The organism is Magnetospirillum sp. XM-1, assembly GCF_001511835.1.
In the GTDB taxonomy this organism is placed as follows: Bacteria; Pseudomonadota; Alphaproteobacteria; order Rhodospirillales; family Magnetospirillaceae; genus Phaeospirillum.
Genome location: NZ_LN997848.1, coordinates 1,745,883 through 1,800,362, shown reverse-complemented (window position 1 = coordinate 1,800,362; position 54,480 = coordinate 1,745,883). Strand labels below are relative to the sequence as shown.

The window sequence follows — 54,480 nt, the reverse complement described above, 5'->3', positions numbered from 1 at the left end:
GGATCACTTCGAGCGGCGCGGCGACACCGAGTCGCTCAACATCCACGCCGCCGACCTGGCGGCGGGAAAGCTGGGGGCGCGCAGCGGCCAGCGCATCACGCCCGAGGGCGTGCGCCACACCCTGACCAACACCGAGAAGAGCTTCACCGCCACCGGCGCCAAGCTGGAAGCCCACTGGCCCATCTTCGAGAAGCTGCGCGACACCGGCTATGGCAGCCTGATCCGCGCCACCATGACCAACCATCAGGTCTGTTCGTCGCGCTGCCAGTTCTGTTCGACCATCGCCCGCAACAAGCGCGATTCCGTCAGCCTGGAGGAGGCCAAGGCCTTTGTCGAAGCCCTGTATTTCGAGCAGGCCGAGTTCAACCGCCAGCGCTTCCCCGAATACAACGAGCGCTACAAGGCGCTGACCGGGTCCGACATCCGCCTGCGCGGCCTGATCCTGTCGGGCGGCGGCCAGCCCAATCTGTGGCCCCATTTCGCCGAATTCGTGGAATGGCTGGCGACGCTGGACATCGATCTCGGCCTGATCACCAACGGCTTTCCCCAGAAGGTGCCGGAAGAGGTCTACCGCCATTTCAAGTGGATCCGGCTGTCCATCACGCCGGAGGACGCCTCGCCCTTCTATCCCGAGGGCCGCTTCGAGGACCAGTACATCCCCGCCACGGTGCGCAACAACCCGGACGTCACGGTGGGCATGTCCTTCGTGTTCGGCCCCTGGGCCAAGGACGGCATCTTAGAGCGGCTGTCGGGCATGCTGAAGGCCAACGGCTTCGACTACGTCCGGCTGCTGACCGATTGCAACCTGACCCGCGACTCCCAGCTTCTGGCCCACCGCGACCTGGCCGAGATGCTGTTCAAGGGCGGCCACATCGACGACAAGGGCGTGCCCACCGGCGGGCTGTTCCAGCAGTTCAAGTACCACGGCACCCCCCAAGAGGCCGAGGAGCTGTGGGACAAGGGCCAGTGCTTCCTGCAATCCTACAACGTCTTCTGGGACACCACCGGGCACGAGGAGAGCGGCCGCTCGTTCTGCTACCCGTGCGATTCGGTGACCGTGCTGGCCGAGGAGGAGACCGACGGCAACGTCAACATCTCCGAGCGCAAGTTCAATCCCTCCAAGTGGGGCACCGTGCCCAACACCGAGGTGAGCCGCCTGTTCACCGAGAAGGTGCACCCGTTCTTCGATCCCAGGAAGAACTGCACCTCGTGCCTGTTCATGCGCAACAACCGCTTCGTCAAGGAGCTGGCGTCCCGCGCCGACTACCAGTCCATCCGGCCCAACCCGGATCTCGAACACATCAACTTCCCATGACAGAATGACGGGGGAGAGGGGAATGTCTTCCATGCAACAGCCTGACGGCCAGAAGGCCATCGAAGCTTCGGTCTATGGCGAGGCCTATTTCGAACGCGGCGCGGTGATCGGCATCTCCGGCTACATGAACTATTCATGGATGCCCGAGGCGACGCTGCGCATGGCGCATTTCATCATCAACCAGCTGCCCATCGACCCCGGCCAACTGGTGCTGGATTACGGCTGCGCCAAGGGCTTTCTGGTCAAGGCCATGCGCATCCTGGACGTGGACACCTACGGCGTCGACCTGTCGGCCTACGCCATCGATCAGGCCCCGTCCGAGGTCCGCCATTTCTGCCGCGTGGTGGAAGGCTGCGACGATCCGGCCGCCTTCGAGCGCGAATACGACTGGATGCTGTCCAAGGACGTGTTCGAGCACATCGCCGAGCCCGATCTGCGCAAGCTGCTGGCCCGCGCCCGCCCCCGGGTCAAGCGCATGTTCGCGGTGATCCCGTTGGGCATCAGCGACGACAGCCCCAATTTCGTGGTGCCCGACTACGACAAGGACATCACCCACATCACGGCGCGCACCGCCGCCTGGTGGAGCAAGCTGTTCGCCGAGACCGGATGGAACGTCGACCGCTTCAGCCACACCTTCAAGGGCGTCAAGGAGAACTGGACCGGCGCGTGGCCCGAGGGCAACGCCTTCTTCGTCCTGTCCTGATTTCCGCACCCCCGGCCCAACCGACAGCTGCGGTAGTCCCAGCGACGGAGAGTTCCATGGATGACAACGCCAGCGTGACGAACCCGCTCACCGGGCCGCTTCTGGAGGCCGATGCCGCCGGGGCGCTGGTTCCCCTGCTGCTGGAGAGGCTGTCGCCCGTCACCTCGGTCTGCGACGTGGGCGGCGGCGGGCAAGCGCTGCTGGCCAAGCTGCCCAAGCGCAAGGTCAAGGAGCAGAAGGTGCTGGCCGCCAGCCCGGAAGACCTCGCCCGGCCGGTCACCGCCGACCGGCGCTTCGACCTAGCGCTGTGCCTGGCCGTCGCCGACCGCATCGCCCCCGAACGCACCGAGTCCCTGGTGGCCGAACTGGCGGCGCTGGCCGACACCGTGGTGCTGGCCGCCACCATCCCCGGTCAGGTTGACACCGGCATCACCAATCCCCGCTGGCATTCCTTCTGGGTCGAGGCCTTCGCCGCCCAGGGTTTCGGCGCCGACGACGGAATCCGCGAGGCCATCTGGAACGATGGCCGCATCGACCTGTGGTGCCGCCAGAACCTGCTGGTCTTCCGCAAGGGGTTCGCCACCGACCGGACGCCTTCGTCCTTCGACCGCATCCATCCCGACCTCTACAACGCCAAACTGACCCAGATGGTCGGCCTCGAGCGCGACATCGTGCGCCTCAAGGATCACTGGCTGCGGCGCAACCAGATCATGTCGCCGGCCGACGTCCACTGGTGCCGCATCGTCATGAACCAGGAAACCAAGAAGCTGGTGTCGCAGCTGGACTACGCCTGCATGTCGGCGGTCGAGGTGTCGGGCAACGGCTGGCAGAATTTCGGCTTCCGCGACTATTCCATCGCCGTCTACCCCCAGGTGGACATCACCAAGCACGTGCTGCGCAAGGGCGACGGCACCGGCTTCGACATGGTCATCGCCGAGCAGGTGCTCGAACACGTGCCCACGCCGTGGATCGCCATCCAGTGCCTGTACGCCAGCCTGAACCCGGGCGGCTATCTGCTGGTCACCACGCCCTTCATGTTCCGGGTCCACGCCGATCCCAGCGACTATTCCCGCTGGACCGAGATGGGCCTGCGCAACCTCTTGGAAGCGGCCGGGTTCCAGTCCGACGACATCAAGACCGGGTCGTGGGGCAACCGCTGGTGCGTCATCGCCAATTTCGACCAGGCAGCCATCTACGACCCCTATTCCCATTCCCTGCAGAACGAGCCCGACGTGCCGCTCATGGTATGGGCCCTGGCGCGCAAGCAGACCGTCTGAACCGAGATACACGGAGAATTCGACGAAATGACCCACAACATCCTGGTGACCGGCGGAGCCGGCTATCTCGGCTCGATCATGGTCCCCGAACTGCTTGCCGCCGGCCACAAGGTGACCGTGCTCGACAATTTCATGTTCAAGCAGAACTCGCTGGCCCATTGCTGCGCCAACCCCAATTTCGACGTCGTCAAGGGCGACGCCCGCGACCAGGCGCTCTTGAAGAAGCTGCTGGCCGGCACGGACGTGGTGATTCCGCTGGCCGCGCTGGTGGGCGCGCCGCTGTGCAACCAGGACCCCATCGGCGCCACCTCGCTCAACCTGGACGGCCAGATCAATCTGTTCAAGCTGCTGTCCAAGGAGCAGCGCGTCCTGATGCCCATCACCAATTCCGGCTACGGCATCGGCGAGGCGGGCAAGGAATGCACCGAGGAAACGCCGCTACGCCCCATTTCCCTCTACGGCGTCCACAAGGTCGAGGTGGAGAAGGCGCTGCTCGACCGCGGCAACGCCATCAGCTTCCGGCTGGCCACCGTGTTCGGCATGGCGCCGCGCATGCGCATCGACCTCCTGGTCAACGACTTCGTCCACCGGGCGGTCAACGACCGGGCGGTGGTGCTGTTCGAGGGGCACTTCATCCGCAATTACATCCACATCCGCGACGTGACGCGGGCCTTCATGCACGGGCTCGACAATTTCGAGACCATGCGCAACCAGGCCTATAACGTCGGCCTGTCCGACGCCAACCTGTCCAAGATCCAGCTGGCCGAGCGCATCCGCCGCCACGTGCCGGAATTCGTCGCCGTCGAGGCGCCCATCGGCGAGGACATGGACAAGCGCGACTACATCGTCTCCAACGCCAAGATCGAGGGCACCGGCTGGCATCCGGCCCATTCCCTGGACGACGGCATCAAGGAACTGGTCAAGGGCTTCCGGATGATCCGCAACGCGGTCTACGGCAACGTCTGAGGACCAAGGCCCGGCGGTGGGAGGACACCGCCGCCGGGATAAAACTTCCTTTACCAATAAAGTCCCATAATGTGGCGGTTTTCCGCGTGCTACGCCGGACCCGCGCGTCGGCCGCCGACACGCCATTGTGGAAAGAGAAACGAACATGGCGCAGGCAAAGACAGTCGACATTCTCTTCGTCCATCCCGGTGATGCGAAGAAGATCTACCAGGGTCTGGCCGACGAATTCGCCGCCCTCGAGCCCCCGCTGTTCGCCGGCCTCTACGCCACCTATGTGCGCAACAAGGGGATGGTCCCCGCCATCTTCGACGCCCCGGCCATGCGGGCCAGCGCCGAGGAGACCGCCCGGACGGCGGTCAACGAGTACGACGCCCGGCTGGTGGTGGTGGTGGTCTATGGCCAGCAGCCCTCGGCCTCGACCCAGAACATGGGCGCCGCCGGACGCATCGCGCGCCAGATCAAGGCCTTAAAGCCCGACCTGCCGATCATGATGGTGGGCACCCACCCGGCGGCCCTGCCGGAAATGACCATGCGCGAAGAGGCCGTGGACTTCGTCTGCGACCTGGAAGGCCCCATTACCATCTTCAAGACCGCCCAGGCGCTGAAGGACGGCGGTTCCAACGCGTTTGCCGCCATTCCCAGCCTGTGGTGGCGTGACGGCGAGCGCATCGTGGCGCCGACCTCGGCCGAGCCGCTGATCCGCGACCTGGACACCGAACTGCCGGGCGTGGCCTGGGACCTTTTGCCCATGGACCGCTACCGGGCGCACAACTGGCACAGCTTCGGCCATATCGAGCGCCGGGCGCCCTACGCCTCGATCCACACGTCGCTGGGCTGCCCCTACAAGTGCAATTTCTGCTGCATCAACGCGCCCTTCGGCAAGTCGTCCTACCGCATGTGGAGCCCCGCCAAGGTGGTCGAGGAAATCGACCATCTGGTGAAGACCTACGGGGTCTACAACATCAAGATCAGCGACGAGATGTTCGTGCTGAACCGTGCCCACGTGATTGGCATCTGCCAGATGCTGGCGGAAAAGCCCTACAAGGTGAACATCTGGGCCTATGCCCGCGTCGACACGGTGGACGACGAGATCCTGCCCATCCTGAAGGCGGGCGGCGTCAACTGGCTGTGCCTGGGCATCGAAAGCGCCAGCGGCGAGGTCCGCGACGGCGCCGCCAAGAAGTACACCAACCAGGACATCATCGACGTGGTGCGGCGCATCCAGGCGGCCGGCATCCACATCATCGGCAACTACATCTTCGGCCTGCCCGACGACACCATCGAGCGCATGCAGGCCACCTTGGACCTGGCGCTGGAGCTGAACTGCGAGTTCATCAACTTCTACTCGGCCATGGCCTATCCCGGCTCGCAGCTCTATCGCGACGCCATCGCCGGCGGCATCGAGCTGCCCGAGACCTGGGACGACTTCTCGCAGCACGGCTACAAGTGCCGGCCGCTGCGCAACCGCCATCTCACCGCCGCCCAGATCCTGGAGTTCCGGGACAAGGCGTTCATGACCTATTACACCCACCAGCCCTATCTCGACATGATCGCCGAGAAGTTCGGCCAGGCGGAGGTCGATCACATCAAGCGGATGTGCTCGATCCCGCTGCGCCGCCAGCTACTCGAACCTCAAGCCGCCGAATAGCGCTCTCCCCACCATTCCCACCCCTTGCAGGGAAACAGCAAATGGCTTTCGATCCCAGGAAAGTTGACGTGGCCGACCTCATCGCGAAGTCGCAGTGGCTGCGCCAGACCATGTTTGAAATGGTCGTCAAGCAGCAGGCGGGCCATCTGCCGTCCAGCTTCTCCATCGCCGAGGTCCTGGTCTGCCTGTACTACGCCGGCGTGGCCCGCGTCACCCGCGGCAACCCCAAGGCGCCCGATCGCGACCGCATCCTGATCAGCAAGGGGCATGCGGCCATGTCCCAGTATCCGATCCTGGCCGATCTCGACTTCTTCCCCAAGGAGGAGCTGGAGCGCTACACCCAGCTGGGCGGAATCCTGGGCATCTACGCCGATTACCGCATCCCCGGCATCGAGGGCATCTCGGGCTCGCTGGGCCACGGCCTGGGCATGGGCTGCGGCATGGCCCTGGCCGCCCGCCAGGACGGCCGCGACAACAAGGTGTTCGTCATCCTGGGCGACGGCGAGAACTACGAGGGCTCCATCTGGGAAAGCGCCATGTTCGCCGCCCATCACCAGCTCGACCGGCTGGTGGCCATCGTCGACCGCAACCAGCTGTGCATGCTGGGACGCACCGAGGACCTGCTGCGTCTCGGTGATTTGGAGGCCAAGTGGCGCAGCTTCGGCTGGGAGGTGGCCTCGGCCAACGGCCACTCCTACACCAGCCTGCTCGGCGCCTTCGCCCGCATCGGCCAGACCGGCGGCAAGCCGCTGGTGATCATCTCCAACACCACCAAGGGCAAGGGCGTCTCCTTCATGGAAGGCGAAGCCGTCTGGCACAACCGCATGCCCAGCCCCGAACAGACCGAACTGGCCCGCCGCGAGCTGGCCGTCAATTGCATCGTCGACTGAGGATCCCAGGTCATGGCCAAGCCCCAACTGATGCGCGACGCGTTCATCGATTACATCTATGACGCGGCCAAGAAGACTCCTGACCTGATGTTCCTGTCGGCCGATTTCGGCGCCCAGGCCCTCGACCGTTTCCGCGAGGATCTGCCGCAGCAATTCGTCCATACCGGCATTGCCGAGCAGAACATGGTGGCCATCGGCTCCGGCCTGGCCATCGAAGGCAAGCAGGTCATCCTCTACGCCATGGCGCCGTTCCTGACGTCGCGCTGCTACGAGCAGATCAAGGCGGTGGTGACCACCATGCACCTGAAGATCGCCTTCGTCGGCGTCGGTGTCGGCCTGGGCTACGACCACGCCACGCTGACCCACTTCACGCCCGAGGACGTGGCCTGCACCAAGGCGCTGAACCACATGGAAGTGTGGTCGCCCGCCGACGCCACCGTCGCCACCGCGCTGGCCGAGCTGGTGGTGGAAAAGCCCGAGCTGCGCTACATCCGCCTGGAACGCCTGCCCATGCCGGCCCTTTACGGCGAGACCATGTCGCGCCAGGACCTGCTGAAGGGCTTCGGCCATCTGCGCCAGGGCAAGGACGTCTGCCTGCTGACCTGCGGCTACCTCACCCATAAGGCGCTGAAGGTCCAGGAGATGCTGGCCGCCGAGGGCATCTCGGCCGGCGTCGTCGACCTCTACGCCATCAAGCCGCTGCCCGCCGGGCTGGTGGACGTGCTGGCCGGCTACCGCTCCGTCCTCAGCGTCGAGGAGCAGATGCTGGAAGGCGGCATCGGCAGCGGCGTGCTGGAAGCCATGGCCGAGGCCGGGCAGTTGCGCCCCTTCAAGCGTCTGGGCATCAAGAACGGCTTCGAGGTGTCCAACGGCAACCGCGACCAGCTGCACGCCAAGTACGGCTTCGACACGCCCGACATCATCGCGGCCGCCAAGGCCCTGGCCGCCAAGAGCGTGTGAGGACCGGATGACCCGGCCCGTCGTCAAGGTGACCTCGCCCTCCTTCTCCCAGCATCCGGTCCTACGGGCCGAGCTGCTGGGCCTGTTTCCGGGGGCGGTGCTCAACCTTGACGGCCGCCGGCTGGACGGGGCCGCCCTGGCCGATTACGCCAGGGGGGCCGACGCCCTGGTGGTGGGGCTGGAAAAGGTGGATTCCGCCCTGCTCGATTCCTGCCCCCAACTGCGGATGGTCGCCAAGTACGGGGTCGGGCTCGACAACATCGACGTCGCCGCCTGCAAGGAACGCGGCATCGCCATCGGCTGGACCGGCGGCGTCAACCGCCGCTCGGTGGCCGAGCTGGTGCTGTGCTTCATGCTTGGCCTGTGCCGCAACGTCTTCCGCACCTCGACCCTGCTGCGCGGCGGGGCGTGGGAGAAGAACGGCGGCGTGCAGCTGTCGGGCCGCACGGTGGGCATCGTCGGCCTGGGCTATACCGGCCGCGAGGTCGCCCGGCTGCTGGAGCCGCTGCATTGCCGGGTGCTGGCCAACGACATCCTGCCCATGGACGACTACGCCCGCGAGAACGGCATCGTCATGGTGGACAAGGACACCCTGTTCGCCGAGGCCGATGTGGTGACCCTGCACGTCCCCCTCACCGACCAGACCAACCAGATGGTGGACGCGGCGCGGCTGGCCCGGATGAAGAACGACGCCATCCTGATCAACGCCTGCCGTGGCGAGGTGGTGGATCAGGCGGCCCTCAAGGCGGCCCTGATCAACGGGACCATCGGCGCGGCGGCGCTCGACGTCTTCGAGAGCGAGCCGCCCGCCGACCTGGACTTCCTGGCGCTGCCCAATCTGGTGGCCACCGCCCATATCGGCGGCAACGCCGCCGAGGCGGTGCTGGCCATGGGACGTTCGGCCATCGCCCACCTTCGCGCCTTCCACGGAGAATAGCCATGCGGACCATCGTCTTCGGCGGCTCCGGCTTCCTCGGCAGCTACGTGGTGGACGCGCTGGTCGACCGCGGGCACGACGTGGTGATCTTCGACCGCACCCCCTCGCCCTATCGCCCGGACCTGCCCTTCGTCCGCGGCGACATCCTGGACCGCGCCGAGGTCGCCAAGGCGGTGGACGGCTGCCAGGTGGTCTACAACCTGGCCGGCGCCGCCAATGTGGAGCTGTCGGTCAGCCACCCCACCGAATTCCTCGAAGTGAACATCATCGGCAACGCCAACGTGCTGGAGGCCGCCCGCCAGTCCAAGGTCGAGCGCTTCGTCTACGCCAGCTCGGCTTATGCCCTGTCCAACCGGGGAGCCTTCTACGGCACGTCCAAGCGGGCCTCGGAAAAGGTGATCGAGCTCTACCAGCAGCATTACGGCCTGGACTACACCATCTTGCGCTACGGCTCGGTCTACGGGGCGCGCGCCGACACCTCCAACCGCATCTACCGCCTGCTGCATCAGGCGCTGACCGAGGGCAAGCTGGTCTTCCCCGGCGACGGCACGGAAGAGCGGGAATACATCCACGCCGCCGACGCCGCCGGGCTTTCGGTGGACGTGCTGGCCGATTGGGGCCGCAACGAGACCTTCATCCTGACCGGGCTTGAGCGCTTCAGCTACCGCAAGCTGCTCTTCATGATCGCCGAGATCCTGGACGGTGAGATCGACGTGCGGCTGGACGGCGGCGAGTACAAGGGCCACTACACCATGACGCCCTACCACTTCCATCCCACCCTGGGAAAGAAGCTGGTGCGCAACCCCAGCATCGATTTCGGCCAGGGGCTGCTGGATTGCATCGAAACCCTGCACGCCAGCCTGCATCAGGCCGAAGAAGTGGTGGTCTGTCACGACGACGGGGACGCATAGGGGTGATCGGGGCGGGGGAAGAGGGAATGAACGGGCAGATCAGGCGAACCGATGTGGCGGTGGTGCCCGCCGAATGGGACGTGGCCGATCTGGTTGAATCCGTCCCCGAACTGCGATTGGTCGGCTTTTTCGACCCCGACCCCGCCTGCCATACCGCCGAGTTCCTGCGCCTGGGCGCCGACGAGGACTGGCCCGAGGTGCGAAAGCGCCATCCCGGCATGAAGATCCTGATCATGCTGGACCCGCCCCAGCTGCGCGCCCGGCTGTTCGACAATTACGGCATCGACAACATCCTGACCGTGCTGTCGCCCCACGCCCACGTCTCGCCGCGCATCACCCACGGCCCCGGCCTGGTGGTGCAGCGCGGCGCGGTGATCATGCCCCAGGTCCACATGGGCACCGGCTGCACCATCAACCTGGGCGCCACCATCCATCACGAATGCCGCCTGGGCGATTTCGTCTCGCTGGCTCCCGGGTCCCGGCTGCTGGGCTCGGTCACGGTGGGCGACTACGCCTATGTCGGCTCGGGCGCGGTGGTGCTGCCCAACGTCCGCATCGGAGCCCATGCCAAGATCGGCGCCGGCGCCGTGGTCAACCGTGACATTCCCGACGGATGCGTCGCCGTCGGAGTCCCCGCCAAGCCTCTTGCGCCCAAATGACGGCGCGGTGAACTGGAGTATCTCTGCATGGATGCCGCCCAAGTCTTCGGCGAGGCCGTAACCGCCCTTCACGAGGGGCGCTTCCTCGACACCCAGAAGCTCTGCTTCGAGATTCTGGACCAGGACCCCCGCCATTTCGGCAGCCTGGTGATCATGGCCATGCTGCACCATCAGGCGGGTAATTCCGACGCGGCCATCCACCTGCTGACCCGCGCCGGGTCGATCCAGCTCCTCAACGACTGGCAATACGTGCTGTTCGCCCGGGCCCTGGTGGCGGTGGACCGCAAGGGCGAGGCCGTCGACCAGTACCTGAAGGCGCTGGTGGCCAATCCCGGCATCCGCGCCACCGCGCCGGACCTGGACGCCCTGCTGGAGGAACGCCGGCAAGAGCCGGAGGCGGTCCGCCATCCGTTCCCCTCGCCGCCCTGGAAGGTCTCGCTGGTCACCGACCGGCCCTTCCTGGAAAACCGCATCTTCACGCCGATGCCCGACACCTATCTCAGCCACTGGCCGATCTCCAACTGGGTGGCGTTGCGCAAGGCCATGGCCGCCTGCGGCATCGATCTGGCCACCCACGACGTCAATCCGCCCGAGACCTCGGACCTGATCCTTTACCTCAACGTCAATTCCATGCGCGCCCTGCCCGAAGGCGACGAGATCGGCCGGTCGGTGCTGCTGGCCTACGAACCGGCGGTGGTCATCGCCCGCAACCGCGATTCGGCGGTGCACGAGCACTTCGCCAAGGTCTTCCTTCCCGACGACACGCTGGTGGACGGGGCCAAGTTCTTCAAGATGCCGGTGGCCTATTGCGAGCTGCCCTCCGAGCGGCCGCAATTCGACGCCGGCGCCAAGACCAAGCTGTGCACCATGGTCAACAGCGCCAAGTACTGGCCCTATTTCAACGAGCTGTACAGCCAGCGCATGGCGATCATCCGCTGGTTCGAGGAACACCATCCCGAGGATTTCGAGTTCTACGGCGCGGGCTGGAAGGCCGAGGACTACCCGTCCTACCGGGGCGCCATCAGCAACCGGGACAAGATCTCCATCCAGCACCCCTACCGGTTCGCCATCTGCTACGAAAACAATTCCGACACGCCCGGCTGCATCACCGAAAAGATCTTCGACTGCATGATGGGCGGCTGCGTCCCCATCTATTGGGGCGTCCCCAACATCACCCAATACGTGCCCAAGACCTGCTTCATCGACCGCCGCGACTTCGCCACCAACGAGGAGCTGTACGCCTACCTCAAGGGCATGGGCGACGACGAGTTGCAGGGCTATCTGGACGCCATCTCCGACTATCTGGTGAGCGACCAAAGCCGCTACTTCACCGACCAGAGCTTCGCCTCGGCCATCCTGCGCGAGGTGCTGGGGATGCTGCGCTAGGACTCTAGCGCAGCTGCGGCAGGTTGGCGTAGACCTCAAGCAGGGCGGCGCCGTCGTGGTCGATCTGGAACGGCACCTGGATCAGGCCGTCCAGCGCCTTTCGCACCGATTGCTCGGCGCCTTCAGGGATATAGAAGGCCATGAAGCCGGCGCCGCCGGCCCCCATCAGCTTGCCGCCCAGCGCGCCGGCCGCCCGGGCCGACTGGTAGATCTGGTCGATGGCAGACGTGCTGATCGAGGGGTCGAGACTGCGCTTGAGCTGCCAGGTCTCGTCCAGCATGCGGCCGAAATCGTCGAACCGGCCTTCGCGCAGGGTGTTGGCCGCCTCGAAGGTCAGGGCGTGCATGCGGCGCAGGCGGTCGTTCTTGTCCTCGATGTTCTCGACCAGCTTCTTCGCCATGTCGGAGGCGAAACGCTTGCTGCCGGTATAGACCAGCAGCAGGCGGCTTTCGAACGCCGCCAGGGCTTCCCGAGACAGGCCCAGCGGCTCGACCGTGATGGAACCGTCGGTGCTGAAGCGGATCAGGTTCAGCCCGCCATAGGCCGCCGCCACCTGGTCCTGAGAGCCCACCGTGTCGCCCAGCAGGTTCTGTTCCAGGTCGATGGCGGCCAGCGCCAGTTCGTGACGGCTGATCTTCTCGCCCTTAAGGGCCTTCAGAGCATTGATCAGCCCGACGGCGAAGGACGAGCTGGAGCCGATGCCGGTGCGTGCCGGAAGATCGCCCTGGTGATGGATTTCCAGGCCCTGGTCGTCGCGAAAGCCCAGCGCCGGCAGCGCCACCCGCACCGCCGGGTGCAGAATCTCGCGGGACGACGACACCACCTCGATATGGGACCAGACAATCCGATGGATGGTCTCGAAATAGGGCGGCAGGTAGCGGCAGGTGATGTAGCAGTACTGGCGGATGGCCGCCGACAGCACGACGCCGCCGTGATTCAGGTACCACGCGGGATAATCGGTTCCGCCCCCGAAAAAGGATACGCGAAACGGTGTTCTCGAAACCACGAACGACATCGGTCAAAGCCCATTCTGGACAGTCGGAGGCACGGTGCGCCAACGACCATCAGACGCCCGACTCGCTTAAGAAATTACTTAGATCTGGCCGAACAGCCGGGTGACGAAATCCTCAGCCAGAACCACCGATTCCGGGGTGCCGATGTCGAGGAAGGGGCCATGGCTTTCCGCCACCGCCAGCCTGGCGCCGCCGGCCAGCAAAGCCGGCATGATGTCGGTTTCCATGCTGAGCGATTGCCCCGGCGTAAAGCGCCGCAGAAGGTCGGCGCGGAACAGATAGACACCGGCATTGATCAGTCCCGCCCCCGCCCGCTTCTCTGCGAAACCGGTCAGCAGGGAGTTTGGTCCCACAGCCAGCGAGCCGTAGCGGCTGGAATCGTCGACCCTCACCCCCACCACGCCGCCGTCCAGGCCGTCGCGCATCACCCGGCCGGCCATGGCCGCCAGATCGACCTCGACCAGGGAATCGCCGTTCAGCACCAGAACCCAGTCGCGGCAGGCGTCAAGACACGACACCACGGCGCCGCCGGTGCCCAGCGGCTGGGTCTCGGCCACGGTGCGCAGATTGATGCCGTGGGGTTTGCCGGCGGCCCATTGCTCGATGGCCCCGGCCAGATGGCCGATGCTGACCATGATGTCGCCGATGCCGCGCTGGTCCAGCCAGCGCACCACCCAATGCAGGAAGGGCTGGCCGGCCACCGGAATCATCGGCTTGGGGATGCCGGGAAACAGCCCGGCGATGCGGGTGCCCTTGCCGCCGGCAAGGATCACCGCCGTCACGCCCAAAAGATCGGCGCCCGCCACGCTCAGCCCAGCCCCAGGTCGCGCCGGGACAGGATCGGGTTGCTGACGGGCCACCACATGCCATAGGCCGGGTCGTTCCACATGATGGTGAACTGGCCGTCGCGGCAATAGGTGGTGGTCTGCTTGTAATGGAAGATGGCCTGCTCGCTCAGCACCAGATGGCCGTTGCCGAATTTGGGCGGCACCAGCACCTGCTGGCGGTTCTTCTCCGACAGGGTGAACGAGGTCCACTGGCGGTATTGCGCGGAAGCGGGATCGTTGTTCACCACCATCAGGTACAGGCTGCCGTGCAGGCACGACACCAGCTTCCAGGTGGCGGCGTCGCCGTGGACGCCGCGCAGCACGTGGCGCGACGAGTTGGAGATGTCGTCCTGGATGAAATCGACGGTGATGCCGGCTTCGTTGTAGAGCTCGCGGTTGTAGGTCTCCACGTACTGGCCGCGAAAGTCCTCGAAGATGGTCGGCGGCGTGATCAACAGAACGCCGTCGAGGGGGGTTTTATCGACCTGCATGCCGCATCGTCTCCTTAAAAAAGCCGGTGAGCGATGGTAGCCGGCCCGCGTTAACAAACCTTTCAGCCCAGGGCGTCCTTGACCCGCCGCCGCGCCTCGGGCAGCAGCTCGGCCCCGAACCAAGGGGTCTTCGCCTCCCAGGCGGTGGTCCGCCACGACGGATGGGGCAGCACCAGGAAGCGCGGCAGATAGTCGCGCCACGCCGCCACCGTCTCGGTCAGCGTGGCCTTGCGCCGCTCCCCCAGATGGAACGCCTGGGCGTAGGAGCCCACCAGCAGGACCAGGGCCACGTCGGGCAGATGGTCGAGCACCAGCCCGTGCCACAGGGGCGCGCATTCCGGCCGGGGCGGACAATCGCCGCCCCGCGGCAGGCGGCCGGGATAGCACAGGCCGGTGGGCAGGATGGCGATGCGCGACGCGTCGTAGAAGGTGTCGCGGTCGAGATCGAGCCACAGGCGCAGCCGGTCGCCGGAGCGGTCGTTCCAGGGAACGCCCGTCTCATGCACCTTGGTGCCCGGCGCCTGGCCGATGATCAGCAGCCGGGCGGTCGCCGACAGGCGGAACACCGGCCTGGGTCCCAGGGGCAGATGAGCCTCGCACACCCGGCAGTCCCGCATGCGGGCCGCAAGGTCGGCCAGGCTTTCGCTCATCCCTTGAGGTCGATGAGCTGGGCCAGCGTCACGCCGCCCAGATCGGGCAGCACGGCGGCGGCGGCGGAGAAATCCTGCCCCCTGGTATAAAGGCTGGGGGTCACGATCACCTTTAGGCCAAGGGCGGTGGCGGCGGTCAGGCCGTTGGGGGAATCCTCCAGCACCAGGCACTTGTCGGCGGTCAGGTCCAGGCGCTTCAGAACCAGGGCGTAGACCTCGGGGTCGGGCTTCTTCTTCCTCACGTCCTCGGCGCAGGCGATGGTGTGGAAGAAGGCCTTGCGCGCGCCCAGCAGCGCCTCCACGTTGGCCCGCGTCGCGGTGGTGGCGATGGCCAGCTTCAGCCCCTGGGCCCGCGCCGACGAGATCAGCGATTCGATTCCGGGGCGGAACGACACCTGCCCGCTGGCCACCATCTTGGAGTAGATCTGGTTCTTGCGGCTGTGCAGCCCGGCCACCAGTTCGGGCGAGGCGTCGGGCGCGAAGGCCAGGATGCGTTCCTTGCCGCCCGACACCTTCAGCAGCTGGCGGTAGATGGCCTGGTTCCAGGTCCAGTTCAGGCCGGATTCGGAAAAGGCGCGGTTGAAGGCGTAGCGGTGCGCCTCCTCGGTCTCGGCCAGGGTGCCATCCACGTCGAAGATCAGCGCGGCGACCCGGGTCATCATTTTCAGCGCACCACGTCGATGACGCCGCGCTCGCCCAGGGTGGGATGGCCCACCGCCGAGCATTCGAAGGCGTAAGAGCCGAAGCGGGCCGGCACGAACCACAATTCCTTGGTCTGGCCCGCCGGGATGGACAGGCTTTCGATCCAGGGTCCCTTCAGGACCTGTCCGCCGCCGCGCACGCTTTCCACCGCGATGTCGGCGAAGAACTGGCGGGCGGCAAGGCCATGGTCGGAATCGGTGGCGTTGACCAGCACCAGCCGGGTGGCGCGGTCGCGGCGGAAGGTCCATTCGGACGGCTTGAAGGCACGGTCCCCGATGGTCACCCGCACCTCCTCGGGCGCCGACCAGTCGGCGCCCGCCACGATCTCGGCGGCGTCGGCGACGAAGCCGGGCGGCAGGCGGCTGCTGACCGTATCGGACCCGGCACAGGCGGCCAGGACGGACAGCGACACGATGGCGGCCAGACGGCGAAGCTTCATTGTCCCGGGCTCCATTCCTTGGGGGCCATTTCGAAACCGGCGAACTCGAAGGCCGGCGACACGGTACAGCCCACCAGGGTCCAGGCCCCCATGGGCTCGGCGGCCTGCCAGCAGAACGGCGGCACGATCACCTGGGGCGAATGCCCGGCGACCACGTCGGGACCGAGCAGCACGCCCCGCTGCCCGCGCCCGTCCTCGGACAAAAGCAGGCGCAGCGGATCGCCGGCATGGTAGTGCCAGATCTCGGTGGCGTCGACCCTATGCCAGTGGGAACGCTCGCCCGCCTTCAGCAGGTAATAGATGGCGGTGCCTGCGCCCCGTCCGCCGCCCTCGGGGGCGTGGCGCCAGGTCTCGGCGTAGTGGCCGCCCTCGGGATGGGGCCGAAGGCCCAGCCGGGCGATGATGGCTTCCGCGGTCTGCACCGTCACTCCCGGGGTTCGGATTTGACCATGGAGGGGCGCTTGGCCGCCTCGGCGTACCACTTGGCGAGATTGGGATGGGGGGCGCGCCAGTCCTCGGACGCGAAACGCAGGTCGAGATAGCCCAGCGCCACCGCCGCGCCGATCTGGCCGATCAGGAAGTCGCGGCCCCAGCCGGCGCATTCCTCCTCCATCACGTCGAGCGCCCGGTTGATGGCGCGGCTCTGGCGGTCGGTCCACTCGCTCCAGCGCTTGTCCTCGGGCCGCATGGTGGCTTCCAGGCGCTTGACCAGGGCGGCGTCGAGGATGCCGTCGGCCAGGGCGGCCAGGCGCAGCTGTTCCCAGCGCGCGCCCCCCACCGGCGGAAACAGCTTCTGCCCGTCATGAAGCGAATCCAGGTACTCGCAGATGACGGGGGAATCGAACAGGGTCTCGCCGCCTTCGGTGATCAGGCAGGGCACCTTGCACAGGGGGTTGTCCCGGCTAAGGTCGGTGTCGGGCGACCAGGCGTTGGTCACCACGAATTCCAGCCGGGATTCCAGCCCCGTCTCGGCGGCGACCACCCAGCACTTGCGGGCATAGGGCGAGGTGGTGGAATAACGCAGCTTCATGATCGGCGTCCTGAATCGGAAAAGGGGTGGAGACACCATGCTCGGGTCCCCGCCCCCCGCGAGTCAAGGGTAAGGATGTTCTATCACCAATGCAGCCGGTTACCGGATGTAGACCAGCGTCGCCGCCAGGGCATCCTCGGCCGCCAAGGTTGGCGCCGACCCGGCGACCTTCCGTGAAACCGACAGCAGCGTCAGCCCCGGCCGGGCGGCAATCTCGGCGACGCCCGCCCCGTCGGTCTCCACCTTGGCCGCCGCCTCGCTGTTGGGGGCGCCGACGGTGATGGCGGCACCCGCAAGCGGCTTGGCGTCCAGGTCGACGCGGACCTTCAGCGGCTCGCCCGTCTTGAGACGGTAGGGGTCGGCCAGGGGGACGATCTCGAGGCGGTGCCCAAGCGCGCCGCCCAGGGCCTGGGTCCCGGGCAGCACCAGTTTGGCGAATTTCAGCGACCAGCGGCTTTCCAGGGCGTCGGGCACGCTCAGCCGGTTGGTGTTGCGGCTGCCCTGCGCCGTCTTGACCCAGAAGCCGCCGTCATAGCGGGCCGCCACCACCCGGCCGCCCTGAGCGCCGGCGGGAAGGGCCAGCGGCGGCATGAAATCGGTGCCGGGCTTCGCCGCGTCGAGCAGCGACACCGCGCCGCCCACCGGCAACTGGGCCTTGACCTCGAACAGGCGGTAGCGGTCGGCGCCGCCGCCTTCGCCGGCATGGCCATAAACCGCCTTCACCCCGGCGGGATCGGGCTCCAGCCACAGATCGTGGGCCAGGGCGGGGCCGGCGGCCAGCAGGACCAGGGCGGTAACGAGCACTCTTTTCATGATGTTCCTCACTGGAAGCGGTAGACGATGCCGGTCATGCCGGTGAATTCCGGCTGGACGGTGATGGTGGTCGATGCCAGTTCGGCGTAGCGGTCGCCCAGCACCCAGGCCCCGCTGACGAAGGTGGCAAGCCCCGAGGCGAAGCCGTATTCCAGGCGCGACTGCACCACCTCGTAGGGCTTGGTGCGGATGGAGGCGTCGTCGGCGCCGTATTTGCGGCCGTTGATCTGGACGTTGAACGAGCCGGACAGGTGGTCGCCGTCATCGAAGGCGTGCCGCCCGTCGGCGCCGAAAGTGACGATGTAGTCGGGCACGTCGGTGACCTTGGTGGACGGCGCCCGGTTGACCAGCTTGGCGACCACGCGGGTGGCGGAGGCGTAGAGAGCCAGCAGATCCTGCTTGTCCCTGACCAGATGGGTGCGGGCCTCGAGGTCGATGCCGTCGCGCTGCGAGGCTCCCAGGTTCTGGTAGATGCCGCCCACCGAGCGGATTTCCGAATCCTGGGTGGTGTGCCAGACGGTGCCGCGCAGGGTGGTATCCATGGGCAGTTCCACCTGAAATCCAGCCTCCTGGCTGGTCACCTTCTGGGCCTTCATGGCCAGGTTGGTGCGCAGTTCGTCGGGCACGTTGGGCATGCGGAAGCCGCGTCCATGGTTGAAGAACAGGTCGAGACCCGGCAGCGGCGTGACGGTGATCCCCGCCTTGGGACTGAACGCTCCCGTCTCCTGGGTGCCCGACGCGGTGGGAGACAGCCGGTTCTCAACGTCGAACCACGCCTGGTCGTAGCGCCCGCCCAGCGTCAGCTTGACCCAGTTCAGCGGCCGGATCTGACCCTGGGTGAAGCCGGCCAGCAAGGTGCGGTCGTAATCGACGTCGTAGACCCAGGAGCGGAACTGCCGCGACTGGGTGTTGCTCTTGGCGGTCGAGGCGTCGTCATGGCGCAGGTCGCCGCCCACCAGCAGCAGGCCGGGCATGCCGGCCACCTCGCCGCTCCAACTGCGCTTTAGCGTGCCGCCGCCCACATTGCGGCGGTCGGCGGTGCGCACCTGCTGGCCCGAGGCGTAGGTGGTGGCGTAGCGAATGAACTCGTTGTTGTAGGCGTAGGCGTTGACCGTCCAACCGTTGTCGGCATCGGCAGGCGCCCAGTTGACCACCGCCATGCGCATGCCGCTGATCCCGCCGTCGGTGGGGCTGACGGCGGCGCGCTCCGATACCGTTCCGTTGCGGTAGGCGGCGATGGGGAAGTAGTTGGGCGCCCCCCAATCGCCATCCGACACCTGCAGCCGGGCGGACAGGGTGCCGCCCTCCAGGTCCTTGGACAGCTTGGCGAAGCCGTTCTGGCGCAGATAGGCGGAATTGTCCTGCCAGCCCTCGGTGTGGAAGGCCTCGGCCGCCACATAGGGAACCAGACCGCCGGGCAGGCTTTCCGTTTCGCGGCTGTAGGACGCCATACCGCGCTTGGTGGCGAACGAACCGCCCGACAGGGCCAGCATGGGGGTGGCCTCGGCCCGCTTGGAGATCATGTTGACCGCGCCGCCCAGGGCGTCCTCGCCGTATTCGGCGCTGAAGGGGCCGCGGATCACCTCCACCCGCCCGATCATCTCGGGCATGATCCAGTTGAGGTCGGCGGCGCCGATATTGCCCACCGTGGACAGCGGCATGCCGTCCACCACCCGGGCCAGCTCGCGGCCGTGATTGCCGTTGGAATAGCCGCGCATGGCCATGCCCACCGCCAGCCCGCCGGGCTGGAACCGCCCGATGGTCATGCCCGCCACCGGACGGAACAGGTCGGTGTAATGGCCGGCCGGACGGCGTCCGATCTCCTCGGCGGTCACCACCGTCACCGAGGCGGGCAGCGATTCCGGCGACGACGACAGCTCCGACTTGGCCGAACGCCCGGCCTTGTCCGACACGATCACGGTATCGAGCACCTCCTCGGCCGCCCTGGCCCCCAAGCCGGGCGCAAGCATCCCCGTCACCGCGAGCGCCATTGCCCGCCGGCCCAATCCGGTCATCGCCATCACATTCCCCTCTCATCGGACGCCGCTAAAAATTATGCGACTCCGTGTAGGGATGGAGGGTATGGGACCTCCGCGCCCGTGGCAACCCTCATTCCGCCCCGACCCGGCCATCCAGAACCTTCGGCATAAGGACACGGCCATGCGATTGCCCGATCCGCCGGGTTGGGCCATGATGGGGGCGGATTCATGGCGGAGAGACGGAAAATGCGGCGGTTCTGGGCAATGGCGGCGGTTGCGGTGCTGACGGCGTGTTCGGGGGCCGATCCCGACAAGCTGACCCAGCTGCACAGCGGCAAGTCCACGGTGGCCGAGGCCATCGCCCTGCTGGGCTCCCCCGACCGCGACGAGACGCTGCCCGACGGCTCGCGCATGCTGACCTACGTGGCGCAGCGCTCCGGCACCCGGGCTGTGAACTTCGTGCCGGTGGCGTCCCATGTCTGGGGCGGCTGGGACGTGAAAAGCGGCGAGGCCGGCCTGATGTTCGGTCCCGACGGCAAACTGCGCTTCCATTCCTGGTCGGGCGACGACAGGAAGCAGATGCGCAACATGGGCCAGGCCATCTCGCCCTATGCGAAGAAGACCGCGCCCGAGGGCGAGCCCAAGCCCGCCCAGTAGGGGCAAATCAGGTATTCTTCATGTATCTTTATTTTTCCGCCGGGCGCATCGCCTTGACCGGCCTCAAGGTCGGGGCGGAATGGCTATGACTTTTTGGATGCCTCTTCTCCCAAAAAGGATAAGCCCATGACCAGTTCCCTTGCCGGCAAGATCGCCGTCGTCACCGGCGCCAGCAGCGGCATCGGCCGCTCCATCGCCGAGCGCTTCCTGGCCGATGGCGCCAAGGTCGCCGTCTTCGCCCGCAACGCCGCCGCCCTGGCCGAGATCGCCAAGGGCCGCGAGGAATCCGTGCTGGTGGTGACCGGCGACGTCACCAGCGCCGCCGACCTGGACCGTCTGGTGGCCGAGACGGTGAAGCGCTTCGGCGGCGTCGACATCGTGGTGCCCAATGCCGGCATCGCCAAGGTGGTGCCCTTCGAGCAGAGCGACGCGGCGGCCATCGAGCATCAGTTCGGCGTCAACTTCACCGGCGCGGTGCAGACGGTGCGCGGCTTCCTGCCCCATATCCGCAAGGGCGGCTCGGTGCTGTTCGTCACCACCTTCCTGACCCAGGTGGGCTTCCCGGGCCTCGCCATCTACAGCGCCAGCAAGGCGGCGCTGAAGTCGTTCTCCCAGACCCTGGCCGCCGAACTGGCGCCCAAGGGCATCCGGGTGAACTCGGTGGCGCCGGGTCCCATCGGCACCCCCATCTGGGGCAGCATCGGCCTGCCGGCCGACGTGCTGCAGGCGGTGGCCACCCAGGTGACCGCACGCCTGATGCCCGGCGCCTTCGGCGAGCCCGGCGACATCGCCGCCACCGCCGCCTTCCTTTGCTCGGATCAGGCCAAGAACATCTGGGGCCAGGAAATCGTCGTCGACGGCGGCTACACCATCGGCTGAGGTGGAACGCCCGCGCTCCAAACTATAAGTCGACGGGCGGGACGCCCGCGCTCCGCACCCTTGGAGCGCGGGCGTCCCGCCCGCATGGCCTCAAACGGCCTCCAACTCGGCGCTCATGGCCAGGTTGCCCTGGTGGTCCACCGCCCACAGTTCCGCTCCGCCGGGAACGGGGCGTCCGCACACCTCCAGCGGATGGATGTCGAACAGCGGGCGCTTGGCCCGGAACTTAAAGCCGGTCACCCTGGCGCCCGGATTGTGGCGCAGGAACAGATCCATCAGCAGGGTGGCGGTCAGCGGCCCGTGGACGATCAGGCCGGGATAACCCTCCACCTCGCGGCAATACTCGCGGTCGTAATGGATGCGGTGGCCGTTGAAGGTCAGCGCCGAATAACGGAACAGCAGCACGATGTCCGGCTGGACGCGCCGCCGCCACACCGCGCCCTCGGGCGCCGGCTCGGCCGCAGGCGGGGCCTCGCCCGGCCGGGGCGGCTCGCGGTAGACGATGTGATGGACCTCCGAGAGCGCCGGTCCGGCAGGCGTCGAAATCTCGTGCTCGACGCGCACGAACACCATGGGGCCGGTGCGCCCGGTCTTCTCGGTGACGTCGGCGATGGTCGAGCGCCGGGTGATGGCCACCCCCACCGGAATGGGCGCGGCGAAGGAGAACTCGCCGCCGGCCCACATGCGCCGGGGCAGTTCCACCGGCGGCAGGAAGCCGCCCTTGTGCGGATGGCCGTCGGCGGCGATGTCGCGTTCCAGCGCGCGCGGCAGGAAATAGAGCCAGTGGCCCAAGGGCGGCACCTCGCCCGCCCGCCACGGCGGCTCGGTATGGTCCAAGGTGGCGGCCAGCCCGAGAAGCGGCGCCAAGGCCGCCACGTCCTCGACCGTCTCGCTCCGCCCGATCCAGTCGGAAAGCATCATGATCAGTGTGATCCGGTTTCCGGCGACGGCCGGGTCTGCAGCGCCTCCAGCCCCCGCGTGGGGGCCGAGGCGGCCAGGGCGCGGGCATAGGCGGCGCGGTTGGCGAGCAATCGGTCGGCCAGATCCATCTCCAGCTTGCTGTCGCTCAATTTGGCCGGGGCGCAGGTGTCGCGCAGGCGATGGCGCAACTCGGTGTCGCCGATGCCGGTACCGCGCCACACCGCCAGGGTCTCGGCCGGCTTGCCCGGCAGGATGCCGCGCCCGATTCCCTCGACCATCTGGGCCGCCGACTGGGTGGCTCCGACCGTACACAAAGCGGGCAGCACGCCCAGCCCGTGCAGGGCATAACCCGACGGCGCGTGGAAACGCGACCAGGTCAGGGTGATCTCCCCGTCATTGGGCAGGCGCACCACCGTCTGGACGGTGCCCTTGCCGTAGGAATTGGAGCCGATCACCACGGCACGCCCGGCATCTTGCAGCGCCGAGGCGACGATCTCGGCGGCCGAGGCCGAGCGCCCGTCCACCAGCACCACCAGGGGCAGATCCTCGCCGATGTCGCCGGGCTTGGCCTCGAAGGCATTGGCCGCCGCCGGATGGCGGCCGCGGGTCGAGATGATGGTGCCCTCGGCCACGAACAGGTCGACCACCGCCACCGCCTTGTCCAGCAATCCGCCGGGATTGCCGCGCAGGTCCAGCACCACGCCCTGCAGGCCGGCGCCCAGCCGGGTGCGGATATCCTTCAGCTGGTTCTCCAGGCCATAGGCGGTGCGCTGGTTGAAGCTGCTGATCTTGAAATGGGCGATGCCGCCGTTGACGGAGCTGGTCACCGTCTGGGGCACGATCAGCGAGCGGCGCAGGCTGAACTGCAGCATCTGGCCGCCCCGGCGCAGCGCCAGCATCACCTCGGTGGCGACCGCGCCGCGCAGCTTGGCGGAAATGTCCGAGCGATCCAGCCCCGTGACCGTCTCGCCGTCGATGGCGGAGATGACGTCGCCGGATTTTAAGCCCAGCTTGGCGGCGGGGCCGTCCTCGACCACCTCGACGATGCGGACCTCGCCGTCGATGATGTCGAAGCGGATGCCGATGCCGCCGAAACCCGAGCGGTTGGAGCGGTGCTCCTTCGCCTCCCTGGCCCCGGCATAGCGGGAGAACAGGTCGGCCTTGCCCAGCGCGCCCTCGAACACCGCCTGGTACAGGCGTTCGGTATCGGCGTCGCGCAGGCGCTCCGACGCTTGGCTGGCCTCCAGGGCGGCGTTGACGGTGATGCGCGCCCAGCCCACCGCGTCGTCGGGGGGCGCTGCCGGATAATCGGCAAGCACGGTCTCGGGCGTGGCGAGGCGCAGGCGGCCCTGGTCCAGGGTGACGGCCAACTGCGGATCGATCTCGGCCAGGCCGCGCAATCCGTCCAGCGCGATGGTCTGGGCGGTCACCGGCTGCAGGTGGCGCTCGACGATGGCGTCGAAGCCGAAGGCGATGGTGCGCTCCGCCTCGCCCGCCACCCAGCCGGCGGCGGCAGGCGGCGACAGCAGCGAAGCGGCCAGGGCGAACCCGGCTCCCATGGTCTTGGAACGGCTCATGGCGGCGATTATGCGCAAGGCCCCGCCCGCCGGTACAGCAGTTTCATCACCCGCCCTTCAGGCGATGGCGGAGAAAGGAGGGAGGGCGGCGGAACGCCATGTGCAGCCCGTCGGAGAAGGAGGCGAGGCGCAGCCCGCGCGAGCGCAGCAACTCGGTCAGGGAGGTCCGGGAATGGATGGAAACGTGACCGTTGCGCGGCGCCACGTACCACCAGTCCAGCCCCTGGGCGTCGAATCCGGCCGATTGCAGAAGGGTGGAAAAGACCAGCGCGCCGTCCGGCCGCATCAGCGCCAGCGCCTCGTCCAGCACCCGCTGGGGCCGCACGGCGTGCTCGAACACCTCGAAGGCGGTGACCAGATCGGCGGTGTCGAAGTCGGGGGCGGGATGAGACGTATGGGGATCGACGGTGGCGGCCCGCATGCCCGCCGCCCGCAATTCGGCGGCGAAGCGCCCGTTGCCGCCGCCGTAATCGATCACCGAGAGTCCGGCCGCCCCCTCCCCCAGCAATTCGCGCAGCCAGCGTGCGTTGCCTACCGGGCGGATTTCGGCGTATTCGGGATCGACGACGGCGTAATCGGCGTTGTAGATGCGCTGGGCGAAGTCCTCGTCGCTCCAGCGCAGCATGGTGTCGGCGAAGACCAGGCCGCAGCGGGAACAGCGGCGGTAATAGACCGGAACGCCCCGCAGGCCCAGGCGCTGGCCATCGCGCTCCAGGCAGCTCTTGTGGAAGTCCACCACGCCCATCAGCGGCGACGGCGCGCCGCACACCGTGCAGGCGATTAGGGCGGGGTCGGCGACGGTGACGACGCTCATCGCCGTCCTTTGCGTCCTCCGCCGCCGGGGCGGAACGGCTTGGATCCGGGACGCGGCGGCCGGGGGGAGCGGGCCGGGCGCTCGTCTCCCCCTAAGCGGAACACCATGGAGCCGGTCAGGGTGTTGGCCTCGGCCAGTTCCACCTCCAGCTTCTGGCCCAGCTGGAAGGTCTTGCGGGTGCGCTTGCCCACCAGGCAATGATGGACCTCGTCATGGACGTAGAAATCCTCGGGCAGCGTCGAGATGGGCACCAGCCCGTCGGCCCCGGTCTGATCCAGGGTGACGAACAGGCCGAAACGGGTGACGCCCGACACCTTGCCCGCGAAACTCGCCCCCACCCGGTCCGACAGGAAGGCGGTGACGTAGCGGTCCACGGCCTCGCGCTCGGCCACCGCGGCGCGCCGTTCCGTGATCGAAATGTGCTCGCCCCACTCGGCGAAGTGTGCGACTGCATCCGCAGCCAGCGCGCCTTCGCCCAGATGCAGGCCGGCGATGAGCGCCCGGTGGACCAGCAGGTCGGCATAGCGACGGATGGGCGAGGTGAAGTGGGCATAGCGCGCCAGCCCCAGGCCGAAATGGCCGATATTCTCAGGGGAATACTGGGCCTGGGCCTGGGAGCGCAGGATCACCTCGCTCACCAGATGGGAATTGGCGGTGTCGGCCACCGCCTCCAGGATGCGGTTGAAATGGGCGGGGCGCAGCACCTGGCCCTTGGCCAGCTTCAAATCCAGCGACGACAGGAACTCCCGCAACCCCTCCAGCTTCTCCTGGCTGGGCAGGTCGTGGATGCGGTACATGCAGGGTTTGTGGACCTTCTCCAGGGTCTCGGCGGCGCAGACATTGGCCATGATCATGAAGTCCTCGATCAGCCGGTGGCTGTCGAAGCGTTCGCGCTCGGTGATGGATTCCACCTTGCCCTCCGGCGTGATGGTCACCTTGCGCTCGGGGATGTCGAGCTCCAGGACGCCGCGCTCCTTGCGCTCGCGGAACAAGGCCGCCCAGGCGCCGTACAGCGGCTCGATCACGGGAGAGAGCAACGGCCCGGTCTTGTCGTCGGGCCGCCCGTCCTTGGCCGCCTGCACCTGGGTATAGGTCAGCCGCGCCACCGAACGCATCATTGCGCGGACAAAACGATGCCGCAGCTTGTTGCCCAGGGCGTCCAGCCAGAAATGCACCGCCATGCAGGGACGGTCCTCGTCGGGCTTCAAGGAGCACCAGCCGTTGGACAGCTCCTCGGGCAGCATGGGCACCACCCGGTCGGGGAAATAGACCGAGTTGCCGCGCTTGAAGGCTTCCTTGTCGAGCGCGTCGCCGGGGCGCACGTACCACGACACGTCGGCGATGGCGACGATGCAGTGCCAGCCGCCGGGATTCTTGGGGTCGGAATCGGGCTCGGCGAACACCGCGTCGTCGAAGTCGCGGGCATCCTCGCCGTCAATGGTGACCAGGGGGATGGAACGCAAATCGGTGCGATCCCCCAAAGGCGCCGGGCCTTCCTGCGCCGCTTGGCGAAGCGCGGCCTCGGGGAATTCGAAGGGAATGTCGTTGGCGTGGATGGCCACCAGGCTGACCGAGCGCGGCGCGCCCAACAGGCCCATGCGCTCCTTCACCGACGCCGTGCGCACGCCGTAGAGCCGGCCGGGCATGATGTCGGCCAGCACCAACTCGCCGGCCTTGGCGTCAGAGGTTTCGCCCCTCGGCACGATGTACTCGGCCTTTTCCTTGCGGGACGTGGGCCGCAGCCGGCCCGAGCCGTCGGGGTTGGGCTCGAACACGCCCAGCACGCGGGCCCTGGCCTCGCCGATGACGCGGATCGGCCGCGCCTCGTAGACGTCCTCGCCCCTGACCCGCTTCAGCTTGGCCAGCACCCGGTCGCCCACGCCCACCGCCGCCTCGCCGGGACGGAAAGGTGCCATGAAGATGCGCGGCGGCCGGCCGTCGCCCTCGTAGTTCAGGGGCCGCGCCAGCAATTCGCCGTCGGAATCGGTGCCGATGATCTCGACCACGCCCACGTCGGGCAGCGCGCCGGGATGGGCGAAGCGCCGCTTCTGGCCGCGCTCGACGGCGCCTTCGCGCTCCAACTCCTTCAAGATGGCCTTCAAGTCGATCTTGTCGGTACCCTTGAGGTTGAAGGCCCGCGCCAGCTCGCGCTTTCCCACCCGCCCGGGCTGGGCCCGGATGAAATCGAGGATTTCCTGCTTGGACGGAATGGGGACGATCTTCTTGGGCTTGTGCGTCGGCTTTTTCATGCCCCCAGCCTATAGGCCGCCGGGTCCGGGGGCAAGGGAAGCCCCCTTGACGGGCATCAAGGGGGCTTGGCCCCCCGCCATGCTCTGATGGCGGGGCAAGGAGAGCACCCCATGGCCAAGACCGAAATCTTCCGCATCAGCCTGAACGACCCGGAGGCGGAATCCACCTTCCGGCGCTTCACCCAGGCCATCTGCGGCGAGACCGGCCATGGTCGCCACGCGGTGCTGACCTATGGCGCCGACGGTCCGCGCTGCCTGCTGCAGAACAGCGGCCGCTGCCTGGATGCCGGAACGCCGTGGCGCATGACCCGCGACGTGCTGTTCCCGGTGCTGACCTTCGACGACGGCATCGAATGGGTCGCCATGTTTCCCATGGACGACTGGCAGATGCGCTGCGACGCGGCGCTGGAATCCTCGTTCACCGATGCCCAAGGCCGGTCATGGTCGCGCCTGCTGGCCGATGAATTGCTGGCCGAACTGCCTGGGGTCTCGCACCTGATCGTCTCGCGCTGATCCGCAATCCTTGACGGGGCGGCCCCGCCCGTCTACTCAGTCTCCCAAATCGATCACGCCCAAGCGGAGAGCCCCCTATGGCCTCGTACCAGTACGTCTACGTCATGAAGAACCTGACCAAGGCCTATCCCGGCGGGAAGGAGATCATGAAGGGGCTTACGCTCAGCTTCCTGCCCGGCGCCAAGATCGGCGTGCTGGGCGTCAACGGCGCGGGCAAGTCGACGCTTCTGAAGATCATGGCGGGCATCGACAAGGAATACGGCGGCGAGGCCTGGGCGGCCGAGGGCGTCAAGATCGGCTATCTGGCGCAGGAGCCCCATCTGGACCCGGCCAAGGACGTCATGGGCAACGTCATGGAAGCGGTGGCCGAGACCAAGGCCCTGCTGGACCGCTTCGAGGAGGTCTCGGCCAAGTTCGCCGAGGAGCTGTCCGACGACGAGATGAACGCCCTGATCGCCGAGCAGGGCGAACTGCAGGAAAAGATCGACCATCTCAACGCCTGGGACCTGACCCGGACCATCGAGATCGCCATGGACGCGCTGCGCTGCCCGCCCGGCGACGCCGACGTCACCTTGCTGTCGGGCGGCGAGCGCCGCCGCGTGGCGCTGTGCCGCCTGCTGCTGTCGCATCCCGACATGCTGCTACTGGACGAGCCCACCAACCACCTGGACGCCGAATCGGTGGCCTGGCTCGAGCGCTTCCTCGAGGATTATTCCGGCACGGTGGTGATGATCACCCACGACCGTTACTTCCTGGACAACGTCACCGGCTGGATTCTGGAACTGGAGCGCGGCCACGGCATCCCCTACGAGGGCAACTACACCTCGTGGCTGGAGCAGAAGGGCAAGCGCCTGGAGCAGGAAGAGCGGGAAGAGACCGCCCGCATGCGCGCCATCAGGGACGAGCTGGAATGGGTGCGCTCCAGCCCGAAGGCCCGCCAGACCAAGTCCAAGGCCCGTATCAGCGCCTTCGAGGATCTGGTCGCCAAGTCCCAGGAAAAGGCCACCGGCCCCGCCGTCATCTCCATTCCGCCGGGCCCGCGCCTGGGCGGCAAGGTGATCGAGGCCGAGAACGTCTCCAAGGCGTTCGGCGACAACCTGCTCTATGAAAACCTGAACTTCCGCCTGCCGCCGGGCGGCATCGTCGGCATCATCGGCCCCAACGGCGCCGGCAAGACCACTCTGTTCCGCATGATCACCGGCCAGGAGCAGCCGACCTCGGGCTCGTTCACCGTGGGCGAGACCGTGGTGCTGGGCTATGTGGACCAGAGCCGCGATTCGCTGGACCCGGAAAAGACCGCCTTCGAGGAAATCTCCGACGGCCAGGAGGAGATCGACCTGGGCAAGCGCAAGATCAACGCCCGCGCCTATGCCGGCCTGTTCAACTTCAAGGGCGCCGACCAGCAGAAGAAGGTGGGCGTGCTGTCGGGCGGCGAGCGCAACCGCGTCCATCTGGCCAAGATGCTGTCCCGTCCCGCCAACGTCATCCTGCTGGACGAACCCACCAACGACCTGGACGTGGAGACCCTGTCGGCGCTGGAAGACGCCCTGGCCGAGTTCCCGGGCTGCGCCGTGGTCATCAGCCACGATCGCTTCTTCCTGGACCGCATCGCCACCCACATCCTGGCCTTCGAGGGCGATTCCCAGGTGGTGTGGTTCGAGGGCAACTACCAGGATTACGAGGCCGACCGTCACCGCCGCCTCGGCACCGATGCCGACCAGCCGCATCGCATCAAGTACAAGCCCCTGAAGCGCTAAGGGGCTGCCCGGCATGTCGAAGCACACCGTCGTCGCCGCCGCCTGCGCCCTGCTGCTGGCGGCGGGGACCGGCGCCTGGTTCCTGGCGGGCCGCGCGCCGGCCGGCGGAAGCGACGAACTGGCGGCGGTGCCGGGCGACGGCCTTGTCACCTTCGCCCGCATCCAGACCGAGATGAACCGCGCCGGCGCGGGCAAGCCGGCCCTGCCGGCCGACCCCAACGCCGACAAGCTGGAAGCCATCGGCGGCGCGCTTCGCGAGTTCCTGGCCGGCAACACGGTCAAGGCGTCCAACATGCTCGACGACATCGATGCCGAAATCGATCTGCGGGTGCCCACCGACGAGCAGGTGGAGGCCGACCCCCTGCTGGCCGACAAGGAGGAATGGCTGATCAGCTATTTCGAATTGCTGCCCGACGCCCCCCAGGGCAAGGGCGTCAAGGCCGACACCTACGTCTTCGTCCGCTACGCGCTCAGCTTGCGCAAGGTCGAGGCGGTGCTGCTGGCCGAGACCATGCCGTCCACCAAGGGCTACGATCTGGTGGCGCGCAAGACCGAGCCCGAGCCTTCGGTGTTCGACGGCATGAACCTGCGCTTTCCCTGCCGCATCGTCGCCAGCCACCGCCCCTTGCTGGAAGAGGCCGCCCGGCGCCTGGGACCGCTGGTGGGCGGCCCGCTGACCGATTGCCCGACGGCCAAGGGCCGCGAAGCCGACTTCAACCACCTGGAGCGCATCGCCCGCGACCCGGCCGCCGCGCTCACCTCGGCCGCCAACGGCCACGGTCCGCTGCCCCGCGATCTCAAGACCCCGCTGATGACCGCCGCCGCCAAGGGCAGCCTGGCCGACATCGCCAAGGCCATGGAAGCCGGCGCCGACCCCCACCGGGCCGACGCCCGCGGCCGCACCGCGCTGCACTACCTGCTGGGCAACCAGACCCTGTCGCCCGCCGACCGGACCCAGGCGGTGAAACTCCTATACTGACGGTCCTTCACCCTTGAAGCGGTCCGGTCTCGCCCCAAAGTCTTGAAGGAAGAGACCTGAGACCCGGACATCGAGGGAGGGTGCCCATGATCGTCAAGACCATCCTGAAGACCAAGGCCCGCGGCGCGGGCATCATTTCGGTCACTCCCGACGCCAGCGTGGGCGACGCCGCCCGCCTGCTGGCCCAGCACAAGATCGGCGCGGTGCTGGTCATGAACGGCGACCGGGTGGCCGGCATCCTGTCCGAGCGCGACATCGTGCGCGGGCTGGCCGACGCGGTGGACGTCTGCATCACCGCCAAGGTGCGTGACCTGATGACCGCCGAGGTCTTCGTCTGCCACGAGGACGACACCGTCGAACGCCTGATGGAGATCATGACCGCCAAGCGCATCCGCCACCTGCCGGTGGTCGACGCCAACGGCGACGTGGCCGGCATGGTCACCATCGGCGACGTGGTTAAGTCCCGCCTGGACGAAACCAAGATGGAAGCGGAATCCTTACGCGACTACGTGATGGCCGGACGCTGAAGCCATCCAAGGAGAGCGGGCAAGATGCCCGCGCTCCGTGATCCGCAGATTTTCCTGGAGCGCGGCCGTCCCGGCCGCAAGTCCGTCTGCGCCCTAGCGCAGCTGCCACTCGGGCGCCGGGCCGCTGGACAGCCCGAAGCGGAAATGGGGGCACTCGCCGTCGCGATCCTCGTGTCCGTCCAGCCGAGCGGACGTGTTGCAGCAACGATCCAGCGCGAAGTAGCGGCAGGCGTTGCAGCGGATGGCGATGTAGGGCCGATCCGGAAGGGCCGTGGTGGCAAGCATCTACGTAGTTCCCCCAGTGACGCCCGATGATTTACCCGAACCGTTGGCCCGGCTCAATCAGGTTCACACCCTAAACGAGCGCAATTTCACCGCCTTATACCTTTGCGCCGCGCATTCTTCTGTGAACTGGCTCACACCGGTCAGGCGGCGGCGGTAATTCCCTTGAGAACGTTCTGCAGTTCGCGGCGCTGGGCCTGCCACTCGGCTTCCTCGTCCCGTTCCCGGCGGCGGATTTCGGGGCGATCGCGGAGCTGATGGACGGTGCGCATCAGATAGGGCATGTGCGCCGCCCTTTCCTGCTCGGTGCGGCCCAGGCTGGTGACGAAGCGCTCGAGGAAGTGCGAGGTGACCCGGCCGAACACCCGGTGGGCGGTAAGCGTCAGGAACTCGCCCCAATTGGCGGCGTATTGCTGGTGGGCGGCCAGCAGATAGTCGCGAAGCGCGCCTTCCCGCGCCGCCTGCTGGAAGACCCGGGGCTCCATCTCCTGCTCGTAGAGGTCATGGCAGCGCTGCCAGGCGGCATTGAGGGCGCCGGCCAGGTCGCGGGTGGGATCGAACAGGGAGGTCAGCGTATCGATCTCGGTATTGCCGATGCGCGGCAGGTCGTAGGCTTCGGGGCTGGGCGGCTGCAGCATGTCGCGCAGCGCCCTGGTGCTTTCCTTGACCTGGAAGACCCGGCTGCCGTCCTCCTTGACGCGCTCCACCAGCTTCAGTTCATCCCAGGCCAGCCGCCAGCGCTCCAGCATGTCCTCGGCCAGGGGGGTATCGACGCTTTCCCAGAAGCTGTCCCCGTCCATGGCGCGCCAGTCATTGTTGGCCGCCATCTGGCGCAGCAGACGGCTCTTCATCATCTCCGGCAGGATCAGGACCTCCACCGCCTGGCGGAAGCGGGGCGCGAAGTCGGGCGACAGCACGAAGACCGGCGCCAGCGGACGGCAGACCGAGGGATTGTCCTTGTGGAACACCACCAGCACCTCGTCGATGCGCCGGCCCACCGCCTCGGCGCACAGGGAATCAAAGGTTTCGAAGTCCCGGCGCGGCGGGGGCAGCTCGGCCTGGGTGTAGTTCAGGCGGGTCAGAAGATGGGCCAGATGGGGCGGCAGGCTGTATTCCACGTCCTGGGCCGAAGCCGGGGCCATCGCCTTGCCCGCCGCCGAAGCGGGTTTGACTGACTCCGGCGAAGCGGGCTTGGCCGGCTCTGCCGGTTGGGACCGTGCGTCGGGAACGGCGGCGAAGCGGCGGCCCATGGCGCTGTCCTCGGTCAGGATATGGTCCATCACCGACACCCGGATGAAGGCGAGCAGGGTCGACGCGATGTCGCGCCGGACCGACGCGTCGGAGGCGACCAGATAGCGCCGCCGCAGCAGGTGGATGCGGTCGGCCACGGCGTCATGCCCGTCGCGGTGAGCATAGAAGCTGGGGCAGCCGATACCCGACAGCAGGTTTTCCTCGCGGCTGAAATGGTCGGCGATCAGCCCGACCAGCTCTCGCATGGCCTCGCCCGTGCCACTTTCGTCCCCGGCCGTCACGCTGGCCTCGAAGCCGTTGATCAGCTCGACCAGCGCCCGGTGGTCGGCATCCAGTTCGGGAACGCCGATGGACATGGCGTCCTGCCATTGAATGGCCATCTCTTCACCCCTATCGAAACAGTCTCGGGCAAGTCGCCGCATGCCGCGCCGCACCCGTGACAGAGTGCGAGGCGAGTTGCATACCATCGTATGTAGGGGCTTTGCCCCTATACGAATGAATGGGCGGTGATAATGTTCTTTATCGCGACTTCATGTAGCAAGTTGTGTCGCTCGCTACAATCGGGTCCATACCTGAAAACATGACTCATATGACACAAGAATATATGCGTTTTCTACCGGGAATACTTATCACGCCATGCCCCTTGCGCCGCCCGGACGGCCGTGTACCCTTGTTCCCGACCGATCACGAGCGGGAGGAAACGGTGGGCACCATCTATGTGGCCAGGAGCAAGGGGCTGCAAACCTGGGGGGCCGATGTGGGCCTGGGAAAGAATCTCTACGCCATCGGCTATGTGGAGGACGGCACGCCCGAGGAGGCCCTGGCCGCCGGACTGGCCGGCGAGAAGGACTGGGTCCTGGTCAAGGCCCAGGAAGCCGCCGAGGGCGTGGACGAAGCCAGCCTGCTGGAACGCCTGGGGCGCAAGGAAAAGCTGGTGGACCCCACCTATTACCCCCGCATCCGCGGCGCCAAGGGCCTGGTCAAGGTGGACCCGCTCAAGGTCGAGAACTCGATCCGCATCCGCAAGGCCCTGGAAACCGGCCTGGAGCCCAAGGAGGTGAAGGTCAAGCCGGCCGACATCGCCCAGTACCTGATCAACAACGCCCTGGGCTGAGAAAGCGGGCTAGAGCAGCCTTTCCCGGATATGGGCCATCAGGCCGGCGGATCCGGCTTCGATCATGTCCAGCACCCGTTCGAAGCCGTCTCCCGCCCCGTAATAGGGGTCGGGAACATCCTGCAGCCCCAGCTGCGGCGCGAAGGACAGGAACAGCACCAGCCGCTCGTGATATTCGGGCGGACAGGCGCGGCGCATGATGTCCAGATGGCCGCGATCCATGGCCAGCAGCAGGTCGAACTCGGCGAAATCGGTCTTCTTCAGGGCGCGGGCCCGCAGGTCCTTCAACTCGTATCCCCGCTTGCGCGCCGCCTCGGTGGAGCGGCGGTCCGGCGGCTCGCCCACGTGGTAGGCATGGGTTCCGGCGGAATCCACGCCGACCCGCCCGGCCAGCCCCTCGGACTCCACCAGGGCGCGGAACACCCCGTCGGCGGTGGGCGAACGGCAGATGTTGCCGGTGCAGACGAACAGAACCTTGACCATGGGGTGCTTCCTGCCTTTTCGTTGACGGGCACTATAAAGGGAACGCGTCATGACGGGAAAGGGTAGCATCGTCGTGCTGACCGGTGCCGGGATTTCCAAGGAATCCGGCCTGGACACCTTCCGCGACAAGGACGGCATCTGGTCCAAGGTGCGCATCGAGGACGTGGCGACGCCCGACGCCTTCCGCCGCGACCCCGCCCGCGTCCAGGCCTTCTACAACACCAGGCGGCGCAATCTGGTGGAAGGCGACATCCACCCCAACCCCGCCCATCAGGCCCTGGCCCGGCTGGAGCGCGAATGGCCGGGCGAGGTGCTGGTGGTCACCCAGAACATCGACGACCTGCACGAGCGGGCCGGGTCGCAGAACCTGATCCACATGCATGGCGAGTTGCTGAAGATCCGCTGCGGCAAGTGCGCCCGGCCCCTTCCCTGGACCCAGGACCTGGCGGTGGACGCCAAGTGCCCCGACTGCCACCGGCTGGGCAGCTTGCGCCCCCATGTGGTGTGGTTCGGCGAGATGCCGCTCTCCATGGACCGCATCTTCGAGGCCCTGTCCCAATGCGCCCTGTTCGTCTCCATCGGCACGTCGGGCCACGTCTACCCCGCCGCCGGCTTCGTCCAGACGGTGAGGAACCAGGGCCGCGCCCATACGGTCGAGCTTAACCTGGAGCCCTCGGAAGGGGCCTCTCTGTTCCGTGAAACCCGCCTGGGGCCTGCCTCCCAGCTGGTCCCCGCCTTCGTGGAAGAGCTGCTGTCACGCTAACCGCTCTTGACTCTGGACGCGATATAAGTAGCCATGTGCCCCTGATGTCTAAGGGGGACACCTGATATGACGGCCCATGGCGGAGACGGAAAGTCCCGCAACGTCGCCGGCCTGATGCTCGCCGCCATCGGGGTGGTGTTCGGCGACATCGGCACCAGCCCGCTTTACGCCATGAAGGAAACCTTCAGCGGCCCGCACGCGGTCACCATGGACAGGGGCAACATCCTGGGTGTGCTGTCCCTGGTGTTCTGGGCCATCACCATCATCGTCTCGTTCAAGTACGTCATCATCATCATGCGCGCCGACAACCGGGGCGAAGGCGGTTCCCTGGCGCTGCTGGCCCTGGTCAGCCATGCCGCCGAGAACAACCGCCGCCTGTCCATCATGGTCAGCGCGCTGGGCATCTTCGCCGCCGCCCTGTTCTACGGCGATTCCATCATCACCCCGGCCATTTCCGTGCTGTCGGCGGTGGAAGGGTTGCAGGTGGCAGCGCCCCATCTGGAGCAATGGGTGGTGCCGCTGACCCTATGCATCCTGTTCGTGCTGTTCGCCATCCAAAGCCACGGCACCGACCTGGTGGGCAAGATGTTCGGACCGGTCATGCTGGTGTGGTTCCTGACGCTCGCCATCCTCGGCATCCGCAACCTGTCCCATGCCCCCAGCGTGCTGGCGGCGCTGTCGCCCCACTACGCCATCTCGTTCCTGTTCCGCGAGGGCTGGCACGCCTTCCTGGCGCTGGGCTCGGTGGTGCTGGCGGTGACCGGCGCCGAGGCGCTTTACACCGACATGGGCCATTTCGGCCGCCTGCCCATCCGGCTGGCCTGGTACATCCTGGTGCTGCCCGCCCTGATCCTGAACTATTTCGGCCAGGGCGCCCTGCTGATCGCCCAGCCCGAGGCCATCGCCAACCCGTTCTTCAACCTGGCTCCGGCCCATCTGGCCCTGCCGCTGGTGATCCTGGCCACCATGGCCACGGTGATCGCATCCCAAGCGGTGATCTCCGGCGCCTTCTCGGTGACCCGCCAGGCCATCCAGCTGGGCTTCCTGCCGCGCATGGAGATCATCCACACCTCGGAAGAGGAGATGGGCCAGATCTACCTGCCCTTCGTGAACTGGCTGCTGATGGCCATGGTCATGACCCTGGTGGTGGGCTTCAAGACCTCGTCCAACCTGGCCGCCGCCTACGGCGTGGCGGTGACCGGCACCATGGTCATCGACGCCTTGCTGGTGGGCACGGTGATGCTGCTGATCTGGAAGTGGAATCCGCGCAAGGTGAAGTGGCTGATCGGCGGCTTCCTGGTGGTGGATCTGGCCTTCTTCCTGGCCAATTCCATCAAGATTCCCGATGGCGGCTGGTTCCCGCTGGTGGTGGGCGGCCTGATCTTCACCCTGCTGACCACCTGGAAGGACGGCCGCAGGCGCCTGCTGGCCCGCCTGAAGGCCGACGCCCTGCCGGTCGAGGACTTCCTGGCCTCGCTGTCGGACCGGGTGCCGCGCGTGCCGGGCACCGCCGTGTTCCTGACCGGCACCTCGGAGGGCGTGCCCATCGCGCTGCTGCACAACATGAAGCACAACAAGATCGTCCACGAGCGCGTCGTGCTGTTGACCGTGGTGGTGGAGGAAGTGCCCTACGTGCCCGAGGAGCAGCGCCTGGAAAACCGCCTGCTGGCGCCTAATTTCCACCGATTGTTCCTGCGCTACGGCTTCATGGAAAGCCCCAACGTGCCCAAGGCGCTGGCCCATGCCCGCACCGACCAGCTGGGCTTCTTCTACGAGCCCATGTCGGTCTCCTATTTCGTCTCGCGCGAGACCCTGGTCCCCACCGAGAAGACGGGGATCGTCGGCCTGCGCGAGACCCTGTTCGGCACGCTTTCACGCATGGCCACCAGTGCCATGGACTTCTTCCATCTGCCCAGCAACCGCGTGGTTGAACTGGGCAGCCAGATCGAGCTGTAGCCATGGAACAGGCCGCGACGGAGAAGACCCCGCCGGAAAAGACCGACGTCAAGCGCATGGGCGCCCTGACCCTGGCGGCCATCGGCGTCGTCTACGGCGACATCGGCACCAGCCCGCTCTACACCTTGAAGGAATGCTTCGACCCCGACCACGGCATTCCGTCCACCCCAGACAACGTCATCGGCATCGCCTCGCTGGTGTTCTGGGCCATCATCCTGGTGGTCACCGCCAAATACGTGCTGTTCGTCATGCGGGCCGACAACCGGGGCGAAGGCGGCATCCTGTCGCTGCTGGCGCTGGCGGTGCGCGCCACCGGCGGCGACCGGGGACTGGTCGGCCCCATGGTCGGGCTGGGCCTGTTCGGCGCCGCCCTGTTCATCGGCGACGGCATGATCACCCCGGCCATCTCTGTGCTGTCGGCGGTCGAGGGACTGGAGGTGGGAACGCCGTTCTTCGCCCCCTTCGTGGTGCCCATCACGCTGGCCGTGCTGGTCGGCCTGTTCGCCATCCAGAGCCGGGGCACCGAAACGGTGGGCCGGCTGTTCGGCCCCGTGATGGTGGTGTGGTTCGTCACCCTGGCCGCCCTGGGCGTCACCCAGATCGTCGAGCACCCCTACATCCTGAAGGCCATGAACCCGGCCTACGGCGCCGTCTTCCTGGCCACCCACGGCTGGATCGCCTTCATCGTGCTGGGCTCGGTGGTGCTGGCGGTGACGGGGGCCGAGGCGCTTTACGCCGACATGGGCCATTTCGGCAAGCGCCCCATCCAGCTGGCGTGGTTCATCCTGGTGCTGCCGGCGCTGGCGCTGAACTATTTCGGCCAGGCCGCCCTGATCCTGGAAGACCCGGCGGCGGCCAAGAATCCATTCTATCTGCTGGTTCCCGACTGGGGCCTCTACCCCATGGTGATCCTGGCGACCATGGCGACCATCATCGCCAGCCAGGCGGTGATCTCGGGCGTGTTCTCGCTGTCGCGCCAGGCGGTGCAGTTGGGCTATTCGCCCCGGCTGGACATCCGCCACACCTCGGACGAGGAAGAGGGCCAGATCTACATTCCGCGCGCCAACTGGGGCCTGCTGCTGGGCATCTTCACCCTGGTGATCGGCTTCAAGAGCTCGAGCAACCTGGCCGCCGCCTACGGCATCGCGGTGACCGGCACCATGATGGCCACCACGGTGCTGTCCCTGGTGGTGGCGCACCGCAGCTGGAACTGGCCGATGTGGCTGTGCGTGGTTCTGGGAACGGCCTTCCTGTCCATCGACATCGGCTTCCTCAGCGCCAACCTGCTGAAGGTCGCCCAGGGCGGCTGGTTCCCCCTGGCGGTGGGCTTCGGCATGCTGCTGCTGATGGCCACCTGGCGCAAGGGCCGCGAGATCCTGTCGCGCCGCCTGGCCGACGGCGCCATGCCGCTGGACATGTTCATGGCCCAGCAGAAGGCTTCCAGCAACATCCTGCGGGTGCGCGGCACCGCCGTGTTCATGACCGGCGGCACCGACACGGTACCCATCGCCCTGCTGCACAACCTGAAGCACAACAAGGTGCTGCACCAGCGGGTGGTGTTCCTGACCGTCATCACCGAGGACATCCCCCGCGTCTCGGCCCGCGACCGGGTGGTGGTCGAGGGTCTGGCCGAGGGCTTCTACCGCATCACGGTGCGCTACGGCTTCTTCCAGGAGCCGGACATCCCCAAGGTGCTGCGCCTGTGCAAGGCCTTCGGCCTGGAATTCGAGATGATGGACACCTCGTTCTTCCTGGGCCGCGAGACCCTGGTGCCGTCCACCCATCCCGAGATGCCGGAATGGCGCGAACGCCTGTTCGTCATCATGAGCCGCAACGCCGTGGCCGCCACCGACTTCTTCCGCATCCCGGCGGGCCGCGTGGTGGAACTGGGCATCCAGGTCCAGCTGTAGGAAAAGCCGCCGCCGGGAGAGCCGGCGGCGGCGCATCCCTTACGCGACGGCTTCGACCTTGCCGTCCAGGTCCATGATCAGCAGTTCCACCGCCAGATTGGGATATTTGGCGCCGATCTGGGCGCCCAGCGCCTTCAGCTTTGCGGCGTGGGACGCGGTCTCGGTGGCCTTGTCCTTCACCGCATCGGCGCCCAGGAACACCTTGTAGGCGCCGCAGTCGCGGTGATCCATGACGATCACCTTCTTGATCTGGTGCAGGTCGATGGCGACCTGAACATGATCCCAGAAGGTCTGGCCCCACGACACGTTCTTGTCCTGAAGAACGCCCAGCGACGCTCCGGCCAGCACCACATGGTCGTATTTGTCAGTCATGTTGCGGCCGCCCATGTAGCGGACGATGTCGTCCATCAGGCGGTAATCCATGCAAGACAGCAGCAAGGCGTCGGTGCCGCCGGCCGCCAGGCTGATCTCGGGCCTGAAGCCCACCCACAGGGCGGCCCCGGCCCCCAGCGCGAATTTGACGAAGCCCCGGCGCGACAGGTCTTTCAGCGCATCGCTACAGCATTGGGACATGTTGGCGTTTCCTTCCCGTTTGTCGCTTCGGGCGAGGGCCGCCCGGAGGAGCCGCTTATGCGCGACGGGAAAGCTTAGTCCAAACGTATGGGGCGGGAAAAGAGGCCCGTCTCAGATGATCTTGGCTTCGCCGTCGCCGGAAAACACGCCCGAGACACCCGACAGGTAGGAGCGCATGGACCGACGGTCCAGCAGCTTGTCCTGGGCGGCGGGCGGCAGGTCGGTGAAGGCGATCACCCGCTTTTCCACCAGCACCGCCACCAGATCCTCGACCACGCGGATGAAGGCCAGGTCCGAGGCCAGGAAGCGGGCGGAATTGCGTTCGCCCCCGGTATCGCGGAACAGAAAGTCCAGCACGTCGGGATGGCTGGCCGGCAGGTTCTCGGCCGCGCTCTCGCTGGCCTGCTCGAAAAGCCCGACCACCCGACCCTGCCCATCGCGGCTGACATACGGCATATCGTCGTTCCCCGACCTTGACCCGACCGCCGACAGGCTACCGCAACGGCGCGCCCGGGTCGCCGCCAAAAAATATCCATCGGGAAGATAGGGTTACAGAATGATTCAAAGCGAGGGCGGACACAGGCCAAAGGGCATGTTCAACTTGACCATGGCATAGGATGCCGCAGTGGGACGGGGCACATAAAGGTCGAGGAGAGGTAGCATGCGCACCCTGGCCTGGTCCGAGCACTTCGCATTAGGACACGCGCGGATCGACCGCGAACACCGCCGCCTGATCGAGCTTGCCGCCCGCATCGAATCCGAGGCGGAAAAGGCCGCCCGGGTCGAGGACATCCTGCCGCTCTGCCACGACTTCTTCCGGCTGCTGGTCTCGCACTGCTTCTACGAGGAGCAATTGCTGCGCAAGCTGCCCCGCGACCGCTTCGGCCCCCATGTGGACGAGCATTGCCGCGGCCACGCCCGCCTGATCAAGCAGGCCCAGACGGTGATGGCCGGTCACATTCCCACCGGCTACGAAAGCCTTCCGGCCTTCCTCGACGCCTATTTCGAGCTGATGCACGACCTTCTGGTGGACGACACCGAACTGGTCGGCTCGCTGATCCGCGAGGGCTACCACCGCCTCGGCACCCCGGAAGCCGGACCGGTCTGGTTCGCCGGCCCCGGCGCGCCCCCGGTTTGACATCCAGGCCCCCAAGGTGTAGCCATCGGGCATGGCTCCACCTCCCCTCCTCGCGCTTCGCGACGTTCGTCTGACCTTCGGCGGCAAGCCGCTGTTCGAGGGCGTCACCACTTGGATCGCCAAGGGCGACAAGACCTGTCTGGTCGGCCGCAACGGCTCGGGCAAGTCCACCCTGCTGAAGGTCCTGGCCGGCGAGATCGCGCCCGATTCCGGCGAACGCTTCGTCCAGCCCGGCACCTCCATCGCCGTGCTGCCCCAGGACCCCATCATCCTGGCTCCCACCATCGCCGATTACGTGGCCCAAGGCCTGCGCCCCGACGAGCGCGACCAGATGTACCGGGTCGAGGCGGTCCTCGACGCCATGGGGATGGACGGAAGCCGCGACCCGGTGGTGCTGTCGGGCGGCGAAGGCCGCCGCGCCGCTTTGGCCCGCGCCCTGGTCGGCCAGCCCGACGCCCTGCTGCTGGACGAGCCCACCAACCATCTGGACCTGCCCACCATCTTGTGGCTGGAGGAATGGCTGTCCGCCTATGGCGGCGCCCTGGTGATGATCAGCCACGACCGCCGCTTCCTGGAAACCGTCTCCAAGCAGACCCTGTGGCTGGAGCGGGGCGTGGTGCGCCGCGCCGAATTCGGCTTCGAGAAGTTCCCCGCCTGGCAGGACGAGGTCTTCGCCGCCGAGGAGGCGGAACTGGCCCGCATGGACACCCGCATGCGCCAGGAGCTGCACTGGCTGGCGCGCGGCGTCACCGCCAGACGCAAGCGCAACATGGGCCGCCTGCGCGCCCTGCAGGGCCTCAGGTCCGAGCGGGCCGAGCGCAAGTCCCAGGTGCTGGCCGCCGGGCGTCAGGTCAATCTGGCCACCGATTCGGGCGACCTGTCCGGGCGGCTGGTGATCGAGGCGGAGAACGTCACCAAGGCGTTTGGCGACAAGCGCATCTGCCAGGACTTCTCCACCCGCATCCTGCGCGGCGACCGGGTCGGGCTGATCGGCCCCAACGGAGCGGGCAAGACCACGCTTTTGCGCATGCTGACCGGCGAGTTGGCCCCCGACGGGGGCGTGGTGCGTCTGGGCACCAATCTGGAGACCGCCTATTTCGACCAGCGCCGCGCCGCGCTCGATCCCGACAAGAGCGTGTGGGACACCCTGACCGACGGACGCGGCGACAATGTCTGGGTGCGGGGCACGCCCCAGCACGTGGTCGGCTACATGAAGGACTTCCTGTTCTCGGAAGCCCAGGCCCGCACGCCGGTGCGCGCCCTGTCGGGCGGCGAAAGGAACCGCCTGCTGCTGGCCAAGCTGCTGGCCAAGCCCTCCAACCTCCTGATCCTGGACGAGCCCACCAACGACCTGGACATGGACACCCTGGACCTGCTGGAAGAGGTGCTGGCCGATTACGACGGCACCCTGCTGGTGGTCAGCCACGACCGCGACTTCCTCGACCGGCTGGTGACCAGCGTCATCGCCGTAGAGGGTGACGCCGAGGTGGCCGAGTATGTGGGCGGCTATTCCGACTATCTGCGCCAGCGCCCGGTCAAGGCGGAGAAGGCGGCGCCCAAGCCGCCGTCGAAGCCCCAGGCCAGCCCCAAGCCCCAAAGCGCCCGCACCAGGCTGTCCTACAACGAGCAGCGCGAGCTGGACCAGCTGCCCGGCCGCATCGACACGCTGACGGCGGAGATCGCCAAGCTGGAGGTCGATCTGGCCGACCCCAACCTCTACGCCAAGGACGCCGCCCGCTTCCAGAAGCTGGCGGCCCGCGCCGAGGCGGCCAGGGGCGAGCTGGACGAGGCCGAGGTGCGCTGGCTGGAACTGGAAGCCAAGCGCGAAGAGGCGGCGGGAAAGTGACGCGGCGGGAAAAGCGGGCGGGACGCCCGCGCTCCAAGCGCCCCGCCTATTGCGTCCCGCCCTCCGCTTGTTGGAGCGCGGGCGTCCCGCCCGCAGGGGCACAATGACCGCCCCCTCTCGCCTGACGCCCCTGGAATGGGCGTCCGCCACCCTGGTGGTGGTGATCTGGGGCCTTAACTTCGTGGCGGTGAAGACGGCGCTGGGTACCCTGCCGCCCTTTCTGCTGACCGCGCTGCGCTTCGCCTGCACCGCCTTGGTCCTGGCGCCGTTCTTCCGGCCCGGCCGCGCCCAGCTGCCCGGCATCCTTCTGCTGGCCGTGCTGCTGGGCGTGGGGCATTTCGGCCTGATGTTCTTCGGCGTCGCCGGCATGGACGCAGCCACCGCCGCCATCGTCATCGAGCTGTCCATTCCCTTTTCCGCCATCCTGGCCTGGGCCTTCTTCGGCGAGGTGCTGGGAGTCTGGCGCAGCCTGGGGCTGGCCGTGTCCTTCGTCGGCGTGGCGCTGCTGGCCGGCGAGCCTCACCTGCCCCGCCTGGCCCCCTTCGTCGCCGTGGTGGCGTCGGGCTTCGCCTGGGCGCTGGCCAACGTGGTGATCAAGCGCTTAGGGACCATCAACCCGCTGGCGCTCAACGGCTGGATGGCCCTGCTGGCCGCGCCCATGCTGCTGGGCCTGTCGCTGGCCACCGAAAGCGGCCAGATGGAGGCCATCGCCGCCACCGGGATCAAGGGCTGGAGCGGCGTGGCCTACACCATCATCGGCTCGACCCTGATCGCCTATACCCTGTGGTACAAGCTGATCGCCCGGCACTCCATCAACCGGGTGGTGCCCTTCACCCTGCTGGGGCCGGTGGTAGGGCTGGCCGGCGGCGTGCTGCTGCTGGGCGAGCCGCTGACCTGGCACAAGCTGGTGGGCGGCGCGCTCACCGTTCTCGGCGTCGCCGTGGTGGAATTGCTGCCCGGCCGCGCCATCCACCGTGCCGAAGAACCGGAGCCCGGAACATGAGCGTCATCTCGCGGCCCTCGCCCAATTTCGAGCCCCGCCCCGCCGGGGCGGTAATCGACACGCTGGTGCTGCACTATACCGGCATGGAGAGTGGCGAGGCCGCCCTGGCGCGGCTATGCGACCCGGCGGCCAAGGTCAGCGCCCATTACGTCATCGAGGAGGACGGCCGCGTCTTCGCCCTGGTGGCGGAAGAGATGCGGGCCTGGCATGCCGGCGCGTCGTCCTGGCGGGGCGAGACCGACGTCAATTCCCGCTCCATCGGCATCGAGCTGGTCAATCCAGGGCACGAATTCGGCTATCGCGCCTTTCCCGGCGCGCAAATCGAGGCGCTGATCCGCCTGGCCCGCGAGATTCTGGCGCGCCACCCCATTCCGCCCCGCAACGTGGTCGGCCATTCCGACGTGGCGCCGACCCGCAAGCAGGACCCCGGCGAACTGTTCCCGTGGCAGGACCTGGCCGAGCGCCACCTCATCGGCCTATGGCCGTGCGGCGAGCCCACGGCGCTGCCGCCCGAGCACGTGCTGCTGGCCGGCCTTTCCCATGTGGGCTACGACATCCACGACCCCAAGGCGGCGCTGACCGCCTTCCAGCGCCATTTCCGGCCCTGGAAGGTGGACGGGCTGATCGACGAGGAAAGCGTCGGACGCCTGCGCTCTCTTCTGCGGATCGTGCGTTAGGCGCCCTTCTGGATTTTAAACGTATAGACGCCGTTGTCCTGCTCCTGGCTGAGCAGGGTGTTGCCGGTCTGGCGGCAGAAGGCGTCGAAGTCAGCAACCGAACCCGGATCGGTGGCGATCACCTCCAGCACCGCCCCGGCCGACAGGTCCTTGATCGCCTTCTTGGCGCGCAGAATGGGCAGCGGGCAGTTGAGGCCCTTCACGTCCAGAACGGTGTTCGACATCCGCATCCTCCCTCGGATCATTGTGGCGGTTCGGCCCGCCCCGTTGATATCAGGCTACACTAATATTCGATCCCGTCCCAGTCCATTGATGCCAGCCGCTCGGCGGTGATAGCCTGGACTCCGCTGAATGGAGAGTCCCCTTGTCCGAAATTCCGCTCACCACCCTTGTCGGCACGGCCACCTTCGCGGTGGGCGCGGTCTTCGGCTGGGCGGCGCGGACCAGCGAGTTCTGCACCATGGGGGCCTTGTCCGACATGGTGTTCATGGGCGACCGGCGACGGCTGCGCGCCTGGGTGCTGGCCATGGCGGTGGCGATGCTGGGGTCGCAGGCGCTGCAGGCGGCAGGCCTGGTCGACCTGGGCAAGTCCATCTATCTCGGCGGCTCCATCGCCTGGGCGGGCGCCATCCTGGGCGGATTGATGTTCGGCTACGGCATGACCCTGGCGGGGGGCTGCGGCTCCAAGACCCTGGTGCGCCTGGGCGGCGGCAATCTCAAATCGCTGGTGGTCACCCTGATGATCGGGCTGTTCGCCACCATGACGCTGAAGGGCCTGCTGGCGGTCGAGCGCATCGCCATCGAGCAGGCGACCAACCTCGCCCCCGCCCGGCTGGGACTGGCCGACCAGAGCCTGCCCGCCCTGCTGTCGGCGCTTGGCCTGGAGCGGACGGCCGCCCGCCTGGCCTGCGTGGCCATCCTGGCCGGCGGAGCCCTGGCCTGGTGCCTGAAGGACGGCGCCTTCCGGGCGTCGCGCGGCATGCTGGCCGGCGCCGTGACGATCGGGGCCGCCATTCCCGCCGGATGGGCCGTCACCGGCATCCTGGGCGCCGACGATTTCGACCCCGTGCCCCTGGCCTCGTTCTCGTTCATCGCCCCCATGGGCGACGGGCTGATCTATCTGATGACCTATACCGGCTCGACCATCAATTTCGGCATCGCCGCGGTGGGCGGCGTCGTCGCCGGATCGTTCATCGCCGCGCGGCTCGCCGGCACCTTCGCGGTGGAGAGCTTCGCCGACAAGGCCGACATGCTCCGCCATCTGGCCGGCGGCGCCCTGATGGGCACCGGCGGCGTGCTGGCCATGGGCTGCACCATCGGCCAGGGGCTGACCGGCCTTTCGACCCTGTCGGCGACCTCGTTCCTGGCGCTGGGCGCCATCGTCGCCGGCGGGCTGTGGGGCCTGAAAAGCCTGGAGGAAGGCGGCCCGGTCGCCGGGCTGAAAGCCCTGCTGGGTTCTCGAATATAATAATTTGTTGATATATTCGGTTGCGCCCTTTCGCCGGCCTCCGCTACCATGAAAGAAAAAAATCCGGTGAGGGGGAGGAGACGACAGTGGACACCACCACGCGATTGAACCGCCGTGCCGTCCTGGCCGGAACGGCCGTGGCCGCCGCCGCATTGGGCTTTGGCGCCCCCGCCCCCGCCGCCGCGCAGGAAGCCGACGAGCTGGCCCGCAAGCTGATGGGCCCCTTCAAGGCCAAGGACGGCAAGGTCAAGCTGAAGATGCGCGACGTGGCCGCCAGCGGGGCCAACGAACCCATCACCGTGACGGTGGACTCGCCCATGACCGCCGCCGACCACGTCAAGGCCATCCATGTCCTGGCCGAGGCCAACCCCTATCCGGTGGTGTCGTCCTGGTACCTGACGCCCCGCTCTGGCCGCGCCGAGGTCAGTTTCCGCATGCGCCTGGCCAAGACCCAGACGGTGCGGGCCTATGCGGTGACGTCGGACGGCGAGGTGTGGATCGCCCGCCAGGACGTCACCGTCACCATCGGCGGCTGTGGAGGCTGAGCGCTATGGCCAATTCAGATCGCGTCAAGGTGCGCATCCCGTCCAGGGCCAAGAAGGGCGAGATCATCGAGATCAAGACCCAGATCAGCCACGACATGGAGACCGGGCTGCGCAAGGACGGGGACGGCAAGGCCATTCCCCGGCGCATCATCAACCGTTTCACCTGCACCTGGAACAACGAGCCGGTGATCAGCGCCGACTGGCATCAGGCGGTCTCGGCCAATCCGTTCGCCAGCTTCTTCGCGGTGGCCACGGCCAGCGGCAAGATCAAGCTCAACTGGTTCGACGAAACCGGCGAGAGCTTCGAGTACGTCCACGACATTATCGTCGAATAATGATAGAAGCATTCCAGTAAGTGTTACTACATATGGCAACCTGATATTTTGCCATCGCACCAATCCGTCAACATTTATGGATTGGCCGACACAATCCTTCGCCATATTATCTGAGTCAGAGGCGTGACTTCATCGCGCCTTTCGCGATATGTCGTCGTGTCATTGCGGCTGTTGTCGAGTCAACACTCGAACACCCGAGAGGCTCCCATGCTCAATAACTTCAAAATCGCGGTCCGGCTTGTCCTGGCACTGATCATTCCGCTGGCGGCCGTCGTCGTCTATGCCGGTCTGGCCCTGTCCGAGAAGGCCCGCCAGGCCGACGAGATGGAACAGGTCGAGGAACTGGCCCGGCTGGCGCCGGCCATCAGCGCCCTGGTTCATGAGCTGCAGAAGGAACGCGGCACCTCCGCCGGGTTCGTGGGCAGCAAGGGAGAGAAATTCAAGGAGCGCCTGCCGGAACAGCGCAAGCTGACCGACGCCAAGCTGGGCGAACTGTCGGGCGCGCTGGCGCGCTTCCCCGCCGCCGCATACGGCACGGCCTTCAAGTCCAAGCTGGACGCCGCCGACGCCGCCATCAAGGCCTTGGCCGACAAGCGCGCCGCCATCAGCAATCTTTCGATCCCGCTGGGGGAAGCCACCGGCTATTACACCGCCACCATCGCCAAGCAGCTGGCGGTCATCGAGGAGATGGCGGTGGTCAGCCGCGACGCCCGCGTCACCAAGGCCATCGTCGCCTATGTCCAGCTGCTGCACGGCAAGGAGCGGGCCGGACAGGAGCGCGCCACCGCCAGCGGCGGCTTCGGCGCCAAGAAGTTCGAGCCGGCGCTGCACCGGACCTTCACCCAGCTGATCGCCCGCCAGGAGGTGTTCTTCGACACCTTCTCCAAGAATGCCGAGCCAGAACTGCGCCAGGCCTTCGAAAAGGTCGCCGCCGATCCGATCACCAAGGAAGTGGACCGCATGCGCGCCGTGGCGCTGGATTCCCCCTTCACCAACGATCTGGGCGGCATCGAGGCGCCGGCGTGGTTCGACACCATCACCAAGAAGATCGACCTCCTGAAGCAGGTGGAGGATTTGGCCTCCGCCGCCCTGGTGAACATGGCCGACAAGGGGCACGACGCCACCGTCGGCGCCCTGTACGCCTATCTGGTCATCACCGGCGGCGTGCTGACGCTGGGCATCATCCTGGTTTGGGTCATCGGGCGCGGCATCACCCGCCCGCTGGCCGAGATGACCTTCGACATGACCAAGCTGGCCGAGGGCGACAAGACCGTGCCCATCAACGGCCTGGACCGCAGCGACGAGATCGGCGCCATGGCCCGCGCCGTGGAAATTTTCAAGGAAGGCCTGATCCGCGCCGACCAGCTGGACGAGGAGCGCCGCCAGGCCGAGTGGACCAAGGACAAGCGCGCCCGGGTCATCGACAACCTGCTGCGCGAGTTCAACGAGGAGGTCTCCGACGCCCTGGCCGGCATGGCGTCCACCGCCACCGAGCTGGAAGCCACCTCGCGCTCGCTGTCCACCACGGCGGAGGACGCCTCGGCCCAGGCCGCGGCCGTCGCCGCCGGCATCGAGGAAACCGCCGTCAACATGCGCACCGCCGCCGGCTCGGCGGAGCAACTGGCCCATTCGGGCGAGGACATCAGCCGCAAGGTCCAGGAATCGGTGCGCATCAGCGAGGAAGCCTCGTCGGAAGCCCGCCGCACCACCGAACTGATCGACGGCCTCGCCGCGGCGGTGGACAAGATCGGCACCGTGGTCGCCCTGATCAACGACATCGCCGCCCAGACCAACCTGCTGGCCTTGAACGCCACCATCGAGGCGGCCAGGGCGGGCGAGGCGGGCAAGGGCTTCGCCGTGGTCGCCAACGAGGTCAAGCACCTCGCCAACCAGACCGCCAAGGCCACCGACGAGATCGCCGGCCAGATCTCCACGGTGCAGAAGGTCACCGGCGACGCCGTTTCGGCCATCACCTCCATCACCTCGGTGATCGAACAGGTCCATGACGTGGCCACCGGCATCGCCGATGCGGTGCGCGGCCAGGACGCCGCCACCGGCGAAATCGCCGCCAACGTCCAGCAGGTGGCCACCGCCACCGGCGAGATCAGCGCCAACGTCACCGGCGTCAACAATGCGGCGGAGGAAACCAAGCACGCCTCGGCAGAGGTGCTGCAGACCGCCCAGGACGTGTCGGAGCGCGCCACCAAGCTGCGCGACCGCGTCGACACCTTCCTCACCTCCATCCGCGCATCCTAGGACGAACGAGCATGCAGTACAGCATCCGTGAGGTCGGCGGCGGGGCCGAGATCACCATCAAGGGGCGGCTCACCTTCGCCGAGGCCAACCAGTTCCCCAAGGTCCTGGCCAAGCTGGACGAAGTGGGCAAGGCGCATATGGACATTCTGCTGGGCGGCCTGGAATTCATCGATTCCACCGGCATGAGCCTGTTCGTCCACATCTATGACGCCGCCAACGCCGTCGGCACCAAGGTGGTGATCAAGGGCGCCGCCGGTTCGGTGCGCGAGGCCCTGGACCGCGCCGCCTTCCAGACCCTGTTCGAGTTCCAATAGGATTTTGGAAGCTCACCGGCTGAATTTTGCCCCGTCATGGCCGGGCTTGCCCCGGCCATCCACGTGGAGCCGCCAGACACTGTGCCAAATGGCCCCACATGGATGCCCGGAACAAGTCCGGGCATGACGCGAGGGCTTAATACATCAAGCGTTAAATGAGAGACGAATTGTCACCCTGAGCCCAAAGCGAAGGGGCTTTCAAACCGCCTCGGGCTGAAAGACGCTTCGCTGCGCTCAGCATGACAGCGCGTTTCATATTTAACGCTCGCCGACCTAACAGCCGCGCCACACCGGCGGGCGCTTGTCCAGGAAGGCGTCGATGCCCTCGGCGGCGTCCTGGGCCAGCATGTTCTCGGTCATCACCCTCGACGCATGGGCGTAGGCGTCGTCCAGGCCCATCTCCAGCTGGCGGTAGAACGCCTCCTTGCCCACCTTGACGGTGTAGGAGGACTTGGCGGCGATCAGCCCCGCCATCTCGGCCACGGCGCCGTCCAGCGCCTCGGGCGCCACGGCGCGGTTGACCAGTCCCCAGCCTTCCGCCGTGGCGGCGTCCACCGGCACGCCCGACAGCAGCATCTCCATGGCCTGCTTGCGCCCCACGGCGCGCGACAGCGCCACCATGGGCGTCGAGCAGAACAGCCCGATATTGACCCCCGGCGTGGCGAACTTCGCCGTATGGGCCGCATAGGCCAGATCGCAGCTGGCCACCAGCTGGCAGCCGGCCGCCGTGGCCATGGCGTGGACCCTGGCGATCACCGGCTGGGGCAGCCGCACGATGCCCTTCATCACCCGAGAGCACAGGTCGAACACCGCCGACACCTGCTGGGCCGTGGTGAGCGAGCGCATCTCCTTGAGATCGTGCCCGGCGCAGAAGGCCGGACCGTTGGCGGCCAGCACCACCACCTTGACCGACGGATCGGCGGCGATGGCGTCCAGCGCCCGTTCCAGTTCCGTCATCAGGGCCACCGACAGGGCATTGCGGGCCGCCGGGCGGTTGAGCGTCAGGGTGGCGACGCCTGCCTTGTCTTGGCGGATCAGAATGGGTTCGACCTCGGACATACCAAACCTCCCTTGCCATCTTCGGCGGGAATCCCTGAAACTGGTCGGACCAGTCATCGTCCGGTTCGTTTGATCTGCGTCAAACCCTTATCGGACGGCGAAACCCTGGCCCTCGTTGGGGCAGAGCCCCGGTGGTTGTCGGCGTCGTCCGGTTTTGTCCGGTGCGTTTGGCGCCGATGCGGGGCGTAACGCCCCATGTTACGCCCGGATTTTGCCCCGTTCAACAGCACTGCGGAGATGGTCCGAGTGGTGGTGCAGGTAGTTGGCCTGGACGGTGGTCACGTTGTCGCCCATCACGCCGGCGATCTCAAACATATCCTTGCCGGCACGGGCGGCCAGCGTCCCCCAGGTATGCCGGAGGACGTGGGGCGTCACCCAGGGGTAGCCCAGCTTCTTCATGGCCGCCTCGAAGGCATGGGAGATGAAGGAGGTATTCCCCAGGACGAACTCGCCGTCGGGGTTCTCCTGGCGGGCGCGCACCAGCAGCGGCAGCAGACGGTCCGAAATGGGCACCGGCACCCGGCGCTTCTTGGTCTTCTGGATCGTGGCGTCGCGGAAGTCGATCAGCCGGGCGTCCAGGTCCACCTTCGCCCAGCGCAGCGTCTCAATGGCGCGTTTGCGCGACGCGGTGTTGAGGGCGATGGCGGTGAAGAGGTGGACCCGGTTCACCCGGCCCTCTCGCGCCGTCAGGGCCTCCAGCTTGGCCAGCAGGTCTGCCTCCTGCTCCTCGTCCAACCACTTGTCCCTCGGCGGGGCCTTGGCCGGCAGCTCGATGATCGGCGCGTCCGTGGAGGCAAGGCGCCGGTGCTTGATGGCGTGGTTGATGGCTGCCTTCATGTGCTCCAGCTCCAACCGGACGGTTGAGGGCTTGACCTTGCCGTCGGTTCCGATGCGCCCAGAAATTCGATCAGCCACATGACGCTGAATATCGGACGGCTTAATATCGCGCACGTCCCGATCTTTAAATGAAGACAGAAGCAGTGCTCCGGAGTTCCGCACCCGCGCCGGGGTCGCGCAGCGCAGTTCGACATGCTCCGTCATATAATCGGACCAAACGGACGAGAAGAGGACCGGCTGGTCCAGCGTCTCAGACCTCCCGTTCAAGAAGCCGGAGAGCACCTGGAGCGCGACAGCGCGATCCTTCGTCCGAGTGCTTGCGCGTTTGCTGCGCCCGCTTTCTGTCCAAGTGATTTCCCAAACGCCCGCGCTGTTGAGCCGGAGCTTGGGGCCTGTGTTGATCTTTGGCATCGAATGAACTCCTCAAGGTCGGAGCGAAGGATTTTGACGGGGCGGCCTGGGAGGTACGGGAGCAGTCCGGACCGCCGCAGGCGGTAGACGTGGTCGCTGGAGCACCGAAGAATGCCCGCGACCTCGTCCTGGGTCAGCAGCTCGTCAGCCACTGGCGGCCATGGCCATGTCCGCCTCCTCGATCAGCAGGCCGATCTTCAAGGCGGTGGAGGTGGGCAGCAGGCGGTTGATCGTCACCCATACCCGGCCAGGGTGCCCGGCCAGCTCACGCATGGAGAAAGAGAGATGCTCGTTCTCGGCAGCGGACGCGATGATGTTGGGCAGCAGCTCCTCGGGCTCGACGCCCAGAGCCCGCGCCAGCAGCGACAGCTTCTTCGGACCGGGCATCCGCTTCCCGGCCAAATAGCCGGAGACGCTGTCCTTGCCTTGAGGTGTCTCGTAGCCGCGGCGGTCCGTGATGGTGCCGAAAGCGTGCTTGGCCAGCTCGGCTTGGTTCCAGCCTCGGGCCTTCATCAGGCGTTGGAGCCGGCGGGCGAAATCCTGCCGCGACAGCATCTCGGGGGTCAGTTGCTGCTCGACCTCGTCAAGGCTCTCGGCGGGCTTTGATAGAAAGCGGGGAGGAGATTTTGGCATGGTCGTCATCCTGAGTTGGGCGTTGGTGGGTGCCCCCTGATACAAAGACGATATATGGTATCGTCCGGTTTCCGCAAGCTAAATCGTACTCAAAATGACTACGCGCTATCCGGTAAAAACCCAGGCGGGGCAACGGTTTGTCCGATATGGTATTACTGCGCGTTATCCAAAATCGGATAGGCTTGACTTCCCCCACGGTTCACGTAAATTGAGTGTCGCCCTCCCCTGTCGGAGGGGGATCGTCCAGGGAAAAGCGGAGAAGCGCCTGGAGGCGCAGTGCGATGAAACAGCAAGAGATTTTGTTAGCCGAACTCCGCCGCTGGGCTTCGTGGTACGAAACCGCGTTCCTGGACTTTGACGTGCCCGGCCCCATCGAGAGCACGAAGGCGCTGCTCCAGTCCGAGGAATGCAGTCCTGCATATTCCCAAGACGTTCTGCCGCAGGGCAACGTCACACGCGTCAACTTCGGACGCCGCCGGTAATGGACCTCTACGGCTATCAGGAAACCGGCGTCGCGTTTTTGTCCGGGCGCAAGGGTGCGATCCTCGGAGACGGAATGCGCTTGGGGAAGACCCCTCAAGCCATTCGCGCCGCCGGGAACCTGGGGGCCGAAAGGGTGCTTGTCGTCACGACGGCGAAGGCGCGGGTGAATTGGGGCCGGGAGTGGATGGAGTGGGGGAACTTTCCCCTGCCCGTCCACGTCATCGGCTCCACCACCCAGCGCATTCCGGACCGCGACGTGGTCGTTGTATCCTACGAGCAGGTGCTGGCTGACGGGGTATTCAACCAGCTATCGGCTGGCCGCTGGGACGTGCTGGTCATGGACGAGAGCCACCGGCTCAAATCCCCGGATGCCCAGATCACCCGCAAGGTGCTGGGGAAGTACGGGCTGATCCATAAGTCGGGGCACCGCTGGGCCCTGTCCGGCACGCCGTCGCCTAACCACCCCGGCGAGCTGTGGACCATGCTCTACACCAACTGCCCGGACGCCATCCGGGACAACGGCAAACCCATGGGCCAGGACGCCTTCGAGCGGCGCTACTGCAACATCGTGACGGACCGCAAGACCGGGTTCCGCCGGGTGATGGGTGGCAAGAACCTGGGCGAACTCAAGGACCGGCTGTCCGGTGTGATGCTGCGGCGGACCAAGGAAGAAGTCTGGCCGGAGCGCCCCCGCGTCATCTGGGGCGCCCCTCTCTATGTGGAGCCCGATGCTGTCTCGGACGAGCTGCGGGCCCTGGAGAACTCTCCGGAGGGCCTCCAGCTCAAGGCGCTGCTGTCCAAGGACGAGCTGCCGGAGGCGGACGACGCCATGCTGGCGACGCTGCGGCGGCTCACCGGCATTGTGAAGGCCCGCGCTGTCGCGGAGCTGGTGCAGGACGAGCTGCTGTCCGGGTCCAAGAACAAGCTGGTCATCTATGGCTGGCACCGGGCCGTGCTAGAGGAGCTGCACCGCCGCCTGGGGGCCTACGGCGCCGTCATGGTCTATGGCGGCACGGCTGACGCCCAGAAGAACATCGACCTGTTCCAGACGGACCCGGAGACGCGGGTCTTCATCGGGCAGATCAAATCGGTGGGCGAGGCGATCCGCCTGGACGCCGCCGACGACGTTATCTTCGTCGAGGGGTCTTGGACCCCCGGCGATAACCATCAGGCTGCGGACCGGATATGGCACCTGTCGAAACAGGTCGCCATGTCCGCCCGGTTCGTGGCCCTGGCCGGGTCCGTGGACGAAGCGGTGCTTCGTGTGCTGACCCGTAAGTGCCGGACTTTGTCCGGTTTGTACGATTAAGCGACAGACGAAACAGGAGACACCATGTTTGAAGTCAAGATCACGGCCAACAGCCCCGAGGAGCTGGCCAACCTCACCAAGGCGCTGAACACCCTGACCGCCCTGGTCCATATCGGGCTGGGCACGGACCCGGCCACCGGTTACGCGGCTGCCCCGGTGGTCCGCCCCACCCCCGAGCAGGCCCAGGCCATGGCGATGGTCGCCCAGGCCCACGCCGAGACGGCGGTGACTGCGCCCCCAGCCCCCGCCGAGCCCGAGCCCGTGGCCGCCACCGAGGAGAAGAAGTCCCGTGGCCGTCCGAAGAAGGAGGTCGCCGCGAAGCCCGAAGAGGCCACCGTCTACTCGCTGAACTTCGCGGACGGCAGCCTGGAGGAAACCTTCACGGACCTGTCCGAATGGGCGACTGCCTTTGAGGACCGCATGAACTCGGTGGGGTCCGCCGACGAGCTGCGGCAGCTCAACACCAGCAACGCGCTCACCACCGAAGTCCTGATGAAGGCGGACGAGAAGCGGTTCGGCGCGCTGCTGGAGGTCTTCAAGTCCGCGTTGGCCGGCTTCGAGGCCGTCCAGCAGCTTTCGGACGACGCCGAGGAGGCCGTCGCGGAGGAGAAAGCCTGGACCAAGGAGGAAGTTCAGTCCCTGGTCCGCGACTACTGCAACACCCACGGCATGAAGGCCGGCGTCGAGAAGCTCAAGAACGAGTTCGATGTCGAACGTGTCTCTGACATGCCCGCCGCCGCCTACGCCCGCGCCGCCAAGTCCTTCGCGGCCTAACAGGAGCACCGCACTATGGAACACCATCCCAACATCATCACCGCCGTCGATCTGGGCGAGGCCCTGCGTGACGGGCGTCTCCCGCCCCCTGCCGCTGCCCTGATCGACCACATGGCCGGGCTGCTGGCCCAGTATGGCAGGTTGCTCAACGGCGCCGACGGCGCCCCGGAGGTCGGGGAGGACGAAAAGAAGTTCGTCATCGGCTTCGCCATCTGCTTCGAGGACGGCGACACCCTGGTTCTGCCCCGTCCGAAGACCGAGATCGTCGAAGAAAGCGACGAGGCCCTCTCCATCGAGGTCGATCTGGCCTACTACAACAAGGTGGTCGGCATGGCCCTAGCCGAGACTGCCGCCGTCCTGATGGACAACGCCCCCAAGGTGATGCAATGACCGAGCACGGCCCCAAGCTGCACGCCACGCTGGGCGCGTCGTCGTGCTATCGGTGGTGGGAATGCCCCGGCTCCGTCCGGCTGACCGCCAACCTCAAGGACGAGGGGTCCGACTTCGCCGCCGAAGGCACCGCCGCCCATGCTCTGGGCGAGGACTGCCTGACCCACGGACGAAGCCCGGACGAGTTCCTGGGGAGCTGGA

General features: G+C 66.9%; 59 protein-coding genes (2 of these 59 running past the window's edge). 35 read left to right on the top strand and 24 right to left on the bottom strand.

Annotation, left to right across the window (positions count from 1 at the left end):
- From XM1_RS08450 to XM1_RS08400, 11 genes are all read left to right on the top strand, one after another.
- Positions 1–1,315, top strand: partial view of a radical SAM protein gene (locus XM1_RS08450; protein ID WP_068432618.1) — the 3' portion only. It extends 212 nt beyond the left edge of the window; only the last 1,315 of its 1,527 coding nucleotides appear in the window; its start codon lies beyond the left edge, outside the window; it ends in the stop codon at positions 1,313–1,315.
- Between the two features lie 22 nt (positions 1,316–1,337).
- Positions 1,338–2,018: a cyclopropane-fatty-acyl-phospholipid synthase family protein gene (locus XM1_RS08445; protein WP_172821898.1), complete on the top strand. Its 681-nt coding sequence runs from the start codon at positions 1,338–1,340 to the stop codon at positions 2,016–2,018.
- A gap of 56 nt (positions 2,019–2,074) precedes the next feature.
- Positions 2,075–3,295, top strand: a complete 1,221-nt coding sequence (locus XM1_RS23925; protein WP_068432615.1) for a methyltransferase domain-containing protein — start codon at positions 2,075–2,077, stop codon at positions 3,293–3,295.
- A gap of 27 nt (positions 3,296–3,322) precedes the next feature.
- On the top strand, positions 3,323–4,261 hold the full coding sequence (locus XM1_RS08435) for an NAD(P)-dependent oxidoreductase (protein WP_068432613.1): 939 nt from the start codon (positions 3,323–3,325) through the stop codon (positions 4,259–4,261).
- A gap of 145 nt (positions 4,262–4,406) precedes the next feature.
- A complete protein-coding gene (locus XM1_RS08430; protein WP_068432611.1) occupies positions 4,407–5,909 on the top strand; it encodes a radical SAM protein in 1,503 nt (500 codons plus the stop codon).
- Between the two features lie 41 nt (positions 5,910–5,950).
- The gene (locus tag XM1_RS08425) at positions 5,951–6,799 is read left to right on the top strand and encodes a transketolase (protein ID WP_068432609.1); all 849 of its coding nucleotides are present in this window, start codon (positions 5,951–5,953) and stop codon (positions 6,797–6,799) included.
- A 12-nt stretch (positions 6,800–6,811) separates the two neighbouring features.
- On the top strand, positions 6,812–7,759 hold the full coding sequence (locus XM1_RS08420; protein WP_068432607.1) for a transketolase family protein: 948 nt from the start codon (positions 6,812–6,814) through the stop codon (positions 7,757–7,759).
- A gap of 7 nt (positions 7,760–7,766) precedes the next feature.
- Entirely contained in the window at positions 7,767–8,696 is a 930-nt protein-coding gene (locus XM1_RS08415) for a phosphoglycerate dehydrogenase (protein ID WP_068432605.1), read from the top strand.
- 2 nt (positions 8,697–8,698) lie between these two features.
- Positions 8,699–9,607, top strand: coding sequence for an NAD(P)-dependent oxidoreductase (locus XM1_RS08410; RefSeq protein WP_068432603.1), 909 nt, complete (start codon positions 8,699–8,701; stop codon positions 9,605–9,607).
- 26 nt (positions 9,608–9,633) lie between these two features.
- Positions 9,634–10,266 (top strand): acetyltransferase, encoded by a 633-nt coding sequence (locus tag XM1_RS08405; protein WP_068432601.1) that lies wholly within the window; start codon positions 9,634–9,636, stop codon positions 10,264–10,266.
- Between the two features lie 27 nt (positions 10,267–10,293).
- Positions 10,294–11,652 (top strand): glycosyltransferase family 10 domain-containing protein, encoded by a 1,359-nt coding sequence (locus XM1_RS08400; RefSeq protein ID WP_068432600.1) that lies wholly within the window; start codon positions 10,294–10,296, stop codon positions 11,650–11,652.
- A 4-nt stretch (positions 11,653–11,656) separates the two neighbouring features.
- Here XM1_RS08400 and XM1_RS08395 read toward each other — a convergent pair whose 3' ends face one another.
- The 10 genes from XM1_RS08395 to XM1_RS08350 all read right to left on the bottom strand — a co-directional run bounded on the left by XM1_RS08395 (position 11,657) and on the right by XM1_RS08350 (position 19,638).
- Positions 11,657–12,667, bottom strand: coding sequence for a kinase (locus XM1_RS08395; protein WP_068432599.1), 1,011 nt, complete (start codon positions 12,665–12,667; stop codon positions 11,657–11,659).
- 78 nt (positions 12,668–12,745) lie between these two features.
- Positions 12,746–13,471 carry a sugar phosphate nucleotidyltransferase gene (locus XM1_RS08390; RefSeq protein WP_068432597.1) on the bottom strand — a complete coding sequence of 242 codons (726 nt, stop codon included), beginning with the start codon at positions 13,469–13,471 and terminating at the stop codon, positions 12,746–12,748.
- Positions 13,472–13,473: 2 nt separating this feature from the next.
- Positions 13,474–13,983 (bottom strand): dTDP-4-dehydrorhamnose 3,5-epimerase family protein, encoded by a 510-nt coding sequence (locus tag XM1_RS24500; RefSeq protein WP_068432596.1) that lies wholly within the window; start codon positions 13,981–13,983, stop codon positions 13,474–13,476.
- A 62-nt stretch (positions 13,984–14,045) separates the two neighbouring features.
- Positions 14,046–14,633 (bottom strand): uracil-DNA glycosylase family protein, encoded by a 588-nt coding sequence (locus tag XM1_RS08380; protein WP_068432594.1) that lies wholly within the window; start codon positions 14,631–14,633, stop codon positions 14,046–14,048.
- Positions 14,630–15,295 carry an HAD-IA family hydrolase gene (locus XM1_RS08375; protein ID WP_231920733.1) on the bottom strand — a complete coding sequence of 222 codons (666 nt, stop codon included), beginning with the start codon at positions 15,293–15,295 and terminating at the stop codon, positions 14,630–14,632. The genes XM1_RS08380 and XM1_RS08375 overlap by 4 nt, the downstream gene beginning before the upstream one ends.
- A 2-nt stretch (positions 15,296–15,297) precedes the next feature.
- The gene (locus XM1_RS08370) at positions 15,298–15,774 is read right to left on the bottom strand and encodes a hypothetical protein (RefSeq protein WP_068432590.1); all 477 of its coding nucleotides are present in this window, start codon (positions 15,772–15,774) and stop codon (positions 15,298–15,300) included.
- A complete protein-coding gene (locus XM1_RS08365; RefSeq protein WP_068432588.1) occupies positions 15,771–16,196 on the bottom strand; it encodes a cupin domain-containing protein in 426 nt (141 codons plus the stop codon). Before XM1_RS08365 ends, XM1_RS08370 begins: the two co-directional genes overlap by 4 nt.
- A 2-nt stretch (positions 16,197–16,198) precedes the next feature.
- Positions 16,199–16,804, bottom strand: a complete 606-nt coding sequence (locus XM1_RS08360) for a glutathione S-transferase (protein WP_068432586.1) — start codon at positions 16,802–16,804, stop codon at positions 16,199–16,201.
- A 99-nt stretch (positions 16,805–16,903) separates the two neighbouring features.
- Positions 16,904–17,617, bottom strand: a complete 714-nt coding sequence (locus XM1_RS08355; protein ID WP_068432585.1) for a DUF4198 domain-containing protein — start codon at positions 17,615–17,617, stop codon at positions 16,904–16,906.
- A gap of 8 nt (positions 17,618–17,625) precedes the next feature.
- Positions 17,626–19,638, bottom strand: coding sequence for a TonB-dependent receptor (locus tag XM1_RS08350; RefSeq protein WP_082700428.1), 2,013 nt, complete (start codon positions 19,636–19,638; stop codon positions 17,626–17,628).
- 204 nt (positions 19,639–19,842) lie between these two features.
- Here XM1_RS08350 and XM1_RS08345 point away from each other — a divergent pair, with 204 nt between their 5' ends.
- Together XM1_RS08345 and XM1_RS08340 are read left to right on the top strand one after the other, a co-directional pair.
- A complete protein-coding gene (locus XM1_RS08345) occupies positions 19,843–20,253 on the top strand; it encodes a hypothetical protein (RefSeq protein WP_231920732.1) in 411 nt (136 codons plus the stop codon).
- A 126-nt stretch (positions 20,254–20,379) separates the two neighbouring features.
- Positions 20,380–21,132 carry an SDR family NAD(P)-dependent oxidoreductase gene (locus tag XM1_RS08340; protein WP_068432579.1) on the top strand — a complete coding sequence of 251 codons (753 nt, stop codon included), beginning with the start codon at positions 20,380–20,382 and terminating at the stop codon, positions 21,130–21,132.
- A 90-nt stretch (positions 21,133–21,222) separates the two neighbouring features.
- Here XM1_RS08340 and XM1_RS08335 read toward each other — a convergent pair whose 3' ends face one another.
- The 4 genes from XM1_RS08335 to rnr are packed head-to-tail and all read right to left on the bottom strand — an operon-like array spanning position 21,223 to position 26,693.
- Positions 21,223–22,053 (bottom strand): MaoC family dehydratase N-terminal domain-containing protein, encoded by an 831-nt coding sequence (locus XM1_RS08335; RefSeq protein WP_068432577.1) that lies wholly within the window; start codon positions 22,051–22,053, stop codon positions 21,223–21,225.
- 2 nt (positions 22,054–22,055) lie between these two features.
- Positions 22,056–23,630: a S41 family peptidase gene (locus XM1_RS08330; protein WP_231920731.1), complete on the bottom strand. Its 1,575-nt coding sequence runs from the start codon at positions 23,628–23,630 to the stop codon at positions 22,056–22,058.
- A 46-nt stretch (positions 23,631–23,676) separates the two neighbouring features.
- On the bottom strand, positions 23,677–24,444 hold the full coding sequence (locus XM1_RS08325) for a class I SAM-dependent methyltransferase (RefSeq protein WP_068432574.1): 768 nt from the start codon (positions 24,442–24,444) through the stop codon (positions 23,677–23,679).
- Positions 24,441–26,693: a ribonuclease R gene (rnr, locus tag XM1_RS08320; protein WP_068432573.1), complete on the bottom strand. Its 2,253-nt coding sequence runs from the start codon at positions 26,691–26,693 to the stop codon at positions 24,441–24,443. Before rnr ends, XM1_RS08325 begins: the two co-directional genes overlap by 4 nt.
- Before the next feature lie 111 nt (positions 26,694–26,804).
- On the opposite strand from rnr, the gene XM1_RS08315 reads away from it, so the two are divergent.
- The 4 genes from XM1_RS08315 to XM1_RS08300 all read left to right on the top strand — a co-directional run bounded on the left by XM1_RS08315 (position 26,805) and on the right by XM1_RS08300 (position 30,469).
- Positions 26,805–27,206, top strand: coding sequence for a hypothetical protein (locus XM1_RS08315; RefSeq protein ID WP_068432571.1), 402 nt, complete (start codon positions 26,805–26,807; stop codon positions 27,204–27,206).
- A 77-nt stretch (positions 27,207–27,283) separates the two neighbouring features.
- A complete protein-coding gene (gene ettA, locus XM1_RS08310; RefSeq protein ID WP_068432569.1) occupies positions 27,284–28,963 on the top strand; it encodes an energy-dependent translational throttle protein EttA in 1,680 nt (559 codons plus the stop codon).
- 13 nt (positions 28,964–28,976) lie between these two features.
- Positions 28,977–29,942, top strand: coding sequence for an ankyrin repeat domain-containing protein (locus XM1_RS08305; protein ID WP_068432565.1), 966 nt, complete (start codon positions 28,977–28,979; stop codon positions 29,940–29,942).
- An 86-nt stretch (positions 29,943–30,028) separates the two neighbouring features.
- Complete coding sequence (locus XM1_RS08300; RefSeq protein WP_068432563.1) at positions 30,029–30,469, top strand: CBS domain-containing protein; 441 nt, start codon at positions 30,029–30,031, stop codon at positions 30,467–30,469.
- 93 nt (positions 30,470–30,562) lie between these two features.
- On the opposite strand, the gene XM1_RS08295 is transcribed toward XM1_RS08300, so the two are convergent.
- Positions 30,563–30,754, bottom strand: coding sequence for a hypothetical protein (locus XM1_RS08295; protein ID WP_068432561.1), 192 nt, complete (start codon positions 30,752–30,754; stop codon positions 30,563–30,565).
- 140 nt (positions 30,755–30,894) lie between these two features.
- Complete coding sequence (locus tag XM1_RS08290) at positions 30,895–32,382, bottom strand: bacteriohemerythrin (RefSeq protein ID WP_068432559.1); 1,488 nt, start codon at positions 32,380–32,382, stop codon at positions 30,895–30,897.
- 323 nt (positions 32,383–32,705) lie between these two features.
- Between XM1_RS08290 and XM1_RS08285 the strand changes: the two genes are divergently transcribed.
- Complete coding sequence (locus tag XM1_RS08285) at positions 32,706–33,116, top strand: hypothetical protein (protein WP_082700427.1); 411 nt, start codon at positions 32,706–32,708, stop codon at positions 33,114–33,116.
- Between the two features lie 9 nt (positions 33,117–33,125).
- Here XM1_RS08285 and XM1_RS08280 read toward each other — a convergent pair whose 3' ends face one another.
- Positions 33,126–33,599 carry a low molecular weight protein-tyrosine-phosphatase gene (locus tag XM1_RS08280; RefSeq protein WP_068432555.1) on the bottom strand — a complete coding sequence of 158 codons (474 nt, stop codon included), beginning with the start codon at positions 33,597–33,599 and terminating at the stop codon, positions 33,126–33,128.
- 49 nt (positions 33,600–33,648) lie between these two features.
- On the opposite strand from XM1_RS08280, the gene cobB reads away from it, so the two are divergent.
- The 3 genes from cobB (at position 33,649) to XM1_RS08265 (ending at position 38,228) form a co-directional block, all read left to right on the top strand.
- Complete coding sequence (gene cobB, locus XM1_RS08275; RefSeq protein WP_068432553.1) at positions 33,649–34,362, top strand: Sir2 family NAD+-dependent deacetylase; 714 nt, start codon at positions 33,649–33,651, stop codon at positions 34,360–34,362.
- A 66-nt stretch (positions 34,363–34,428) separates the two neighbouring features.
- A complete protein-coding gene (locus XM1_RS08270) occupies positions 34,429–36,318 on the top strand; it encodes a potassium transporter Kup (RefSeq protein ID WP_068432551.1) in 1,890 nt (629 codons plus the stop codon).
- Positions 36,319–36,320: 2 nt separating this feature from the next.
- The gene (locus XM1_RS08265) at positions 36,321–38,228 is read left to right on the top strand and encodes a potassium transporter Kup (RefSeq protein ID WP_068432549.1); all 1,908 of its coding nucleotides are present in this window, start codon (positions 36,321–36,323) and stop codon (positions 38,226–38,228) included.
- Between the two features lie 39 nt (positions 38,229–38,267).
- Here the strand turns inward: XM1_RS08265 and XM1_RS08260 are convergent, their stop codons facing one another.
- Positions 38,268–38,801, bottom strand: coding sequence for a carbonic anhydrase (locus XM1_RS08260; protein ID WP_068432547.1), 534 nt, complete (start codon positions 38,799–38,801; stop codon positions 38,268–38,270).
- 111 nt (positions 38,802–38,912) lie between these two features.
- Positions 38,913–39,257, bottom strand: coding sequence for a hypothetical protein (locus tag XM1_RS08255; protein ID WP_068432546.1), 345 nt, complete (start codon positions 39,255–39,257; stop codon positions 38,913–38,915).
- 205 nt (positions 39,258–39,462) lie between these two features.
- Between XM1_RS08255 and XM1_RS08250 the strand changes: the two genes are divergently transcribed.
- The 4 genes from XM1_RS08250 (at position 39,463) to XM1_RS08235 (ending at position 43,465) form a co-directional block, all read left to right on the top strand.
- Positions 39,463–39,939, top strand: coding sequence for a bacteriohemerythrin (locus tag XM1_RS08250; protein WP_068432544.1), 477 nt, complete (start codon positions 39,463–39,465; stop codon positions 39,937–39,939).
- A 31-nt stretch (positions 39,940–39,970) separates the two neighbouring features.
- A complete protein-coding gene (locus XM1_RS08245; RefSeq protein WP_068432543.1) occupies positions 39,971–41,785 on the top strand; it encodes an ATP-binding cassette domain-containing protein in 1,815 nt (604 codons plus the stop codon).
- Between the two features lie 103 nt (positions 41,786–41,888).
- Positions 41,889–42,788: a DMT family transporter gene (locus XM1_RS08240; protein WP_068432542.1), complete on the top strand. Its 900-nt coding sequence runs from the start codon at positions 41,889–41,891 to the stop codon at positions 42,786–42,788.
- Positions 42,785–43,465 (top strand): N-acetylmuramoyl-L-alanine amidase, encoded by a 681-nt coding sequence (locus XM1_RS08235; RefSeq protein ID WP_068432539.1) that lies wholly within the window; start codon positions 42,785–42,787, stop codon positions 43,463–43,465. Before XM1_RS08240 ends, XM1_RS08235 begins: the two co-directional genes overlap by 4 nt.
- Here XM1_RS08235 and XM1_RS08230 read toward each other — a convergent pair.
- A complete protein-coding gene (locus tag XM1_RS08230) occupies positions 43,462–43,689 on the bottom strand; it encodes a sulfurtransferase TusA family protein (protein WP_068432537.1) in 228 nt (75 codons plus the stop codon). The two genes, XM1_RS08235 and XM1_RS08230, sit on opposite strands and share 4 nt — an antisense overlap.
- Positions 43,690–43,829: 140 nt before the next feature.
- Here XM1_RS08230 and XM1_RS08225 point away from each other — a divergent pair, with 140 nt between their 5' ends.
- From XM1_RS08225 to XM1_RS08205, 5 genes are all read left to right on the top strand, one after another.
- A complete protein-coding gene (locus XM1_RS08225; RefSeq protein WP_068432533.1) occupies positions 43,830–44,933 on the top strand; it encodes a YeeE/YedE family protein in 1,104 nt (367 codons plus the stop codon).
- Positions 44,934–45,019: 86 nt separating this feature from the next.
- Positions 45,020–45,478 (top strand): thiosulfate oxidation carrier protein SoxY, encoded by a 459-nt coding sequence (locus XM1_RS08220; RefSeq protein ID WP_068432531.1) that lies wholly within the window; start codon positions 45,020–45,022, stop codon positions 45,476–45,478.
- Positions 45,479–45,483: 5 nt separating this feature from the next.
- Positions 45,484–45,813 carry a thiosulfate oxidation carrier complex protein SoxZ gene (soxZ, locus tag XM1_RS08215; protein WP_068432529.1) on the top strand — a complete coding sequence of 110 codons (330 nt, stop codon included), beginning with the start codon at positions 45,484–45,486 and terminating at the stop codon, positions 45,811–45,813.
- A gap of 207 nt (positions 45,814–46,020) precedes the next feature.
- Complete coding sequence (locus XM1_RS08210; RefSeq protein WP_068432527.1) at positions 46,021–48,069, top strand: methyl-accepting chemotaxis protein; 2,049 nt, start codon at positions 46,021–46,023, stop codon at positions 48,067–48,069.
- A gap of 11 nt (positions 48,070–48,080) precedes the next feature.
- Positions 48,081–48,383 (top strand): STAS domain-containing protein, encoded by a 303-nt coding sequence (locus XM1_RS08205; protein WP_068432525.1) that lies wholly within the window; start codon positions 48,081–48,083, stop codon positions 48,381–48,383.
- A 273-nt stretch (positions 48,384–48,656) separates the two neighbouring features.
- On the opposite strand, the gene XM1_RS08200 is transcribed toward XM1_RS08205, so the two are convergent.
- From XM1_RS08200 to XM1_RS08190, 4 genes are all read right to left on the bottom strand, one after another.
- Positions 48,657–49,442, bottom strand: a complete 786-nt coding sequence (locus XM1_RS08200) for an enoyl-CoA hydratase (protein WP_068432524.1) — start codon at positions 49,440–49,442, stop codon at positions 48,657–48,659.
- Between the two features lie 198 nt (positions 49,443–49,640).
- On the bottom strand, positions 49,641–50,279 hold the full coding sequence (locus tag XM1_RS24495; protein WP_068432523.1) for a site-specific integrase: 639 nt from the start codon (positions 50,277–50,279) through the stop codon (positions 49,641–49,643).
- 263 nt (positions 50,280–50,542) lie between these two features.
- On the bottom strand, positions 50,543–50,842 hold the full coding sequence (locus XM1_RS25250) for a helix-turn-helix domain-containing protein (RefSeq protein WP_082700425.1): 300 nt from the start codon (positions 50,840–50,842) through the stop codon (positions 50,543–50,545).
- A complete protein-coding gene (locus XM1_RS08190) occupies positions 50,835–51,323 on the bottom strand; it encodes a helix-turn-helix domain-containing protein (RefSeq protein ID WP_172821897.1) in 489 nt (162 codons plus the stop codon). Before XM1_RS08190 ends, XM1_RS25250 begins: the two co-directional genes overlap by 8 nt.
- A 281-nt stretch (positions 51,324–51,604) precedes the next feature.
- Here XM1_RS08190 and XM1_RS24490 point away from each other — a divergent pair, with 281 nt between their 5' ends.
- The 5 genes in view from XM1_RS24490 to XM1_RS08165 are tightly spaced (at most 24 nt apart) and all read left to right on the top strand, a layout consistent with a single transcriptional unit that may run on beyond the window.
- On the top strand, positions 51,605–51,805 hold the full coding sequence (locus XM1_RS24490) for a hypothetical protein (RefSeq protein WP_068432519.1): 201 nt from the start codon (positions 51,605–51,607) through the stop codon (positions 51,803–51,805).
- A complete protein-coding gene (locus XM1_RS08180) occupies positions 51,730–53,115 on the top strand; it encodes a DEAD/DEAH box helicase (RefSeq protein ID WP_082700423.1) in 1,386 nt (461 codons plus the stop codon). The genes XM1_RS24490 and XM1_RS08180 overlap by 76 nt, the downstream gene beginning before the upstream one ends.
- A 24-nt stretch (positions 53,116–53,139) precedes the next feature.
- Positions 53,140–53,889: a hypothetical protein gene (locus XM1_RS08175; protein ID WP_068432516.1), complete on the top strand. Its 750-nt coding sequence runs from the start codon at positions 53,140–53,142 to the stop codon at positions 53,887–53,889.
- Between the two features lie 15 nt (positions 53,890–53,904).
- Complete coding sequence (locus tag XM1_RS08170) at positions 53,905–54,279, top strand: hypothetical protein (protein WP_068432514.1); 375 nt, start codon at positions 53,905–53,907, stop codon at positions 54,277–54,279.
- Positions 54,276–54,480 carry the 5' end (the start) of a DUF2800 domain-containing protein gene (locus XM1_RS08165; RefSeq protein ID WP_068432513.1) on the top strand. It continues 1,043 nt past the right edge of the window, so 205 of the gene's 1,248 nt are visible here — the first part of the coding sequence; it begins with the start codon at positions 54,276–54,278; its stop codon lies off the right edge, out of view. The genes XM1_RS08170 and XM1_RS08165 overlap by 4 nt, the downstream gene beginning before the upstream one ends.

What these genes read in the sequence shown, in the direction of transcription:
- XM1_RS24490 (WP_068432519.1), top strand. Translation starts at nt 51,605, where the DNA reads ATGAAACAGCAAGAGATTTTGTTAGCCGAACTCCGCCGCTGGGCTTCG.
- XM1_RS08420 (WP_068432607.1), top strand. Translation starts at nt 6,812, where the DNA reads ATGGCCAAGCCCCAACTGATGCGCGACGCGTTCATCGATTACATCTAT.
- XM1_RS23925 (WP_068432615.1), top strand. Translation starts at nt 2,075, where the DNA reads ATGGATGACAACGCCAGCGTGACGAACCCGCTCACCGGGCCGCTTCTG.
- XM1_RS08400 (WP_068432600.1), top strand. Translation starts at nt 10,294, where the DNA reads ATGGATGCCGCCCAAGTCTTCGGCGAGGCCGTAACCGCCCTTCACGAG.
- XM1_RS08240 (WP_068432542.1), top strand. Translation starts at nt 41,889, where the DNA reads ATGACCGCCCCCTCTCGCCTGACGCCCCTGGAATGGGCGTCCGCCACC.
- XM1_RS08270 (WP_068432551.1), top strand. Translation starts at nt 34,429, where the DNA reads ATGACGGCCCATGGCGGAGACGGAAAGTCCCGCAACGTCGCCGGCCTG.
- XM1_RS08230 (WP_068432537.1), bottom strand. Translation starts at nt 43,689, where the DNA reads ATGTCGAACACCGTTCTGGACGTGAAGGGCCTCAACTGCCCGCTGCCC.
- XM1_RS08190 (WP_172821897.1), bottom strand. Translation starts at nt 51,323, where the DNA reads ATGCCAAAATCTCCTCCCCGCTTTCTATCAAAGCCCGCCGAGAGCCTT.
- XM1_RS08410 (WP_068432603.1), top strand. Translation starts at nt 8,699, where the DNA reads ATGCGGACCATCGTCTTCGGCGGCTCCGGCTTCCTCGGCAGCTACGTG.
- XM1_RS08335 (WP_068432577.1), bottom strand. Translation starts at nt 22,053, where the DNA reads ATGATGCTTTCCGACTGGATCGGGCGGAGCGAGACGGTCGAGGACGTG.
- ettA (WP_068432569.1), top strand. Translation starts at nt 27,284, where the DNA reads ATGGCCTCGTACCAGTACGTCTACGTCATGAAGAACCTGACCAAGGCC.
- XM1_RS08330 (WP_231920731.1), bottom strand. Translation starts at nt 23,630, where the DNA reads ATGAGCCGTTCCAAGACCATGGGAGCCGGGTTCGCCCTGGCCGCTTCG.
- XM1_RS08425 (WP_068432609.1), top strand. Translation starts at nt 5,951, where the DNA reads ATGGCTTTCGATCCCAGGAAAGTTGACGTGGCCGACCTCATCGCGAAG.
- XM1_RS08300 (WP_068432563.1), top strand. Translation starts at nt 30,029, where the DNA reads ATGATCGTCAAGACCATCCTGAAGACCAAGGCCCGCGGCGCGGGCATC.
- XM1_RS08200 (WP_068432524.1), bottom strand. Translation starts at nt 49,442, where the DNA reads ATGTCCGAGGTCGAACCCATTCTGATCCGCCAAGACAAGGCAGGCGTC.
- XM1_RS08405 (WP_068432601.1), top strand. Translation starts at nt 9,634, where the DNA reads ATGAACGGGCAGATCAGGCGAACCGATGTGGCGGTGGTGCCCGCCGAA.
- XM1_RS08415 (WP_068432605.1), top strand. Translation starts at nt 7,767, where the DNA reads ATGACCCGGCCCGTCGTCAAGGTGACCTCGCCCTCCTTCTCCCAGCAT.
- XM1_RS08305 (WP_068432565.1), top strand. Translation starts at nt 28,977, where the DNA reads ATGTCGAAGCACACCGTCGTCGCCGCCGCCTGCGCCCTGCTGCTGGCG.
- rnr (WP_068432573.1), bottom strand. Translation starts at nt 26,693, where the DNA reads ATGAAAAAGCCGACGCACAAGCCCAAGAAGATCGTCCCCATTCCGTCC.
- XM1_RS08315 (WP_068432571.1), top strand. Translation starts at nt 26,805, where the DNA reads ATGGCCAAGACCGAAATCTTCCGCATCAGCCTGAACGACCCGGAGGCG.
- XM1_RS08245 (WP_068432543.1), top strand. Translation starts at nt 39,971, where the DNA reads ATGGCTCCACCTCCCCTCCTCGCGCTTCGCGACGTTCGTCTGACCTTC.
- XM1_RS08445 (WP_172821898.1), top strand. Translation starts at nt 1,338, where the DNA reads ATGTCTTCCATGCAACAGCCTGACGGCCAGAAGGCCATCGAAGCTTCG.
- XM1_RS08175 (WP_068432516.1), top strand. Translation starts at nt 53,140, where the DNA reads ATGTTTGAAGTCAAGATCACGGCCAACAGCCCCGAGGAGCTGGCCAAC.
- XM1_RS08280 (WP_068432555.1), bottom strand. Translation starts at nt 33,599, where the DNA reads ATGGTCAAGGTTCTGTTCGTCTGCACCGGCAACATCTGCCGTTCGCCC.
- XM1_RS08255 (WP_068432546.1), bottom strand. Translation starts at nt 39,257, where the DNA reads ATGCCGTATGTCAGCCGCGATGGGCAGGGTCGGGTGGTCGGGCTTTTC.
- XM1_RS08375 (WP_231920733.1), bottom strand. Translation starts at nt 15,295, where the DNA reads ATGATGACCCGGGTCGCCGCGCTGATCTTCGACGTGGATGGCACCCTG.
- XM1_RS08180 (WP_082700423.1), top strand. Translation starts at nt 51,730, where the DNA reads ATGCAGTCCTGCATATTCCCAAGACGTTCTGCCGCAGGGCAACGTCAC.
- XM1_RS08370 (WP_068432590.1), bottom strand. Translation starts at nt 15,774, where the DNA reads ATGAAGCTTCGCCGTCTGGCCGCCATCGTGTCGCTGTCCGTCCTGGCC.
- XM1_RS08430 (WP_068432611.1), top strand. Translation starts at nt 4,407, where the DNA reads ATGGCGCAGGCAAAGACAGTCGACATTCTCTTCGTCCATCCCGGTGAT.
- XM1_RS08260 (WP_068432547.1), bottom strand. Translation starts at nt 38,801, where the DNA reads ATGTCCCAATGCTGTAGCGATGCGCTGAAAGACCTGTCGCGCCGGGGC.
- XM1_RS08290 (WP_068432559.1), bottom strand. Translation starts at nt 32,382, where the DNA reads ATGGCCATTCAATGGCAGGACGCCATGTCCATCGGCGTTCCCGAACTG.
- soxZ (WP_068432529.1), top strand. Translation starts at nt 45,484, where the DNA reads ATGGCCAATTCAGATCGCGTCAAGGTGCGCATCCCGTCCAGGGCCAAG.
- XM1_RS08395 (WP_068432599.1), bottom strand. Translation starts at nt 12,667, where the DNA reads ATGTCGTTCGTGGTTTCGAGAACACCGTTTCGCGTATCCTTTTTCGGG.
- XM1_RS08355 (WP_068432585.1), bottom strand. Translation starts at nt 17,617, where the DNA reads ATGAAAAGAGTGCTCGTTACCGCCCTGGTCCTGCTGGCCGCCGGCCCC.
- XM1_RS08210 (WP_068432527.1), top strand. Translation starts at nt 46,021, where the DNA reads ATGCTCAATAACTTCAAAATCGCGGTCCGGCTTGTCCTGGCACTGATC.
- XM1_RS08170 (WP_068432514.1), top strand. Translation starts at nt 53,905, where the DNA reads ATGGAACACCATCCCAACATCATCACCGCCGTCGATCTGGGCGAGGCC.
- cobB (WP_068432553.1), top strand. Translation starts at nt 33,649, where the DNA reads ATGACGGGAAAGGGTAGCATCGTCGTGCTGACCGGTGCCGGGATTTCC.
- XM1_RS08235 (WP_068432539.1), top strand. Translation starts at nt 42,785, where the DNA reads ATGAGCGTCATCTCGCGGCCCTCGCCCAATTTCGAGCCCCGCCCCGCC.
- XM1_RS24500 (WP_068432596.1), bottom strand. Translation starts at nt 13,983, where the DNA reads ATGCAGGTCGATAAAACCCCCCTCGACGGCGTTCTGTTGATCACGCCG.
- XM1_RS08325 (WP_068432574.1), bottom strand. Translation starts at nt 24,444, where the DNA reads ATGAGCGTCGTCACCGTCGCCGACCCCGCCCTAATCGCCTGCACGGTG.
- XM1_RS08435 (WP_068432613.1), top strand. Translation starts at nt 3,323, where the DNA reads ATGACCCACAACATCCTGGTGACCGGCGGAGCCGGCTATCTCGGCTCG.
- XM1_RS24495 (WP_068432523.1), bottom strand. Translation starts at nt 50,279, where the DNA reads ATGAAGGCAGCCATCAACCACGCCATCAAGCACCGGCGCCTTGCCTCC.
- XM1_RS08295 (WP_068432561.1), bottom strand. Translation starts at nt 30,754, where the DNA reads ATGCTTGCCACCACGGCCCTTCCGGATCGGCCCTACATCGCCATCCGC.
- XM1_RS08345 (WP_231920732.1), top strand. Translation starts at nt 19,843, where the DNA reads ATGCGGCGGTTCTGGGCAATGGCGGCGGTTGCGGTGCTGACGGCGTGT.
- XM1_RS08350 (WP_082700428.1), bottom strand. Translation starts at nt 19,638, where the DNA reads ATGGCGATGACCGGATTGGGCCGGCGGGCAATGGCGCTCGCGGTGACG.
- XM1_RS08360 (WP_068432586.1), bottom strand. Translation starts at nt 16,804, where the DNA reads ATGAAGCTGCGTTATTCCACCACCTCGCCCTATGCCCGCAAGTGCTGG.
- XM1_RS08205 (WP_068432525.1), top strand. Translation starts at nt 48,081, where the DNA reads ATGCAGTACAGCATCCGTGAGGTCGGCGGCGGGGCCGAGATCACCATC.
- XM1_RS08380 (WP_068432594.1), bottom strand. Translation starts at nt 14,633, where the DNA reads ATGAGCGAAAGCCTGGCCGACCTTGCGGCCCGCATGCGGGACTGCCGG.
- XM1_RS08250 (WP_068432544.1), top strand. Translation starts at nt 39,463, where the DNA reads ATGCGCACCCTGGCCTGGTCCGAGCACTTCGCATTAGGACACGCGCGG.
- XM1_RS08265 (WP_068432549.1), top strand. Translation starts at nt 36,321, where the DNA reads ATGGAACAGGCCGCGACGGAGAAGACCCCGCCGGAAAAGACCGACGTC.
- XM1_RS08340 (WP_068432579.1), top strand. Translation starts at nt 20,380, where the DNA reads ATGACCAGTTCCCTTGCCGGCAAGATCGCCGTCGTCACCGGCGCCAGC.